Raw genomic sequence first — 57308 nt, forward strand, 5'->3', positions numbered from 1 at the left:
AAAGCAGTCCTTCCGGTGCATCGAGTTCCTGCCATCGGTGTTGAAAAAGCTGCTAAAATTTTAAAAAAGAGGCTGCTAAATATGCAGCCTCTTTTTTTCTGATGTTATTTTATTGAAGATTAAATTTAAACTAATAATTTAAGCTAATTTCTTAATTATCTTTTCTAAATAGCGTGACTTAAGCTGTCGGCTGGCCATTGCCTGTTTAATTGGAGGCAGTTTTAAGATAGCTGAGACTACAGCTGCCATTGCCCGGTGGCTGCCGAAAGCCTGGTTTTCAAAAATTAGATTGGCAAGTTTTCCTCTTTCAATTGCCATCATAACAGTTCTGTGGACTGAATTTACAGGAGTTATAATTTCTTCCTCACGCCGCTGCAGACTTAAGGAGCTGTTGGGACAGGATCTAACACAGACACCACAGCCCAGACAGATGTCATGATCAATCACAATTTTTTCAGCTTCTCTGGAGATTGCATCGATTGGACAGGCCTCAATACATTTGCCGCAGTCAAGGCAGCTTTGATAATTAATCTGAGGCAGATAATGAGTTGTCTGCACAGGGTGTAAATTTCCGAACTTTTTAGCTGCCAGGAGAGCCTCACAGCAGCAGCCGCAGCAGTTGCAGATAAAAGTAGGACTCTCACGCACATTTTCTCCACACTGAACCAAGCCGTGCTCATACGCCTGATGGAGGAGTTCCAGACACTCAGAGCTGTCAACGCGACGTGCATGATCATGTCTGATTAAAGAATCAGCAGTATTATTAAAAGTCATGCAGATATCAAGTGGAGCATCACAAGCCTGATCAAGGTGGTGCATTTTATGCCGGCAGTAACAGGTACTAATCTCTATATCTTCAGCACTTTCTATAATGTGGCTTGCTTTTTCAAAATCCAGAATATGGACCATATTATCTTTTGATAATACTTCTTCATTAACATAGACCCGGCCCAGTTTGGTTTCACTGGCTAAAAATAGGTCTTTAATAAAATCTTCTTCCACATTTAAATACTGATGATATAATTCTGCCAGCAGTTTTTGATTAATGTCCTGTCTGGTTCTCATCATTGAAAATTCGAAAAAACCGGCCATTGGTGGCGGCAGAATATATTTTTTAACACCCTGATCTTTAGAATCAAGCAGGATTGCCCTCTCTGCCAGTTCATCCAGAATATTTTCTGTTTTTACCTGATCCATCTTTAAAGTTTTAGCTGCTTTTTCAACAGTAAAGGGTTTTACCGGCAGCTGGGCTACTATTTCTGCCTCTTTTTCACTGAAAAGTATTGATAAAATTTTGTATAAAGTTTTAGATGGTGGTGCTCCCTGAGGAAATTGATTTAATCGTTCTTCAAGATTTTTATAGGCTGATTTTGCTGTTTTATGGGACAAAATATTCACCTGCTTTCTTAATATATAATTAAACAATAGTGAAAGATTTCCCTTTATTTATTTGAAATTGCTTTAAATTTTAAATTGACTGTTATTGTGATATAATTCAAATCAGAGCTTACTTAATTGTTAAAGCACCCAGGAATTAATATTTGAAAGAGAAAGGAAGGGATAATTTGAAGCAGGAAATTGAAAATTCAATTCAAAACTTTATAGCTAACTATCAGCAGAAAGATGATATAGAGAGCAGCTGGAAAGAGCCGGATATTAAATATGCAGCTGCGGCTGATCCAATGTTTAATCAACTAAAAAGGGTTGTTTCAGAGGATCACTTAATGCCTGAAGATATAATGACTGATGCCAGAACAGTGATCGCGTATTTTATTCCTTTCGCTGAAGAAATTGCTAACTCAAATATTGAAGGAAAATACAGCTCACATCAGTGGGCAAAAGCATATATCGAAACAAATCAGCTGATCGCAGAATTAAATCAGCATTTAAAAGACGAGCTGTCAGAAGAGGGCTATCAGGCAAGTCTCATTGCAGCCACCAATAATTTTGATAAGGAAAGGTTAATCAGTGACTGGTCTCATCGGCATGCTGCTTATATAGCAGGACTTGGAACTTTTGGACTGAATAACATGCTGATCACCGAAAAGGGCTGTGCAGGTCGAATTGGAACTATAGTTACTGATTTGAAACTTGCAGCCTCAGAGCGGAGAGAAGAGGAAAGATGCCTCAATAAGGCTGGTTTTAACTGCAGTCAATGTGTTGACCGCTGTGTCAATGGCTCACTGCAGGCTGATTCATTTGACCGCCATCAGTGCTATCAACTGCTTTCAGAAAATGATGAAATTCATCCTGAGTCAGCTCTGACTGATGTCTGCGGTAAATGTTCGGTTGCTTTACCCTGTTCTTTTAGCTCTCCAGTTTAATAGCCTTTTTATCCTCACCAAAGTCTGATTATATTAATGGAAGTTCTATAGTTGTTGATGGAGGAGCAGGCAGCTCAAACTTATAAGCGGGCATATATGCAGTCCTCAACTATTTCTATCTCATTTTCGGCTGCATAATCTCTAATTTCCTGGCTCCTGGTTCCCGGCTGCAGCCAGACATATTTAATTCCCAGTTTATTAATTTCTTTGATAACTTTAATCCCATGTTTTGGATTAACAACCATATCAACAACATCAATCTGAGCTTCTATCGAGCTCAGGTCAGGATAACATTTTAGACCGTTAACTTCTTCAAACTTAGGGTTAACTGGGAAGACATTATAATTATTTTTATTCAGTTTTTTAACAATTTTGTGGCCGTATCTATTTTTCTTTGTGGTGGCACCAACCACTGCCCAATTTTTCATCTTCATAGTTTTTTCAATCAGACTCATAATATCAGCTCCTTAAATTGTGATAATTATTAGTTCTTTAATCAAGTTTATCAGATTTAATTCCTGATTTAAAGCATTTTCAGTTTTCAGCTTTCCTTTAAAATTAAAATAGAAGACCGGCTTTTTAGGCAGGAATATTTATTCTTAAAATCAAATATAGTAATAGTAAGTTTAAATTAACTTTATTTTAAATCAGCAAAGAGAAGAAAGAGGAGGATCATAAAGATGAATAAAAAATTAAAAGTATCAATTGTTTCCGGTGCCCTGCTGGGAGTGATCTGCATTATCGGTGGAGGAATTAGAATGGGCTTCAGCGGCAATGAGCTTTATCTATTTGCCCTCTGGTATAACAGGTTAATTATGGGGATTTTAATTGGTCTAACTAAAATGAAACCAGGACTTGAAGGGCTAATTAAAGGTGGTAATCTGGGCTTAATGGTTTCTCTTGCTTTCTATCTTTCCACAGGTATGACTGATCGGATTTCATTTTTTGCTGGTATTATTTACGGAGTGATTATTGTAGCAGTGGCCAGAAAATATGAATAGATTAAAAAGCGCAGCAGATATAATTTGGGGTGATTAAAATTAAGGTAATTGATTTTGAAAAATATTTAAAAGAATATGAGAAGACAACAGGACTTTATCCAGAAGAGTTAATGCAGATTGGGGAGAAATATCATCAAAAAGAATACTTAACTAAAGAGGAATTATACCAGCTGGCTCATTTGAATTCCACCCGCAGTTCCTACCATGTAAAAAAGAATCCTGCCAACCGTGTGGAAAAAGTTACTGAGGCAGCCTATCAGCTCTATGATGATTTTTGCCGTCTGGCCCTTTATACAAGTTTAATGGGAATTGGTACTCCAACCGCTTCAGCAATTTTAACTTCTCTAAACCCTGAAAAGCACTGTGTAATTGACACCAGGGTCTGGGCCAGCCTCTATAATCTAGGATATTTTGAAAAGGAAAAAGAAAGTTTTAAGCCAGATGACTACCTTAAAATAATAAAAATTGTGCGGGAGATGGCTGCAGATGGAGAATTTACAACTGCAGAAATCGGCTATGCCTTATTTGCTTATGATGTAGTTCACCGCAAAGGAAATTTACACTAGAATTTAAAGCAGTCCACCGACTAGAAGATTTAATTAACAGAGGACAAAGATTATAAAATTACGACTTAGGAGGATTTTATGAATAAAGCAATGCTCTGTAGGGTAAAGAGAAAACAAGAGGAGAAAAATATTTTAATCATAAAAAATAAAATTGAGCCAGAGGCTGAGGGGCTTAAAGTTGATTATCAGTTTGAAGATACTGATCCAGCTGTCCAGCAGCTGATTAGCTCTCAGGTCGGTCAAAAGCTCGAGCTAGATTTTTTAGCGGGAGAAAAAAGCTGGCAGTTAAGCAGTAAAAAAATGTTTATTTCAAATTTTGATTATGCCTATGATTTATCAAGTTTAACTGATTTTATTGATTCATTAATTACATTTAAAGCCAACGACCGCCAAATTGACCGCGAAATAATTCAGATGCTGAAAGATGATATTTTTTCTGCGGCCGTTTTCTGGGAGAACGACACCATAGATCAGGATTTAACAGCAGAACTGATATTAAAATACTGGGATTTAGATCCAGTTCAGAACTATCCGGATAATGATTATTATAAAAAGCTAATGCAGTTTGCTGACAGTAAGCTGGATACAATTGACCATGAAACTGCTGATTTCTGGTTTGATATTCCTGCAGCAGTCAGATCTAAAATAAAGGAAGAGGTTGAATCAGGCAAAATCAGTTATGAAAATTGTTCAGTTTATCTTAAAACAGCAGTTAATAGAATTGTTAATACCATTCTCCTAAATTTTATCAGCGAAGCAGCAGGTGAAAGCCAGGAAAGTATTAATAATCTCTTTGAAAAGTTTCACTACCAGTTGATAGATGAACTGACAAAAATGGCGCTAGAAGAAAATAAAAAATTAAATTTAAGGCCGATTATTCCCCACGCTGATTCTGAAAGAAAGGATTTAAGCCTGCAGCCTGACCTTAAAATCACGGAATATTCTCTCCTTGAAATATTTGATCATTATTCAATTGCAGTCGACTTTGAAGCTTTAAACTTATTTTCTGAATCCTCTTTTAAAACACTTTCTGACTATCTTAGTAACTTAATTATCCATCTTGATTACTTAAATCAAATGAGAGAAAAAATAAAATGTGAAAGCTGTGGCCAAAAGCTTGATTATGAACTGAAGTATTCAAGCAAATATGCCGTCTATAAAGTTGATTCTGCCCGCTGTACTAATCTGGACTGCCAAAAATTTGATCAGGAAATTAAATTTGATTAACTTTTAAAAATTGCTAAAAAATGCTATAATAAAAGGACATCTTGATAGATAAATTTGATCAAAAAATGGAAAGGAAGTTTTTTTAAAGCTGGTATGAAAAAATTAGAAGAAAACTTGAACTTTTATCGAAAAATATTAATATTGACCGCAGCAGCCTATCTTATTTTTGCTGCTGTTTATAAATTTACAGCTGGAGTTAGTGATCCCATGTCTTCAGCAGAGAGGCTGATTTCAACTCTGGTTTTTCTCTCAACATTCGCCCTTTCGTATAAATCTGAATGGCTTAGAAAAAATATCGCGGGGGTCACTTTTTTACTTTCACTGCTGGCTATTTTTCAGCTTTTTTATTATACCTACCTTCAGAATTTTACGGTAGAACTGGCAATTTTAATTATTTTTGTCACGGCAGTTTTTAATCTGATTTTCAACTTAAATCTGCTAAAATTTATGAGTGATCTGCTTTTAGTTCTGGTGATGATTTTCAGCCTTTATTTTTCTGATTCGGGCCAGATTATTGTCCCACTTTATTTCAGCTCCTATCTTATGATAACGGCACTCAGCTTTTATGTCAGCTACAGTATCGAACAGTCACAGAGCAGGATCGCAAAAAATGTTGAAGAATTAAGAGAACAGTATCAATTTCAAAAAACCCTGGCAGATGTTTCTTCCAGACTGGTTAATCTGGGGCTTGATAACTTTAACTTTAAAATTAATGAGTCCCTAAAGGTTTTGGGAGAATTTTTTGGGATAGACCGCAGTTATATCTTTAAAATTTCTGAAGATAAAAAGACAATGTCCAATAAATTTGAATGGACTGCTCCTGGGATTAAATCTCAGAAGGACCGCCTCCAGAACCTGAGCACTGAAAAATTCAACTGGTGGTTTGAAAGATTGAATAACAGAGAGACCATAGTTATTGAAAGTGTTGAGGAGTTGGAAGCTGAAGCAGCTCCTGAAAAAGAAATTCTCAGAGAACAGGATGTAAGTTCTTTAGTTGTAATGCCAATTTTAATTGGTGAAGATCTTTATGGTTTTTTTGGATTTGATCTTGTTGATTCTGAACTTAACTTCAGTCAGCCGGTACTTAATCAGCTTAAGATTTTTACCGATGTGATTACAACAGCAATTTCCAAACATCTAGATAATTTAAAAATTAGAGAATTGAGCTATTATGACAGTCTGACAGGACTTTATAACCGCAGATTTTTTGAGGTTGAATTAGAAAGACTGGACAGTAAAAGGCAGCTTCCTATTTCAATTCTGATGGCTGACTTAAATGGCTTAAAGATTATCAATGACAGCTACGGCCATAAAATGGGAGATCAGATGCTTAAAAAAGCTGCTGAAATTTTAAAAAGTTCATTAAGAGAAGAGGATATTTTGGCCCGTCAGGGTGGAGATGAATTTATTATCCTCCTGCCCCAGACCGATCAAAAAACAAGTGCGGAGATTATTCAGCGGATTAAAGAGAAAACAGGTAAAATAGATGGACTGGAGCTGCCGCTTTCGATTGCAGTCGGTCAGGCAACTAAATTTAGTCCGGAAGAGGATATAGGAGAGGTTATCAAAGCGGCGGATAATCAGATGTATGAGAACAAACTTTCTGAAAGCCGAAGCAGCAAGAGCAATATTGTTCAGGGCTTAATTAATGTACTTGATACTAAAAGCAGTGAAACCAAAGAACACGCACTGAGAATGACCAAACTTGCCTTTGATTTTGGAGAAAAACTTGGGCTGACAGAATCAGATCAGAACCGACTTTCTCTGCTGGCAACCCTGCACGATATTGGTAAAATTAACATCAGCGAAAGTATTTTAAATAAAGTAGATAAATTGACAGATCAGGAATGGGAAGTCATGAAAAAACATACAGAGCAGGGTTATAAAATTGCCTCCTCCTCGGAGGAATTTGCTTCTGTAGCTGAAGAAATATTTTCCCATCATGAAAACTGGGATGGCAGTGGTTATCCCCGTCAACTGCAGCAAAAAGAGATTCCATATCTAGCGAGAATTATCTCTCTGGTTGATGCTTATGATGTAATGACCCACGAGCGGCCATACAGTAAGGCAATGTCTAAAGAAGAGGCTATTAAAGAAATCAAAAAATGTTCGGGAACTCAGTTTGATCCTGAGCTGGCAGCTAAATTTATTGAAATGCTGCAGTGATGCCCATTTGAACCAGGTCCAAATCGTACGATTTGGACCTGGTTCAAAAGAATTGATTCACAAAGTTGAGGAGGTTAATAATGAGCTTAAAAATTATGCATACAGGAGATCTGCACCTGGGGATGAAATTTAATCAGTACCCAAATATCAGCTCCGAACTGGAAAATGCCCGCTATCAGGCGCTGGAAAATGTAGTTGTCGAAGCTAATCAGAGAGGAGCTAATCTGCTGGCTATTGCAGGTGATCTCTTTGATCGAGCCAGTATTAAAAATGTTAAGATCAAAAAAGCAGTTGAAATTTTAAATAAATTTGCGGGCGAGGCAATTTTAATTCTGCCCGGAAATCACGACTACAGTGATGGAGTCAGCAGCCTCTGGTCTCAATTTAAAAAAGAAATTAAGGGAAGAATGCTGATTTTGGACCAGGAAAAAGCCTACCTGCTCAATGAATTTGGTTTAAATGCAGCTGTTTACCCGGCTCCCTGTGACAGGAAACTTTCGAGTCAAAATAAATTGGGCTGGATTAAGAATTTAGATGAGAAGCCGGATGCTGATTATCATCTTGTTCTGGCTCATGGAGCCCTGGCAGGTTTTTCACCTGATTTAAATGACGATTATTTTAAAATGACAGAAACAGAACTTTTAAATTTAGAAATGGACCTCTATCTTTTAGGCCATTCCCATCTTCCCTATCCCAAAAAGGAAAGTGTGAGCGGCCATAAAATTTTTAACAATGGAACTCCAGAACCTGATGGTATGGACTGCAGCCATCACGGCACGGCCTGGTATGTAGAATTAAATGAAAATAAGGAAGTTGAGGCAGAACAAATAAAAACGGGTAATTATCATTTCGCTGATCTGCAGGCAGAGCTAAACTCTTTATCTGAGCTGGAAAATTTAATTAGTGATATTTTAGCTTCTGAAGCTGAGACTAAAATTTTGCGCCTGCAGCTTAAGGGAGAGCTGCCGCGGGAGGAATTTGCTGAAAAAGATAATGAGTTTGCCCGCCTGAGGGATAAATGTTTTTATGTAAAGATAGATCAGAATGATTTAACTATCAGAATTGATCAGGATCTAATAGCTGAAGAATTTGCCGAAAATTCTTTTCCCTATCAATTATTAAAAGAACTGGAAGCTGATCACCAGGCCCAACATCTGGCCTATAAGATGCTGAAGGAGGTACAGGAGTGAAAATAAAAAATTTCAGTACCGAAATTTTTGCAGGAATCAATAACAGAGAATATCAATTTGAGGATGGTTTAAATATTCTATTAGGAGATAATGAGGCCGGCAAGAGTACAGTGATCAATGCTATTTATGCCTCTTTATTTATCAGCCCGCAGCTGAAACTAAATACCACTGAGGGGAAGGAGTTTAAAGCAAGATTTCTGCCCTATCCGGATGGAGATTTTGCCGAGGCAGAGCTCGAATTTGAAGCCGAAACTGAGACTTATAAATTTTATAAAAAGTGGAGCAACAGCAATTACCAGGGCTTTTTAGAGCTCCCTGACGGCCGCAGAATTGAAAAGTCAGGTAAAATTAAAGAATATAAAAATCAGATCTTTCCCTATGGTAAAAGCACCTATAATAACATAGTTTTCAGCAGTCAGCAGGATATAAAGACGACTTTAAAAAGAATTAGTGCTGAGGAAAATCCGGAATTGATCGATACTATTAATTCATTTTTGCGCAGGGCGGTAATGGAACTGGACGGGATTTCTATTGATAAATTCCGCAGTAAAATTGATAATCAGCTGGAGGAACTGACAAAAAAGTGGAATCTTAAGGCAGATGCAGTCAGCAACAGCAGCCGCGGAGTTAATAACCCCTATAAAGTTGGAACCGGAGAAATTTATGATGCCTATATTGACAGGGAACAGCTTAGAGCCAGGATTAAGCAGGCAGAGGTAAATGAGCGTCAATATGAAGAACTTGGACTGGAAATTAAAAAGTTAAAGCAGGAGGAAGCTCAAATTATTGCTGAGATTAAGGAGCTTTCTGAAATAGAGTCGGAAATAAATCAGCGGGCAGCAGTTGAACTGGAAATAGACAGTCTGGCTGAAAAAACCAAAAAAATGAAACAGGTTGCTCAAAAGTGGCCGGAACTCAAGGCAGAACTGCAAAAATTAGAGCAGAAGCAGGAGACAAAGTCAGCAAAGCTTGCAGAATTAAAGGCTGAAATTGAGCGGGCTGAAAAGTTGAAAAAAGAGCAGGAAATAAAAAGTAGGCTTGCTGAGATTAGAACAGCAGAAAAAAAGCTTGCCGAACTGAAAGAATTAAAGGCTGAGATTTCTGCCACACCGGAGCAGGTGGAAAAGCTCGAAGCATATAAAAATAAAATAGCAGCAGCAAAAGCAAGCCTTAAAGCTGCAAAGTTAAAAGCAAAACTCAATTTTTCTGCAGCAGAATCGATTAAAATTTCAGCCGGGGTTGAGGGTGAAAAAACTGTTGCTGAGGGTGAAATTATTGAGGCTGATGGTTATTTAAGAATTAAAACTGAAGAGCTGGATATTGAAATTGAATCAGCAGAAATAGATTTTAAGAGTTTAAAAAAGGAATTTGAAGAAAATCAACAGAAATTTGAAGAATTGAAAACAGTAATGAAAGTTAAAGACCTCGCTCAGGCAAGGAAGAAGCTGCAGGAGCTGGCTGAACTGAAGCGAAAAATTGAAGCCAATAGAGATAAGATTAAGGAACTGCTGGCAGGCGAAAAAATAGAAGCTCTGGAAGCTGATTTGTCTGAATTAACAGGATTAGAATCGGCGCGGGAGACTGAGCTGGTCAGAAAAGAAATTGATTCTCTGACTTCCGAGCTGGCAGAGCTGAATACAGAAATCAAACTTAAAGAAACTAAAATTGAGGAATTTAAAGCGGATTATCAGTCTTTAGAAGCTCTCAAAGATGAGCTGCAGCAAAAAGAAAAGAAGATAGAAACTCTGCAGCAGAGACTGGAAGAACTTGCTTCTCTTCCAGAAGAATATGATACTACAGCTGAGTTTATCAGTGATCTAAAGGCTAAAAGAGAAAAGCGAGAAGAAATTAATCAGAACTTAAGGGAGAAGACAGCTAAGCAGCAGCAGTTAGAAAATTCACTGCCGGAAGCTTCGACGAGAGAGATGGAAGCTGAATTTAAGGAGCTGGAGCAGAAATTAGCCAAGCTTAAAAAGCAGGCTCAAAATTTGCTGCAGATTAAAGAAGTTTTCGAAGAAAAATTAGAAGAGATGGATCAGAATTCATTTCAGCCGTTAGTCGATAGTTTCAGCAGGAATTTAGAAGTTTTAACTGCAGGTAAATATCAGGCGGGAATGATTGACAGCGATTTTTCAATTAAAATTAAGTCAGCTGAAAGTAGAGAACTGCCCGGAAAATTTGAACTGCTTTCTTATGGGACCTATGATGCAGCTGCACTTGCTCTGAGGTTTGCGATTTTTGACAACCTCTTTCAGGACTACGGAGGTTTTATTATTCTTGATGACTGTCTGGTTAATTTTGACCCGGAGCGCAGAAAAAATGCAGTCAGGCTGATTCAGGAATATCAGAAAAAATACCAGATAATTTATACAACCTGTGATCCAGAGCGTGCGGCTGAGTTTGAGGCTAATATCATAAAAGTATAACAATTAAATATAAAAGGTGATTTGATGTTAAAAGATTTAAGTATCGAAACAGTACTCAATAATTTAACAATGGGTATAGCAATTTTGGATGAAAATAGAGATTTTATCTATATCAATGATTTGACTACTAAAATAACCGGTTACTCAATCAGTGAAATTAAAAATCTTGAGCAGTGGTTTAAATTTGCTTTTCCTGATCCTGTTCAAAGAGAAAAAATTCATTCAGCATTTAAAGAAAAACTGGCAGAGAGGGAACACTACAACAGGGTTTCTGAGATAAAAACCAAGTCGGGTAAAAATAAATTTGTAGAATTTAGAGTCAATCCAATTGGTGAGGATTATCTGCTTGTAAACCTGGTTGATGTCAGCAGAAGAATAGAGCGGGAAAAAGAAATAAAATATTTATCCTATCATGATGAACTGACAGATTTATATAACCGCCGCTATTTTGAAGAAGAGATGAAGCGCCTGGATGATTCTCGGCGTTATCCAATCAGTATTATAATTGGAGACCTGGATAATTTAAAAACTGTTAATGATAATTATGGTCATCTGCTGGGTGATGAATATCTGCGCAAAGCAGCCGATATTTTAAAAGAGCTGCTGCGGGCGGAAGATGTTGTAGCCCGAATAGGTGGGGATGAATATGCAGTGCTGCTTTCAAAGACAGATAAAAAAGATTGTATTCAGATCTGTGAGCGGATAATCAAAAAATTTGAAGCTCAAAACTCTGAAAATAATTTTCCAGTTGATTTTAAAATTTCACTGGGCTGTGCGACAGCAAGCAGAAGCGGCAAAAAATTAACTGATATCTACAATCAGGCTGATAAAAATATGTATAAAAATAAGGGAAGGCGTTAATTAAAACTGCTGTAAACAGGAATTCAATAAAAATAGGCATAAAAAAATCAAGGTTCTGACGAATCTTCTTCGATTTCCTGTTTACAGTTTGTTTTTTTACTTTTCTTATTCTTTCGTTTTATTTTCGATTTAGTCCTCCATTACTATCTTTGATTTGCTCAAAGACTATTATTAAAGAAGGCTATCCCTTAATAATTTCTTTTTGCTTACCATTAATAGTAACTTCTTCGGAATTGATCTTAATTAACCTTGATCAATTTCAATCAACAATCTCACTTCTAAATCTCAAATAATCTTACTTGAATAAGAATTTCAAAATACTACTTGTAAACATTCAATCTTAGGACTTCCTCAGAACCTTGTAACTACATTATAGACCTCTACCCTTAAAAACGCAAGGTCGAATAATGTCGATTAAAGCAAAATATCGTTTAATATATTCCATTTTTAAACAAATTCTTAAGCTAGCATCATTTTTCAGAATTTAAACTAAATTAAAATATCTTTTTGAGAACTGGATCGGCTGCGGAATAATAAAATACTTGATAATCAGCAGCACTACCTGTATTATTTAAATTAAGCCAGATAGATAATTAATTGTCAGTGAGGAGAATAAAAATGAATTCAGTTAAACTAATTGAAGATTTATCAAATGCAAATGGGATTTCAGGTTTTGAAGATGAAGTTTTAGCTGTAGTTAGAGCTCGGGCCGAGAAAAACTTAAAAATTGAAGAGGATTCGATGCGCAACCTCTATCTTTATCCCCAAAATTATGATCCCCAAAAACCTGTCTTAATGCTTGACAGTCATTCTGATGAAGTTGGATTTATGGTCAAATCAATTAATAAAAACGGCAGCCTCAAGTTTATTACAGTTGGAGGCTGGTCTCCTCAGAATATTCCCGCTCACAAGGTTAGAATAAAAAACCGGGAGGGTAAATATATCAAGGGGATTGTTGCTTCTAAGCCGCCGCATTTTATGGAGGCAGACGAGAAAGATAAGCTGGTTAAAGTCAGTGAGATGATCATTGATATCGGAGCAGCTTCTAAAAGAGAGGCAGTAGAAAATTATAAAATAGAGGTGGGGGCACCGATTATTCCTGATGTTGAATTTGAATATGACGAGGCCAATCAAATTATGATGGGTAAGGCTTTTGACAACCGCCTGGGAACAGCACTTGTTGTTGAACTGCTCTTAAAATTTTCTGAGCAGGAGTTAGATTTTAACCTTGTCGGCAGTCTCTCTGCTCAAGAAGAAGTTGGTACCCGCGGAGCTGAAGTGACAGCCAGAAAAATTAAACCGGACCTGGCAGTTGCTTTTGAAGGGACTCCAGCAGATGATAATTTTAGAGATGAATTTGATGCTCAATCTGCTTTAAATAAAGGTGGGCAGATTAGACACTGTGATGTTTCGATAATTTCCAACCCTCGTTTTGTCCGCTTTGCCAGAGATTGTGCTCTAGCAAAGAATATTCCCTTTCAGGATGCGGTTCGAACTGGGGGCGGTAATGATGGCGCCAAAATAACTTTAAGTAATAATGCTGTACCTACTATTGTAATTGGAGTTCCCGTCCGCTATGCCCACACCCACTATGGAATTTCTTCCCTGGAGGATTATCAAAATACTCTCAGCTGGGCAGAGGAGATTATAAAAAATCTAAGTCAGGCAAGAATTGAGCAATTTTAACTATAAGCAGGGAGGCAGATTAAGGTGACTGCTCAAAATAATTATTTTTTAGTTGAGGGAAAATACAATACCGCAAGAGTCTTTTCGCAAAAAAGAGATGAGACTGCTGTGGAGCAGATTGCTGCTATCTGCAGTAATGCAGCCTATAAAAATTCTCAGATTAGGATCATGCCGGATTATCACCCCGGACTGGGTAGTGTGATTGGATTTACAGCCACTCTCGAAAATAGAATTATTCCCAATACAGTCGGAGTTGATATCAACTGCGGTATGCACTGCAGCAGATTGGGGAAAGTTGAGATTAATTTCAGGCTGCTGGATCAGTTTATCCGCAGCAGTATTCCCCATGGTTTTAAGCATAATCAGAAGATTAGCCCCAGGATTCCCTCAGACATTAAAGAAGAGATAGTCCGAGTATCTAAAAAGCTGGGCCTTGGTGCTGATAATCAGCTGAAAGGAATCGGCAGCCTGGGAGGCGGCAATCATTTTATTGAAATCAATCAGGCAGAAAATGGAGATAAATATCTGGTAATTCACAGCGGCTCCCGCAACTTTGGCCTGCAGATCTGCAATTATCATCAAAAACAGGCCTATCAGTACTGCCGCCAGCAGTATAAAAAGGCTGCTGATTTAGAATTGAAAGTAGAGTATGATTTAAATAAGTCTAACTCTTTTCTGGAGGGGAAACTGGCAGCTGAATACTACCAGGATATGAAAGTAGCCCAAAAATATGCTGACTTAAATCGAAAAATAATGGCTGAGCGAATTCTTGAGTTTCTGGAACTTGAGGCTCTCGCTAGTTTTCAGACCAGACACAATTACATTAATTTTGAAGATCATATTATCCGCAAGGGGGCTGTTTCTGCTCACCAGGATGAAAAAATACTGATTCCTTTAAATATGAGGGACGGTAGCATCTTAGCCAGGGGGCTGGGAAATCCAGAGTGGAATTATTCTGCTCCCCACGGAGCGGGCAGACTTTTATCAAGGACCCAGGCTAAAAAGGAAATCAGCTTTAAAGAGTTTAAAAAGTCAATGCGAGATGTCTATTCAAGTTCAGTCAAAAAAAGTACAATTGACGAAGCTCCTTCTGCCTATAAATCGGCGGAGGAAATTCTGCTGGCGGTTAAGAAAAGCATTGAAGTAATTGAAGTATTAAAACCTTTATACAATTTTAAAGCAAGTTAAAGAAGATAATTATGAGGAGGCACTAAGATGAAAACAATAGGATTGATCGGTGGTATGAGCTGGGAATCTACAGTTGATTATTATAAAATTATAAATAGAGAAGTAAAAAAGAAGCTGGGTAGTCCCCATTCAGCAGAAATCATTATGTACTCAGTCGATTTTGCAGAGATAGAGAGACTGCAGGCGGCAGGTGAGTGGGATCAGCTAAGTGAAAAGATGATAGAAATAGCCGATAAACTGGAGAGAGCTGGAGCAGATATGATTTTAATCTGTGCCAATACGATGCACCAGATGGCACCAAAAGTTCAGGCAGAACTTGGGATTCCACTGCTCCACATTGCAGATGCGGCAGCTGAAAAAATTAAGGCTGAAGGCTTAAAAAAAGTTGGTCTTCTGGGAACAAAGTATACGATGGAAGGCGATTTTTACAGAAAAAGAATAGAAGAAAATTATCAAATTGAGGTTCTAATTCCTGAGGCTGAAGAGCGGGATTATATCCATCAGGCTATTTATCAGGAACTGGTTAACGGAGTCTTAAAAGATCAAACTAGAGAAAAGTTTCAGAGAGTTATTGCTGGTTTAAAAAATCAGGGAGCAGAGGGAATTATCCTGGGCTGTACAGAAATACCATTACTGATTAAAAAAGAGGACAGCAGTCTGCCGGTTTTTAATACCACTGAGCTGCATGCTAAAAAAGCTGTTAAACTCGCTTTAAAATAATTTTTGTTTTAAAAGCTTATATTATGTTTATCAGCACTGGATTGAATAAATAAGAATTATAAATAGAGGTGAAATCTAATGTTTGCCAATAAACTAATCGCAAGAGCAATGGAATATGCCGCCCAGGCACATCAGGGTGATACCCGTAAAGGGGGAGAGGTTCCCTATATTGTTCATCCCTTTGAAGTGGCAATGATCTTAAAAGAAAATGCTTTTGCAGATAAAATTGTGGCCGCCGGACTCCTGCACGACCTGCTTGAAGATACTGAAGTTGGAAGAGAAGATTTAAAAAGAGAATTTGGAGTAGAAATTCTGGAACTGGTGCTGGCGGCTTCCGAAAAACTGGAAGGAAGAGATGAAAGAAGCTGGGATAAAAGGAAAAACCAGACCATTAAATATTTAAAAGAGGAGGCTGCTTTTATTAATAAGGCAGTGGCCTGTGCTGATAAGTTGAGCAATGCCCGCAGTATCTTAAGAGATTTAGAAGCTGAGCCAGAAGATTTCTGGCAGCGCTTTAGTGCTCCTAAAAGCAAACAGAAGTGGTATTATCAATCTCTGGTGGAGAGTCTTAAAGAACTTGAGGGTCTAAAAATGTATGCTGAATTTAAAGAAGTTGTAGCTGAGATTTTCAAATAAGATAATAAAGCTAAAATAATTAAAACCCGGTTTAGAAACTCCTGTTTTAAAAATAGTGAGTTCCTACCGGGTTTTATAATTTGTTCTTACAAATAAACAATGTAGACAAGCAGACCGTGGCCTGCAGCTAAAATAAGAGTGATATAAGCAAATATTTTATGCAGTTTTAAATTTAAACGGGGATTGAGATTAAAGACCTTTCTAAAAAATCTGATTCCCAGTAAAAAAGTAATTAAAAGTGATGTCAGAGCACTAATACCCATTGGAATAATCCACTGCCCCATATTGACCTCCTCTGCAAACTACAGACTCCTCATTAATAATAAATTATTTTAAAGACTTATTCTACAGTTAATTCAATTTCTCTGCTGCCAAACTTGTTGCATTCTGCATTCAGACGAATGGTGTCTCCAGCTTTTGCCCCTGGAATCATATAGTGTAAATACTGAACCTCATTATCGGTCTGCATTATAAAATTTTGCTCGATATGCAGATTATCATTTAAATAAACTTTTACATTATTGATAAAGTGGTCACTATTATCATTTGAGTTGTGAGGGATTGTAACTTCAAGCATTTTATTTTCAGTATTGAAAGACATCTCTATATCTCCAGGGGGATGCGCATAAACGCTGAGAGTTAGACTGAGAACCAGAGCAACAGTAAAAAAGAGAACTCTTTTCATAATTATTAACCCCTTTCTAAAATTTAATAGCTTTGTTTATATAATTTGCCATTAAAATTATTATTCCTGCTTTTTTAAATTTATTTTTTCTGTATCTGTAAAATGTAATACTTGACTTTGATTGCTGAGAATATATAATGAATATGCGTTTTAAAACCTAAAAATTATATAAGCAAATAAGAAGGGATGATCATGGTGAAAGAAATAATAAAAAAAACTGCCGAAGCTGGAGTTGCAGTAGGAGCTGTTACAGCTTACAGTGCTTTTTTACTCCACATGTGGACTTAATTGAATTTTATATTTAGCCTGGCAGAGTACTGTCAGGTTAAATTTTGACTTCGAATGAAAATGATTCTCAATTAAAGATGTTTTATTGTTGACATATGTTCAATATTGTATTATAATTTATATCGCAATTACTAAATATAATTAGCTGGAGGGATATTTTTGCAGAAATATGATATTTTAATTATTGGTGGAGGACCTGCTGGAATTACGCTGACTAAAAATATAAAAAACAAAAGAGATATTGGAATTATGAGACCGGAAGATCATTCGATGATCTACTGTGCGATGCCTTATGTTATAGAAGATCTGCTTCCCTATGAGAAAACTTTAAAAACTGATGCAATTGTTACTGAGACAGGGGCAGATTTAATTAGAGATCGGGCTCAAAAAATTGATTTTGAAAATAAAGTAGTTAAAACTGAAAAAAATGAAGAGTATCAGTATAATGAATTAATTATTGCTACCGGAGCTGATCCGATTTTACCTCCAATTGAGGGTAGAGAACTTGATGGAGTAATGACTTTTAAAAGTGAAAATGACTTAAAGCAAATCCTGTCTACTCTTGAAGACGGGGTAAAAAATGTTTCGGTTGTTGGAGCTGGGGCGATAGGAATAGAGCTGGCCCAGGCTTTAAATGAAAAGGGGATAAATACAAATTTAATTGATATGATGTCTTCGATCTTACCAAATATGCTTGACTCTGATATTTCGAAGCAGGCTGAAGAGGAGCTAAAAGAACTGGGCATCAATTTATATCTGGATCAGAGAGTTGTAGAATTAAATGGTGACTCAAGTTTAAACTCAATTGTGCTTGACAGTCAGCAGGAGATTAAAAGTGATCTGGTTATTTTTGCTGTCGGTATGAAGCCCAATGTTGAATTTTTAAGAGATACTGCTTTAGAAATTGGTAAAGATGGTATTCTGGTAAATGAAAAAATGGAGACAAACCTGGAAGATGTATATGCAGCAGGAGACTGTGTTCAATTTGAAAGTGGAATAACTGGTGAGGTTATTTCTGGTAAGCTGGCAACAAATGCTGTAGCAATGGGGAGAGTTCTGGCAGCAAATCTGCTCGGCAGAGATAGAAAATATAACGGCTTTTATAATGGAGCTGCAACCAAAGTTGGTGATTATTTTGTCGGAGGTACCGGTCTAACAGAAAAAATTGCAGCTGAAAACTACGATATTATAACAGCTGAGGCTGAGTTTACAACTGCTTTTCCAATTATGCCTTTTGCTAAAGATGTAAAGCTCAAATTGATTGTTAATCAGGCTGACCGCAAGCTTCTGGGAGGTCAGATAATAAGTGGAGAGCCTGTTACAGATAAAGTCGACAAAATAACTATGGCAGTTCAGTATGGTCTGGATGTGGACCAGCTATTAGACTTTAATTATTCTTCTCAGCCATATCAGTCCTTTTATCCTGCCCACAACCTGCTGGTCAAGGCGGCAGAAAATGCGGTAAAAATTCTGGATAATTAATAAAATAGCTGACAATGACTGCAAAATTTAGAATAATAGATTTAATTTTAACCCTCGTTTTCTTAACTGAAAGCGGGGATTTTTCTATTTAAAAAGGATTTTTCTCTTGAATGCTGAATTATATTTAAAGAACTAATTTAAATATTTAATTAACTTTTGAGCTACTAAAAACAATAAAAAGGGGAGAATTTAAGGTGTGGACAAGAAGTGAACTTAAAGAGAATGCAAAAGGAAAATTAAAAGGTTTTTACTGGCAGGCCTTTTTAGTCAGTTTCATTTTGGTAATTACAGGGGGCAGCCACAACCGCCTTGACCTTGGCAGCTCCGGCAGCAGTACCGGTACAACTAATGGTGGTGGGAGTGAATTTGCTCTGGAGATAGCCCTGATTGCAGTAGTGGGAGTCTTAGTCTTTTTAGCCCTGAGAATATTTCTGGGCTATATTCTGGAAGTTGGCGGCAGAAAGTATTTTATTCAGTTGAGCAGAGGTGAGTCTGAGATTTCATATCTGCTTAAGTTTTTTGACAAAAAATATTATAAAAATATTATTACAGTACTTTTATTTAGAGGAATCTATATTTTTCTCTGGTCACTGCTTTTAATCATTCCAGGAATAATAAAAATGTACGAATATCGCTTTGTTCCCTATATTATGGCTGAAAAGCCCGATTTAGATCATAATCGAGCTCTTAATTTAAGCCGGGAAATGACAGCCGGTCAGAAGCTGGATATTTTCATTCTTGATCTTTCTTTTCTGGGCTGGTTTTTTCTAGGAGCATTATTTTTTGGGATTGGGATCTTATTTGTCCAGCCATATTATGATGCTGTTAATGCTGAACTCTATCAAAAGGTTAAAGCACGAGCTTAAATTTTATTAAATATCTTTTCATCCAGTAAGATTTCAATTTTTTATTTGAATATAAATTTTATTTTGCAGTCAATTGGAGGAAATTATTATGGCAAGTAGAGAAAAAGTTAATCAGGCAATTTTATGGTATGAAAGTCAGAGAAATAAATACAGAGATTTAAGAGCTGAAGTGGAAGTGATTTTAAGAGAGGCTCTGAATGAAAATGAGATAATTTTCCACAGTATAGAAAGTAGAGTAAAGTCAGTAGAAAGTTTTCGAGAAAAAGCGAGCCGTGAAAAATACAGCAAACCAGTAGAGGAAATAACAGATTTATGTGGGGTGCGAGTTATTACACTTTTTGAAAAAGAAATCCATCAGATAAGTGATATAATTAAAGAATTATTTGAAATTGACTATAAGCGGAGTGAAGATAAGTCAGATCTACTGGAAGCTGATAAAATGGGTTATAAATCCATTCATTATATTGCTGAACTGAGTGCTGATAAAATAGCCAGGACAGAACTCGAAAGTTTTGCCGGTCTTAAGTTTGAAATCCAGATAAGAAGTATTCTGCAGCACGCCTGGGCTGAAATTGAGCATGACCGTAATTATAAATTTAAGGGTGAGCTTCCAAAACATCTACAGCGCCGCTTTTATGCTCTGGCAGGGATGCTCGAAATTGCAGACAGAGAGTTCAATACACTGTCAGAAGAGGTAGAAAAGTATCGACAGCAAAATAATTAAAAAAAGAGGGGTAATATAAAATGTATAGAAAAGTAAAAAGTTATTTTGAAGGAAGAGAAACTCAGGATGGTGCAGGAGTTAAGCTCAGACGCTGTTTTGGTTATCATCAGATTCCAGATTTCGACCCTTTTTTGATGATGGATTTTTTTGATTCAACTGATCCTTCAGATTACAGCCGTGGATTTCCCTGGCATCCCCACCGAGGGATTGAAACAGTGACTTATTTAATTAAGGGAGAAATTGAACATGGTGACAGTATCGGCAACAGCGGAGTGATTAGAGATGGTCAGTGTCAGTGGATGACAGCAGGTTCGGGAATCTTACATCAGGAATTACCACAGGCTTCAGAAGAAATGCTTGGAGTTCAGGTCTGGTTAAATCTGGCTGCTGATAATAAGATGACTGAGCCGCAGTATGGTGATATTACTGAGGATATGATCCCTATTTATGAGGATGCCGCGAAAAAAGTACACATTATTGCTGGAGAATATGAGGGCCTGAGTGGTGAAATTCAGAGAATTGATACCAGACCTACCTTTTTTGACGTGGAGTTAGAGCCTGAAAGTGAATTTATTTTTGAACTGCCGGCAGATTTTAATGCTTATGCTTTTTTAATCAGAGGAGAGGCTAATTTTGACCCGCAAAAAGAGGATTTAAAGCAATATCCTCAGGGAGTTCTCTACCAAAATGGCAGTAAAATTAAGGTTAATACAGCTAAAAAAGCAGCCCGCTTTTTATTTCTTGCAGGTAAAAAATTAGAAGAGCCGATTGCCTGGGGTGGTCCGATTGTAATGAACAGCAGAGAAGAACTGGCACTGGCTTCGCGCGAACTGGATAATGGTACTTTTATTAAAAATAAAAAGGAGAAAAATGTCAATCAGATTAATAAATTTTATCAGGAAGATTAAAGAAAAAAAGCAGGTTAATACCTGCTTTTTAAATGTTTTTTTAAATTTTTAATTTTCAATTTCTACTTCTTCTATTTTTGAATCTGCTGCATTTTTTTTGACTGATTCAATTCCATGGAGACAGCTTTCTTTAGATTTGTAAGACTGACCGGTAGCAATTATCTGTCCATTTGAAGCTTTAAGTCTGAATCTGTATGCACCTTTTTTATCCTGATAGACTTCAAATTTTCCTGACATTAATATTACCCCCTTAATAAAGACTTTTTTGATATATTTATTATATTACACAGAACTAGAAAAAATATCTAAAAATGAAAACTACTATTATTGAATTTTTTCAAAAATAGGAGGCGGGATAAAGAATGAGTAGAAAAGTAGTTCTAATTACTGGTGCCTCAAGTGGAATTGGGAAGGCAGCCGCAGTGAAATTTCTGGAGCAGGATTACATAGTTTATGGTGCTGCCAGAACTGAGGCAGATCTTGAATATTTAAGTGATTATCCAAATGGCCATTACATTGTAATGGATATTACAGAGGCAGAAATGAGAAAAAATTGTGTGGATCAGATACTGAAAAATGAAGCCGGGCTGGATATTTTGGTAAATAATGCCGGCTATGGAGCTTATGGTGCAGTGGAAGAGGTGCCGCTTAAAGAAGCTAAAAAGCAGTTTGAAGTTAATTTATTTGGCCTGTCAGAATTAACTAAACTTGTAATTCCTGTGATGCGGGAAAAGGGCAGTGGCAGAATTATTAATATTTCATCAATTGCTGGTAAAATCTGGACTCCTCTTGGTGGCTGGTATCATGCCAGTAAATTTGCCTTAGAAGGATTAAGTGACTGCCTGCGCAATGAACTGAGGGGATTTGGAATAGATGTAATTTTAATTGAGCCCGGAGCAATTGAGACCAACTGGGCCCAGACAGCTGGAGACAACTTATTAAAAAGCTCTGGTGAAGGCATTTATCAAAAACAGGCTGAGCGGAAGGCTAATAAATATAAGCAGATGTATGGTGAAGGTGGCATGGCAGCTGAACCGGAAGTTGTTGCAAAAGCAATCTTTAAGGCGGCAGAAACTTATCACCCTAAAGCCAGATATGCTGTTCCAACCCATGCGAAACTAATATTATTTTTTCGCTGGCTGCTTCCAGACAGTCTTTATGACTTTTTCACCAATAAATTTTTTTGATAATTCTTTCATAAGTGATATAATAGATAAGTGAGAGAATTTTAAGAAGGAGCTGTTTTTATGGACGAAGACAATATTCAAAGACTTGAGTATGATGGTAAAGAAATAATATTAATTCCAACTGCTCATATTTCCAAAAAGAGTGCAGAACAGGTTAAAGAAGTAATTGAAACTGAAGAACCTGACAGTGTTTGTGTTGAGCTGGATGAGGAAAGATACAGCTCAATTAATGATGAAGATAAGTGGAGTGAAATGAATATTTTTCAGGTGATTAAGCAGAAAAAATCACTGTTACTGCTGGTTAATTTAATCATCAGTTCTTTTCAGAGCCGAATGGCAGAAAAGTTAGGGATTAACGCTGGAGAGGAAATGAGGCAGGGAATTAGATCTGCTGAGGAAATTGGAGCAGAACTGGTTCTTGCTGACCGCAATATTCAGATTACCTTTAAAAGAGTCTGGCGTGGGCTCGGCCTCTGGGAAAAAATGAAGCTTATTTTTCAGATCATTTCCATGCTTTTTGTAGATGAAGAAATAACTGAGGAAGAGATGGATCAACTTAAGAGTGGTGATGCCTTAAATATGATGCTGGAGGAGATGGGAAAATCTTTTCCCGGGATAAAAAAGCATCTGCTTGACGAGCGAGATCAGTATCTGGCCAATAAGATAAAAAATGCCCCCGGGGATAAGATTGTAGCAGTTTTGGGTGCTGCTCATGTTCCGGGAGTTAAAAAGGAAATTTATAAAGTACAAAATTTGCCTGAGATCACTAAACTGCCGTCTAAACCTAAATGGGGAAAGCTATTTTCCTGGGGAATTCCGGCAGTGATTTTAGTAATTATTATTTCAAGTTTTATCAATAATATCAGTACAGGAATCGAGGTTACTAAGGCCTGGTTTATCTGGAATGGATCACTTTCAGCACTGGGGGTAGTTTTGGGCAGGGGTCATATTTTAACTGTTTTGACTGCCTTTGTTGTAGCTCCCATAAGTTCTTTAAATCCAACTCTGGCAGCAGGCTGGTTTGCTGGCCTGGCTGAAGCCTATCTAAAAAAACCACAGGTTAAGGATTTCCAGAAACTTTCGGAAGGAATTTCGATTAAGGAAATTTACACAAATAAGGTAACTCATATCCTTTTAATAGTTATTCTTGCTAATTTAGGCAGTGTGATTGGAACTGCTGTTGGTGGAGCCAGTGTAATCAGGACTTTTCTGGAGTTTTTCAGTTTTTAGATTAAAATAATATATTAGCAAAAAAAGCTCTTCTTATCACTGCTGTTGCTGTGTAGGAAGAGCTTTTTATTTATTTAGATTTATGGTTATTAATTAAGGAACTAAAACAGTATCGATTACATGAATGACACCATTGCTGGCTTCAATATCTGTTGTAGTAACCTGGGCATCATTTATATAAACCATACCATCTTTAATTGAGATTTCAATTTCCTCACCGAATAGAGTTTCTACCATTGCACCATCCATTTCCAGAACATCTTCAGCCATTACTTTACCGGAAACTACATGGTAGAGAAGAACATTAGAAAGCTGCTCTTTATCAGCCAGTAAGCTGTCTAGAGTACCTTCTGGTAGAGCTGCAAAAGCTGCATCTGTTGGTGCAAAAACTGTAAATGGTCCTTCAGCTTTTAGTGCAGATATTAATTCAGCTTCAGTAAGTGCAGTTGCAAGAGTATTAAAATCATCAGCCTCTAGAGCAGTATCTATGATATCCATTTCACTGCCGCCGTGTCCATCAGCAAGAACCATTACATTCAGAGAAAATACCAGAGCCAGCACTACCAATAAAGACACCATCATTTTTCTGGAACTAACTAATCTTTTTTTCATTTTTATTTCCTCCTAATTATTTTTAAAGTTTATTTTAGACAATTTTAAGTTAGCAAATAGTTTACAATCTTAATAAGTTTCTTCGGAATAAAATCTTTTTTGACTTTTTATATTTAAGGAACTAAAACAGTATCGATTACGTGGATGACACCATTACTTGCTTCAATATCGGTAATTACAACCTGAGCTTCATTAATATAAACCATACCATCTTCAATTGAAATCTCAATTTCTTCGCCGAGCAGAGTTTCTACCATCGCTCCATCCATTGTTACAACATCTTCAGCCATTACTTTACCGGAGACTACATGATAGAGGAGAATATTTGCCAGCTGCTCTTGATCAGCTAGTAGGTTTTCTAAAGTACCTTCTGGTAGAGCTGCAAAAGCTGCATCTGTCGGTGCAAAAACTGTAAATGGTCCATCACCTTTTAATGCTCTAACAAGATCTGCTTCAATAACTGCAGTTACGAGAGTATTAAAATCATCAGCTTCCAGAGCTACATCCAGCACATCAGGTCCACTTTTTAAATGTCCATCCGCCAGAACCGCTGCATTCAGAGAAAACATTAAAGCCAGAACCAGAACTAAAGACACTATCATTGTTTTTGAATTACTTAAAGCTTTTTTCATTTTTATTTCCTTCCTGATTAGTTGTGTACAATTCAATTTTGTTAAATATAATATACCACCACTTTTTATCTTTGTCAATAGTAATTATTATTAATTTTTAAAAGTGTATCAGAGGCAACAAATTAACTTAAAAAATGAAGGTTAAATAAACTGGATAGAGAACTATATAGTATAAATAATTATAATAAAGAAGGTGAATTTATGTTTTTAACCAGACTGGCTTTTAAAAATTTAGTCCGCCACAAAAATAGAACTCTGATTACTGCTGTGATTATCGCCTTTGCTATTTTCTTTTATCTGATTATGGATTCCTTGATTGGTGGGATGACCGAAATGTCATTTGACACAATAATTGATTATGAAGCAGGACACCTGCAGATTGCTGATCGAGATTACTGGGAGGAAAAAGATGAACTGCCGCTGGAGAATTTAATTAGCGAAGAAGATGAACTATTTGAAATTATTAGAGACCACCCTCAGCATCAGCTTGATTTAAGAGAACTAAATTTTTCAGCCAGGCTAAATAATGGGATAAATGAACTGCCGATAGTGGCCAAGGGGGTTAAAGGAGCTGAGCTGCTTAGTATTTTTGATTTAAAAAATAGTTTTGTGGAGGGAAATATTTTTGCTGAAAATAGTTATCAGGCAGTAATGGGTAAAAGGCTGGCTGATCTGATGAAACTAAAGGAAGGAGATTACTTTACTCTGCTGGTTAAAGATAAATATGAAACTTTCAATACCATAGATTTAGAAATTGTGGGTCTGCTGCACACAATAAATCCCAATTTAAACAGCAATTATGTCTATCTGCCGCTCGCAATAGCTCAGAAATCTTTAAATGTAGACAACAGTATTTCTAATCTAATCATTGAGCTGAATGATAAAAATACAGCCGATAAGACCGCAGTCCAGCTAGAAAATAGTTTAAATCAGGAATATCCCACACTTGGAGGCTATCCCTGGCAGCAGCTGGATGCCGTTACAGTTGCCAGTGCCAAACAGGCAGGAATTCAGCTGGTGATGGTGATAATTTTATTGATAGCGGCCATTGCAATTATTAATACTGTAATTTTGGCTGCTTTAGAAAGAATGGAAGAAATCGGGATGATGCTTTCCCTTGGTTTAAAAAAATCCGAGATTATCTATATTTTTATTATTGAGTCAACAGGAATTGGAATTTTAGGAGGACTCATTGGTCTAATTTTGGGTTTTTTTGGAGTTTTAGCTATGACCAGGATTGGTATCAATTTTGATCTGATTACTGGGATAGAATTATCTAAGTTTGGAGTTCCTATAATTGGTGAAATGTATGGAAGCTGGAACCCCAGATCATTTATTTTAGTCTTTGCTTATGGAGTAATTGTTTCATTTCTGGCAAGTATATTACCAGCATACTGGGCAGCAGCAAAAGATCCAGTAGAAGCGCTTCATTATGAATAGGGGGGAGAAAAATGCTGTTTTATCTTAATTTAGCCCTTAAAAACTTATTTAGACACAAATTAAGAACTTTTGTATCTATTCTTGCTGTTGCCTTTGCTGTAGCAGTAGTTGTTTTTGCCCGCGGTTATATAACAGGATTGATTAATTTATCCTTTGCCGATCACATTCAGTATAATTCTGGCCACATAAAGATAATTGACCGGGAATACTACGATCAGGAAAGAGTGCTGCCTTTAAATTATAATGTTGATGGTTTTGAAGACAAATCTTTAGCTCAGATGAAATCTGAACTGCAGAATCTGGACGGAGTAGAGCTTTTAATTTCGCGTTTAAAGTTTGGAGCGGTTGTCAGCACCGGTAATGAACTGATTAATATGATGGGCTGGGGAGTTGAAAAAGAAAATGAGATAGAGTTTACAAATATTGAGGATCAGCTGGTCGAAGGCAGAATGATCGAAAACGGCAAATTAGAAGTGGTGATGGGAACTGAACTTTTAAGAAAGCTGGATAAAAAAGTGGGAGATAATTTAACTATAGTAGCTAATACATCTTTTAATTCTGTAACCGGTTTTACGGTAACAGTGGTTGGACGAATCAACAGCAGTTTAAAAGCTTTAAATGAACAGGCATTTTTCATCCCGCTGACAGCCGTGCAGCCTTTACTGTATATGGAAGATCAGCAGAGTGAAATTTTATTAGTTACTCCAGAGAGAGAAATGACAGCTGAGGTTCTGCCGCGGGTCAAAGAATATCTTAATTCTCAAACAGGTGGAAATAAATATCTGGCGCTCAGTTATCAGGAAACAAGTGACCTTCTGCCCTACATGGAAATTGCTCAATTAATATATAATCAGGTCTATATATTTATTGTTCTCTTATCTTCAATTGTCGTGATTAATACAATGATTATGATTATTAAAGAAAGAACCAGAGAAATTGGCATGATGTCTGCTCTGGGAATGAAAAGTGGAGGTATTTTAAAGCTTTTTATTTTAGAAGGGGCGGTAATGGGAATTATCGGCAGTTTTTTTGGCTCAATTATTGGTTCAATTATCAATAATTATTTTGCTGTGAATGGAATTGATTTTACAGCTGCTTTATCTGGTTTTGATTCTGAGATCATGATCAGTTCAATTATCTATACTCAGTCTTCGATCTTCAACTCGGTTTTTGCCTTTTTAATTGGGGCAGTTGTAGTGACCTTAAGCTGTATTTTACCGGCTCGCAGGGCAGCGAAATTAGAGCCAACTGCAGCCATGAAGGAAAGATGATTTGTTGAAATTATTAATAATTCTTAAATTTAAAGCATAAATTTTCTCAGAAAGTCGACAAGTTAATAACTCCTTGATATAATATTTAATAATAGAGAAGACAGCAGCAGGCAATATAAGACTACAGGAGGTTATAATTTTGCTTAAGATAGGAATTTTAGGACTTGGTACAGTTGGTAGTGGAGTAGTTAAGATTTTGGAGAAGAATGCTGAAAATATTAAAAATAAGGTTGGAACTGAGGTTAGAATAGAAAAAATCCTGGTCAACAGCCTGGAAAAGGAAAGAGATATTGAAATTAACCGGGAATTGTTAACTGATCAGGTTGAGGATATCATTAATAATCCGGATATAGATATTGTTGTCGAATTAATTGGGGGAGAGCAGCCGGCCTATGACTACATAATTAGGGCTATTGAAAATGGGAAGAGTATTGTTACTGCCAATAAACTGGTGATTGCAAAATATGGAAAGCGGATCTTTAGAAAAGCAGATGAAAATGATGTTCAGGTCTGTTATGAGGGAAGTGTTGCCGGTGGTCTGCCGATAATCAGACCGCTGCAGAATTCTCTGGCCGCCAATAGAATTGAAAAAATATATGGTATTTTAAATGGAACCACCAATTATATTTTAACTGATATGAGTAAGGAGAAAAAAGATTTTGCTGAATCTCTAAAAAATGCTCAGGAGCTGGGCTTTGCTGAGGCAGATCCTTCTTCAGATATTGAAGGTGATGATGCAGCCTATAAAATCACCATTCTTTCCTCACTGGCTTTTGAGCGCTTTGTTGATGTTAGAGAGGTTTATGTAGAAGGAATTAAAGATGTTGCTATTGAAGATATTGAGCTGGCCCACGAAATGGGTTATGTAATTAAGCTTTTAGCAATAGCCAAAAACTCACCTGAAGGACTCGATGTCAGAGTTCATCCAGCCTTTGTGCCTGAAGATCACCCGCTGGCTATGATTAATGGCACCTATAACTGTGTTTACTTGCACGGTGATGCTGTTGGTCAGGTGATGTCTACAGCCCGGGGAGCAGGACAGATGCCTACTGGTAGTGCTGTAACTGCCGATATTATCCAGGTGGCTAAAGATATTAACCACAATCAGCGGGAAGTACAGCGGATGGACTCCTTTTTAGAAAGTAATGTAATTAAAATTGATGAGATAGAAAATAGTTTTTATCTGCGCTTTGAAGTTAAGGATGAGCCGGGTGTGATGGCCCATATTGCCAAAATTTTTGGTGATAATAATGTCAGTCTGGCTTCAGTACTGCAGAAACAGAAGGACAATCCGGTTGTACCACTGGTATTTATTACTCACTCAGTTAAGGAAAAGGATTTAAATAAATCTCTGGCTCAAATTAAAGAGCTTGATGATGTGATAGAGGTTAAAAGTGTGATTAGAGTTGAAAGTAATATTTAATTTAAAATCAGGATAGATCCCGTTTGCAAAAGCGGGTTTTATCTTTTGCACTTATTGTGATATTTTTATCATATAAATTTTAAATACTTTTATTAATGTGGAGGGAATATCATTTATGAAAAAAATATTTTTGCTCAGCTTAATTTTTTTATTCATCTTTATTAACACTGGGACAGCAGCAGAAATCACGGAAATGGAATGGCGGCAAGATCTAAATTATTTAGAAAAAGAGCTGCCTGCCCGGCATAAAAATTTGTTTTTTCAGCTGGAAGAGGAAGAATTTAAGCAGGAAATGAGTCAACTAAAAAGTGATCTGCCTGAACTTTCTGATCTCGAAATCAGTCTAAGGATGGCAGAAATCTTTGCTGAAATTGGTGACACCCACACTGCTATTGACAATACCCGCTTTTTAAGTGAATATTACCCACTATTTCTGCGCAGATTTGAAGATGGTTATCGAGTAATGACAACTACTGAGCAGCATAAAGAGATTCTGGGGGCAGAACTGATTTCGATTAATGGTTATTCAGTGGAAGAATTAAAAAATAAATTCAGCCGCATTATTACAGCTGATAATCAGGTATCCCTTGATTACCGGCTGAGCTCATTTCTTAAACTAAATGAACTTCTCAGCTATTTGGAGATAGCTGAATCTGAGAATCAATTTATTTTTGAACAAAATGAAGAGGAGATTAGCATTAGTTTTGAGCCTTTAAAAATTGAAAACATGGCAGCAGACAGAAATAATTTTGTGTCCCTGAATTATCAGCCTGGTTATGTGCTGGAAAATGCCAATCAACTTTTCTGGTCAGATTATATTGCTGCTGAAAAAATTTTATATTTTCAGTATAACAGCTGCTGGAGCAGGGAACTGGCTGATAAACACGGCCAGCCTAATCCGGAACTGCCTTCCTTTGCAGCAGAAAAGTTGGAAATATTAGATTTAATAAAAAATGAAGAAATAAATAAACTTGTAATTGACCTGCGCTTCAATTCCGGAGGTGATTCAAGCCAGGGGACCAACTTTGCAGAGGAATTAAGAGAGTATAAAGATCAATTTGAAACCTATGTTATTATAGGTCCTGATACCTTCTCATCAGCAATTATAAATGCCCTTGATTTTAAAGAAGAGTTGAATGGGTATTTGATTGGTACTCCTACTATGGGTAAACCGAATCACTATGGTGAGGTAAGAACCTTTAACCTTCCAAATTCTGGTTTGCGAGTAAGCTATTCTACTAAATATTTTACTCTGCTTGAAGATAGTGATCCCGATTCACTTTATCCAGAGATTACTGTTGAAACAAGATTTGAAGATTTTTTAAACGGCAGGGATACAATTTTAGAGATGATAAAAAATATTGACTGAATAGATAGGACTCTAATAGTTTAAATACTTTTAGAGTCTTTTTATATCTTATTGTGTTATTGTTAAATTAGAGGTGAACTAATATGAAAAATAATAAACTTTATCTTCCCCAAAAATTAGACTTCAGCTTCAACAGATTAAATCCTATAATTTATTTAAAATGGATAGAGCCAAATATTTATTACTTTAACAACTGTAATCTTTTTAAAAATATATTTGATAGTGACAGCCATTTCAAAATAGGAAGGCCGGCAGAAATAGACTGGGTGGAATTCTGGCAGTCTTTAGACCAATTAAATGTCTGGGACTGGGATAGTGAATATAACTATAGAGGTCTTAGATTCTATGAAGGCTCAAACTGGCATTTATATATAGTTCATCAAGATAAGATAATTAAAACTGTTGGCAGCAATTCATTTCCACCAGCGGCTTTAAACCGGCCTTCAGAAATTTTTATTGAATTATTAAATGCGGTAATTAAACTGGGGAATTCTATCACCTGATTTTTTCTGAAGATTAAATCAATTGTATAAATGCTCAATATTTTGTTATAATAATATAAGAACTAAAATTTAATTTATTTTTTTAAATATCATTAACTATTTGAGCAGAGAATTGAGGAGTGAGAATGTGGAAACAAAAGATTGGTTGATTAAGGATTTAAAAGATAACTGGCTTGAAGACAGAGCCGCAAAAGTGGAACGGGTTAATAAGATTGATAAAGAATATTACAGACAGTATGATATTAAGCAGGGTTTGAGAAATTCTGATGGTACTGGTGTAGTAGTTGGTTTTACTAAGATTGGTTCTGTGCATGGTTATACCTACTGTGATGGAGTCAAAACTCCGATTGAAGGTAAATTATTCTATAGAGATATAGAAATTGATGAGCTGGTAAAAAATACTGGTGAATTTGGTTTTGAAAGTATTGTCTACCTTTTATTATTTGGGGAGCTGCCGGGAGAGGAAGAGTTAAGAAAATTTAATGCAATTTTAGATGGCTTTAGAAAACTGCCAACTCATTTTACTGAAAATACAATTTTGAAAAGTCCAAGCCGGGATGTAATGAATAAGCTGCAGCGGGCGATTCTGGTGCTTTACTCTTATGATGAAAAACCGGATTCACTTGCTATTGACCGGATTTTAGTTCAGAGTTTAAAATTAATTGCCAGATTTCCTACCATTATTTCCTATGGTTTTCAGGCTAAAGCTCATTATTTTGACGATCAAAGCCTTTATCTTCATAACCCAAAAGAAGGTCTGGGGACAGCGGCAAATATTTTACATATGATCAGAGCCAATAATGATTATACTCAGCTGGAAAAAGATACGCTTGATTTATTATTGATCCTGCACGCTGAACATGGTGGAGGTAATAACTCGGCTTTTACAACCCATGTGGTTTCATCCAGTGGAACAGATACTTATTCTGCCGTGGGAGCAGCTGTCGGAAGTCTTAAGGGACCCAAGCACGGGGGAGCTAACTTAAGAGTTAAAGCAATGGTCGATGATATCAAAGAAAACCTTGCTGACTATTCTGATAGAGCAGAGCTGAAGAAATATCTGAAGCAGATTTTAAAAGGGGAAGTCTTTGATCAAAAGGGCCTAATTTATGGAATGGGGCATGCTGTTTATACCAAAAGTGATCCCCGGGCTGTAATTTTAAAGAAAAAGTCAAAAGAGCTGGCAGCAGCCAAAGACAGACTCAAAGAATTTGAGCTCTATGATAATATTGAAAGTCTGACCAAAGAAATATTTAAAGAAGAGCGGGGAGAGGATGTAGAAATCTGTGCTAATGTGGATTTATACTCCGGTTTTGTCTATCAGCTGTTAAATATTCCGGAAGAGTTATTTACCCCATTATTTGCTACAGCCAGAGTTGCCAGCTGGTGTGCTCACAGAATTGAGCAGCTGGTTAGTGACCACAAAATTATTCGTCCCGCCTACAAGTCACTTAAAAATGAAGAAAAGTGTACAATTAGGTAATAAGGTAATAGTCTGACGATAAAAATATAAATATTTAGGATAAAATTAAGCTTTTACTATCAATATTAAGTTTTAGATTAAAAAGGGAGGATTTACAAAATGAACAGACAAATAATCGATCAGCCCAAGTTGGACAAATTCAAAAAGAAGTTTAAGGCCAGAGAAAATAGTGAGATCATTGCCAATGCAGTTATTAAAAATGGAATCAATGATACTGCCTTAAATAATGAGTCGGTCAAAAAGATGCACTATGATTTTTCCGAAGAGATTGATGTAGGAAAGGTGACCAATCAGGAAAAAAGCGGCCGCTGCTGGATGTTTGCTGCTTTAAATAATATCCGCTACAGTATTTCGAAAGATTTAAATATCAAAGATCACGATTTTGAGCTCTCTCAGGCCTACACGATGTTCTGGGATAAGCTGGAAAAAGCAAATTATTTTCTGGAAAATATTATTTCCACTGTTGAACTGGACTTAGACAGCCGCCGAGTAATGTGGCTTTTAAATGAGCCGACAAATGACGGTGGTCAGTGGGATATGTTTACTGCCCTAATTGAGAAGTACGGGATTGTACCTAAATATGTGATGCCTGAGAGCTATCACAGCAGCAATTCCCGCTATCTGAATAAGATTTTAAGTTTAAAATTAAGAGATCTGGCCCAAACTTTACGGGAAGATTTTAAACTGGGAGCAGATAAAGAAAGCTTAAGAGAAGAAAAAGAAGATATGCTGGCTGAAATTTATTCAATTCTTGCTTATTTTCTGGGTGAGCCACCTCAGAACTTCGATTTTGAATACAGAAATAAAGAGGGGGAGTTCTATCGAGATAGTGAGCTGACTCCTCAGGAATTTTATAATAAATATTCTAAAGTCAAGATGACAGATTATGTAAGTATTATCAATGCTCCAACTGATGATAAACCTTTTGATCAAACCTATACAGTCGAATTTTTAGGTAATGTCAAAGAAGGTCAGCAGATTCATTACTTAAATCTGCCGATTGAGAAGCTGATTGCTTATACAAAAGAGCAGCTAAAAGATGGTGAACCTGTCTGGTTTGGCTGTGATGTTGGTCAGTGGTCTGATCGCGAGCTAGGAATTATGGATACTGAATTATTTAACTATGGCGATGTGCTGGATACAAAATTTTCTCTGGATAAGGGGCAGCGCCTGCAGTATGGTGAAAGTATTTTAACTCATGCTATGGCCTTTACCGGTGTCAACTTAAAAGACGAAGAGCCTTTAAGCTGGAAGGTTCAGAACAGCTGGGGAGAAAAAGTTGGTGAAGATGGATTTTTCATTATGAGTAATGACTGGTTTAATGAATTTAACTATGAGGTAGTTATTAATAAAAAATATTTAGCTGAAGCCGATCTGAAATCATATCAAAAAGATCCGGTTGTCTTAAAACCATGGGATCCAATGGGATCTCTGGCAGCAAAATAAAATTATATAACTTTAAGTTCAGGCTGCTGTAAATATCTGCAGCAGCCTAAGCTTTTTTAAGTTAAATCAAGGATAATTATTAGTCGGCCTGGAAATAAAAGATAAAGGGATGAGTTTAAATGAAAATTAGAGAATTTTCAAATAAATTTAATTTAAGTTATGATACCATTCGTTATTACATGAAATTGAAACTGATTAACCCGCAGAAAGTGGGAGGACATTACGAATTTGATCAGGAAGACCAGAATGATATGGAAGAGATCTTAAAACTAAAAGAAATGGAGTTTTCCCTGGATGAAATAAAAGAAATCTTAAATTTTAAAAGAATAGGCAGACTGAGCAACTACCAGCGGAACAGCTACTATCAGAATCTTTATCAAAATAAATTAAAGAGCTTAAATAAGAGAATAACTGAGCTGAAAAAGGCCAAAGATGGTTTAAAAAGCCACCTAAAAAAACTAAAAGAAGAAAGTAATGAAAAGCAGAATGACCTCAGCTTAAATTTAAATCTTTTAGATCTCTTTGCCTGTCCGGCCTGCGGCTCAGACTTAAGCTTATCTGCAGAAAAAATTGAAAATAATAGAATTCATCAGGGCAGCCTCAACTGCAGCTGTGGAGAAAAGATTTTAATTAAGGATGGAATCCTCTATACAAAAGAAATTTACAATCAGGAGACTCAGGCGGAGGTATTCGAAACAGATCCGCTTTTTCATGTAACTGACTATATTAAGCAGACTGATTCTGAATTTATGGATCATTCCTATCAGAGTCTTGAGTGGCTGAAGAATAAAATTAATTTCAGTAATTTAAAGAATAAAGTGATTTTAGAACCCGGTTCCGGTTACGGTCTTTTATTAAGAAATATTTATGATCAGCTGTCCTCAGACATCACTTATATTTGTGTAGAACATAATCCTGAACTTAATAGATATCTCAAGTCATTACTTGAATTATCACCTGCCGGTCCTGAAATTATTTTTCTAACTGCAGAACTACCTACCTTACCCCTTAAAGAAAAGTCACTTGATTATCTGCTTGATTTTTCTGGAATTTCTAACTTTTCTTTTCATAATCAGGGCTTTTTACCGGAGCTGCTGCTTCAATATTTTAAAGAGCATTTTATTTTAACTGCAGTTTTTATAATCTATCATAAGTTTGGGGAGAAAAACATAGTTGCCAGAAAATATCGTGACTACTTTATCTATTCAAATATTAGATTGAAACTACAGGAGATGGGTTTTGAGTTTTTAGAAGAAGATAAGTCAGAACTCAAAAAAATCGAAAGTTCTTTTGGCAAATACGAAGAATTTGCTCAGATTGGTGATCAAATCTATTCCTATCAGCTGCAGGCCAGAAAATAAAAGTAGAGTTAACTCCAGTTTTTTAAAAAATAGGCTTAAAAAATTTTTTTGAGCCTCTTGCAGTAGTCCTACCTCCACTCCTTATAATTAAATTAGAAAGAAGAGGAGGTAATAAAAATGTTAAATTATCAGGAAAAAAGAATTGAAAATAAACTGGAGCATAAAAGTGATCGAAGAGAAAATTTAAATCTGCTCTTATTTTTATCAGGTAAAACTATTTCTTTATTTGGATCTGCAATCTATGCTTTTGTGGTTGGGCTTTATCTATTGAGGACAACTTCTTCTGCACTTTCCTTTGCCCTTAATCTTGCTTTATATACTTTACCTGTTGTTTTATTTAATCCAATTGCCGGTGTAATAGCGGATAAATTTAACAAAAAGATTCTGGTGGTTGGTGCTGATCTGATTAATGGTATCTTTCTTTTTCTGATTTATCTTTTTATAACTAATTTTACCTTTAATGTTTATATTCTGTATTTCAGCACCTTTGTGATGACAAGCTTAACAGTGTTTTTTGATATTGCTTTAGAGTCAGCCAAACCAGCTCTGGTCAGGAAATCAGCTCTGGTTAAAATTAATTCTCAGGCCAGGGTAATTGAATCATTATCCCACATTTTAGGTCCACTAATGGGGGGAGTGATTTATGGTTTTATTAATCTGGAAGGTTTTATCTTAATTAATGCTTTTTCTTTTATGATTTCGGCTCTGATAGAGTATTTTATCGATTATCAGTATAATCAGCAGCCAGTAGAGGAAAGAGGGAGCAGCAGCGAATTAGATACTTTTATTTTTAGGTTAAAAGAAGGTTTTTATTATATTTTCAGATCAAAAAGTTTAAAAGCCCTTGTCTATATCTTTGCTGCCTTAAATTTCTTTTTCAATTTCACTTTAATTGTACCGCTGCCCTATCTATTAAACACCATCTGGAAAATTGATCCGGGTAAATATGGAATTATTCAGGCAACCTTTCCGGTTGGGATGATAACCGGTGCCTTATTAACTGAAAAGATTATGAATAAAATCAGCTATAATATTTTAATCAAAAATATTACATTTATTTCTGCAGTGGGGGCAGCAGCATTTGCCTTACCTATTTTTATATTCCAGAATACTCCAGCTTCAAATTTTATTTTAGCTTATTACAGTCTGCTGATGTTTTTGAGCGGGATTTCAGTTGCCTGGATAGATGTGCCGGCAAATGTGATTATTCAAAAAATTGTTCCTCAAAAGCTACTGGGTAGAGTTTTGAGTGTTAAAATGAGCATTATTAAAATAATTGTACCGATTTCACTTTTGATTTCTTCTTTTACAATCAAACTGATCGATGTAAAATATGTTATTTTTATTGGTGCTGCTGTATTTTTAAGTTTTAACATCATATTTTTCAGCTCTACCACCGGTAAAAAATTTATTCAGGAAAAGATTAATTCTTAATATTTATGAATTATAAATAAAACAATTTAAAAATACCTTGACTTTATGAACAACATTCATTATAATTTATTATAGTGAACATGATTCATAAAGTCTTTTTTTATGGTTTAATGAACATAATTCATATAAAAAATGGAGGTAGAAAAATGTATAAAGATGAAAAGACTAGAAAACTGGCAGAGATGCCGATTCCTAAATTATTGACAGAGATGTCTATTCCTGCAATAATTGGGATGCTGGTAACTGCTGTTTATAATATTGTGGATACAATTTTTGTGGGAAGAATAGGGACTGAAGCAATTGGGGCGGTAACTATTGCTTTTCCTTTGTTTATGGTGATTTCGGCTATTGGTTTAACTTTTGGTATTGGTTCTGCTTCTTTTATTTCCAGGCTGCTGGGAGAAAATAATAAAGAAATGGCCAATCGTGTTTCCACAACTTCAATTATCACAACTTTTATTTTAGGAATTATAATGGCTGCTGGGGGACTATATTATCTGGAGCCTTTGCTCAGACTATTTGGAGCTACGGATGTGATTATGCCTTATGCGGTTAATTATACCGCGATTATAATTGTAGGCTCTATTTTTACAATGAGTAACATGAATATGAATAATATGGTTAGAGCAGAGGGCAGTGCTAAAATGAGTATGATTGCTTTAAGCACAGGTGCTCTTTTAAATATTATCTTAGATCCGATTTTAATCTTTACTTTTGGCATGGGAATTGCCGGTGCTTCAACAGCAACTGTAATTGCTCAGGCCGTTTCTACAGTAATGCTGATCGCTTTTTATAAATCTGAGAAGAGTGTACTTGATTTTAAACTGCGAGAATTCAGCCCCTCACTTTCAATATATACTGAAATTATGAAAATAGGTGTACCAACACTAATCAGACAGCTTTTAAGCAGTGTAGCGATGACAGTTTTAAACAATATGGCAGCAGTTTATGGTGCTTCGGTAGTGGCCTCAGTCGGAATAATTAACCGGGTATTTTCCTTTGGCTTTTTTGTAATTGCCGGTTTTACTCAGGGTTTTCAGCCGGTTGCTGGTTTTAATTTTGGTGCCCGTCAGATTGAGAGGCTTAAAGATTCAATTAAGGTGACAATCAAAAGGACAACATTTTTTGGGGTTGCTTTATTTGTGGTATTTTTCTTCTTTAATCAGCAGGTGATCAGCTTTTTCAGTCAGGACCCGGAAGTCATTCAAATAGCTTCGACTGGTTTAAAACTCTATGCCCTTGTTTTACCACTGCTAGGTTTTGCGATTACAATTAATACCTTATTCCAGGCATTAGGACACGGGGTACCGGCAACCATTTTATCACTATCGAGACAGGGGTTTTTCTTTATCCCGGCAATCATCATGCTCTCCAGGTCATTTGGAATCCAGGGTTTATTTATGGCTCAACCGGTTGCTGATGGACTTACCTTTCTGCTGACAGTGATTTTATTTACCTTTGTTTACAGAGAGATTAAGGAGCTGGAAGGAGAGGCAGGAATCCGAAATCCTAATCTAGAATATAATAAAGAGAGTGCTTAAATTATTATCACTGTATTTTGTAGTATTTTAGTTAAAGGAGTATAATATGCCTAAAATAATTGAAAATCTGGAAGAAGAGATCGCAAAAACCTCTTTAAAATTGTTCAAAGAAAATCCCTATCAGAATGTAAGTATGCGAAAAATTGCCTCAGAAGTCGGAATAGCCGTCGGGACTCTCTACAACTATTATCCAAATAAATGGAAATTATATATTGGAGTTTTTGAGGAAAGCTGGAAAGAAACATATCAGATTTTAAAAATGAACTGCAAAAAAAATGAAGCAGATTATTTAAAAAACTATATAGAAGTACTTTATTCTGAAATGAAGAAGAAAAAATCAATTGTGAGAGAGCTTTATCGATATATTATGAATGATCTTGAAATGGATGAGGCAGAGCAGAAAGAAAAATTTAAAAGAATCAGATTTCCAAGAGTGGTAATTAATCAAATATATGAACTTTTTATTATGATTCTGGAGAAAGAATTTGAAATCAAATTAGAAAAGGATAATCAGGATTTGTACCGACTTTTTGCTGTGCTGCAGACAAATATTCCGCTGCTGCACCAGAATTTTGAAGAAGAGGAGCAGAACATTGATTTTCTCTATGATCTGCTTAATTCCTACTTTGAAAAGAAAATATTAAAATAAAAAAAGGGCTGACCTACTCCCGTTTGAGAGTGGATCAGCCTTTAATTATTTATGCCTCATATGCTCAATTTAATTATTTAAATATCCTCTTAATTCTTTACTTCTGGTGGGATGTCTTAGTTTTCTTAAAGCTTTTGCCTGAATCTGTCTGATTCTTTCTCTGGTAACTCCAAACTGACTTCCTACTTCTTTTAAAGTTCTCTGACGTCCGTCTTCGAGCCCAAATCTTAATTTAATAATTCTTTTTTCTCTGTCTGTTAAAGTATCGAGTACTGTTTCTAACTGATCCTTTAAAAGTTCAGAAGAGGCAAGCATTTCAGGTGCTGGTGCATCCTGATCTTCAATAAAGTCCTTTAAATGGCTGTCTTTTTCTTCACCGATAGGAGTATCTAAAGAAGTTGGCTGCTGATTCATAGCCAGTTTCTGAATTTCTAATACCTTTTCCGGCTCCATATTCATTTCTTCACCGATTTCCTCTAAAGTGGGTTCTCTTTCTAAATCTTTTTTAAGTCTTTTTTCAATTCTTCTTAATTTGTTCATAGTCTCTACCATATGCACTGGAATCCTAATTGTTCTTGCCTGGTCAGCAAGTGCTCTGGTAATAGACTGTCTGATCCACCAGGTAGCATAGGTGCTGAATTTGTACCCCTTAGTGTAATCAAATTTTTCCACTGCTTTCATTAAACCTTTATTACCTTCCTGAATTAAATCCAGAAATGACATACCCTGTCCTATATATTTTTTGGCAATACTGACAACAAGTCTTAAGTTGGCTTCAGTCAGCTTTTCGCGCGCTTCCTGATCACCCTGTTCAATTCTTTTTGCAAGTTCCACTTCTTCTTCCTTGTCAAGCAGATCAACTTTTCCCATTTCTTTCAAATAAACACGTACGGAATCATCAATACCGGCTCCATCAGGTATGGAAAGATCGAGATCATTTTCTTCTTCTTCAGTACTGTCATTCTGGTTATCATTATTTTCATTATTAGCTTTTTTAACCATTTAAATTCCTCCTCAATGCATAATGCCTGACACAATCATTAATTGTAGCACAAATTAGACTAAATTTAAAGCTTTCAGCAGAATTAATTCAAAAAATCGACAAATTTCATGCTTTCAAAACTGTCCTTTTCCAGTTCTTTAATCCTTTTATACAGAGACTGCATTTCCTCATCTTTAAAAATATTTTTGATTTCAAATTTTTCATCAAGAAAATTAGTTTGATAACTTTCCCAGATAGATAATTTACTGGCTTCATCCAGCGGCAGATATTTACCATCTTCAGTTTCGGCAATGATATTTTTTTCTTTTAAGTTTTCCAGTTCAGCTTCGATATCTTCAGCCGGAAGATTAATTTTTCCAATTAGCTCTGCAAAGGAAAGAGGGTGCTTATTTTCGGCTTTAAAATTTTTGTAAAGCGCTAACAAAATAGCAGTTGGAATTAAATCTCTTAAACCCTGATTAATCTTTTTTCTGTTGAGCATATATTTAAGGCTTGAGCGGTGCTGGAAAACATAAGAAATCACTGCACCTAAAAGAGCAATTAGCCAGATTAAATAGAGCCAGAGCAAAAAGATTGGGATGATTGATAATGGTCCATAAATCTGATTGTAAGTAATGATATTGGCTGTATAGATACTGTAAATATTTTTAGAAAAAATAAACAGAACACCACTAAACAGTCCGGCAAAAAGTGCAGCTGCTGGTTTTACTTCTGTGTTGGGCACAAAATAATAAGCGGTGATAAAGATTAGAAAATTAAAAGAAAATAGAATATAGCTGAAAATACTGCTCTCACTAATTTGATCTCCACTCAACCACAAACCAAGATATCTTTCGGCAAATAAGAGGCTTAGGGTCAAAAGAAGTGTTATTGTAAAAGTCCCAAGAGTAATAAAGGTCCAAAAAGAAACAAATCTTTTAAATAAGTCGCGGTGTTCCTTAACATTCCAGATCTTATTAAAGGTCATTTCGACGCGGGCCAGCATAAAAACAATAATGAAAATCAAAGATATAAAACTGATTATTCCCAGCTGCTCAATGTCAACATTCACAATATATACTTCCAGATATTCAATCAAATTTTCACCGGTGCCGGCAGCGAGATTATTTAAAATTAGGGCTTTGATTTCGTCGACAATGGTATCAATCTTACCAAAAAAATTAAAAAGAGTCATAATATAAAAAGAAAAGATTAAAAAGGGGACAATCGAAAGGGTGGTTATATAAACCATACCCATCGCATGAATGAAAATATCATTTTCTTTAGCTTTCTGATAGACTCTTTTTATAAATAAGACTATCAGATCAAAAGAGATCAGCGTCTTAAAGTCATTTAAAAGATTCTCTCTCTTTTTCATTTTCGCCACCTCTTATGAATTTTTATTTATCTCTTATATATTATATTCTTTAAATTAAAAAAATCTCCTTCACTTAATTAAAATAAAAGTGAGTTGAAAAATTTGCTGTCTAAAATATTTCTGTTATAATTAAGTTATAAAATATACAAATGGAGGTTTTAGAATGGATAAAAAGAAGCTTGGAATTTTATTAATTACAATTGGTATCTTTATTTTACTAAACACCTTAAATTTAATCAGTGATGATATTTTCCTTTATCTTTTAAGTGGCGGCTTTATTTTTACTTATTTTATTTTGGGAGCCAGAAAACATTACAGAAATATTGGTTTTTTGATCCCTGGTGCTATTTTGCTGGCCATTGCCCTATTTTCAGACCTGGAGAGAATAGATTTTATTGAAAGTCTTGGTGGGGGATTTTTCTTTATCATGCTGGGGCTGGCTTTTTTAGCTATTTTAATTCACACCAGTGCTTTTAAAAAATGGGACTGGCCGATATATCCTGCTGCTGCCCTAATTCTTTTTGGATTATTTGTGATATTCGTGGATAATAATGATTTTATACAAAATCTTGAATACTTAAATTATATTACACCTGTAGTATTAATCGGGCTGGGTGGATTTTTCCTCTATCAGAACAGGCAAAATAAATAATTATTCAAAAAATTTTTAATACAGTCTCTGATTAGATATTATTCATTAATTATGGTATACTGAAGAGGAATATAAATAAATATGAGAGTTTAAACAGTTTTTGCGCATTTGTTTTTGCCGCTGATAATACTTTATTAATAACTTCTACCTGATTTTTCGGGTAGAATTTTATTAAATATAAATACTTTACACTATTAAAGAGTTAAAGAAGGGAGATTTAGAGTATGCCGAAAAAGTTTAAGAGAGTTTTAGTGGCCAATCGTGGAGAAATAGCAATTCGAGTAATTAGAGCCTGTAAGGAGTTGGGCATTAGAACTGTAGCAATTTATTCTGAGGAGGACAGAACCGCTCTTTTCAGAACTAAAGCAGATGAGGCCTATCAAATTGGAAATAACAAAGGACCAATTGAGGCTTATCTGGCTATCGACGAAATTATTGACTTAGCACTTAAAAAGGATGTAGATGCAATTCATCCTGGTTATGGATTTTTATCAGAAAATCCGGAATTTGTCCGTCAGTGTGAGGAAGCCGGGATTAAGTTTATTGGACCTAATGCAGAAGTAATGGAGAAATTAGGAGATAAGATTAAGTCCAAGATTCTGGCTCAGGAATTTGATGTGCCTACTATCCCTGGTTTAGAAAAACCGATTAAAAAAGAAGATGAGATCAAAAAATTCGCTGAAAAACATGGTTATCCTCTGATGCTTAAAGCAGCTGCCGGTGGTGGTGGCCGTGGAATGAGAATTGTTCGTTCTGATGACGAATTAATTGCTCAATATAGAGATGCCAAAGAAGAAGCCCGTAAGGCTTTTGGGGTTGACGATATTTTTGTAGAAAGATATCTGGAGAATCCGAAACATATTGAGGTTCAAATTTTAGGTGATGAACACGGCAATCTTGTTCATTTATTTGAACGTGACTGCTCAATCCAGCGCCGCCATCAGAAAATAGTTGAGTTTACACCCGCTGTTGCCTTAAGTGATGAAAAGAGACAGGCAATTTTGGATGATGCTTTAAAACTCTGCCGTGGTGCAGGTTATAAAAATGCAGGTACAGTAGAATTTTTAGTTGATAAATATAATAATCATTATTTTATCGAGGTTAATCCGAGAATTCAGGTTGAACATACAGTCAGTGAAATGGTAACTGGAATTGATATTGTTCAGAGTCAGGTTCTGGTGGCTGAAGGCTACCAACTTGATTCAGAAGAAATTAATATTCCTTCACAGGAGTCAATTAAAATGAATGGTTATTCCATTCAGTGTCGGGTTACAACTGAGGATCCTTCCAACAACTTTATTCCTGACACCGGCCGTCTTGATCATTATCGGACTGGCTCCGGTTATGGTATCAGACTTGATGGTGGAAATGGTTATACAGGGGCAATTATCAATCCCTATTATGACAGTCTGCTGGTTAAGACTATTTCCTGGTCGAGAAGTTTTCCTGATGCAATTAGGAAAGTAATGCGCTCAGTTGAAGAAATGAAGGTCCGTGGAGTTAAAACTAATGCCTCATTTTTAATCAATGTTTTAAACCATGAAGACTTTAAAAATGGAACCTGTGACACTGGCTTTATTGCCAATAATCCTGAATTGCTGGATATTGTGCCCGGTTCTGATCAGGAGCAGAAAATTTTAAGTTATCTCGGAGAAAAAATTGTCAATGAAACCCGTGGTAATAAGCCTGATTTTGATGTACCCAAGGTTCCTGAATTTGAAAAAATCGACAGCCTGGAAGGTACAAAACAAATTTTAGATCAGGGTGGACCGGAAGCTGTAGTTAAGTGGATAAAGGATAAGGAAGAAATTCTTTTAACAGATACAACTTATAGAGATGCCCATCAGTCACTGATGGCAACCAGAATGAGAACTGTGGATATGGAAAAAATAGCTGAAGCAACTTCTCATCTGGCTAAAGATTTATTCTCACTTGAAATGTGGGGAGGAGCGACTTTTGATGTTTCCTACAGATTCTTAAAGGAATCACCCTGGGAAAGAATTGAGCGCCTGCGTGATAGAATACCCAATATTTTATTCCAGATGCTATTAAGAGGTTCAAATGGAGTAGGATATAAAAACTATCCTGACAATGTAATCCGCAGTCTGGTAGCCGAAGCAGCTGAAGCTGGAATTGATGTCTTCAGAATCTTTGACTCACTAAACTGGCTGCCGGGAATGGAAGTTTCAGTGGATGAGGTTGTTAAACAGGGTAAAATAGCTGAGGTATCAATGTGCTATACAGGTGATATCTTAGATGATGAAAGAGATAAATATGACTTGGACTATTATCTGGAATTAGCAAAGGGAATTGAAGAAATGGGGGCTCATATCTTAGGAATTAAGGATATGGCAGGTCTTTTAAAACCTTATGCAGCCTATGAATTGATTAAAGCCTTAAAGGCAGAAATCTCAATTCCAATTCATCTTCATACTCACGATACAAGCGGAAATGGTGCGGCCACTTTACTGATGGCTGCTGAGGCAGGTGTTGATATTGTGGATACTGCCTTTAATACAATGGCAGGCCTGACAAGTCAGCCACCTCTAAACTCAATTGTTGCAGCGCTGACAAATACCTATCGTGATCCAGAGATGGATATTGAAAATATTCAGAAGATCTCAAACTACTGGGGAGCAGTAAGGCCTGTTTATTCTCAGTTTGAATCTGAACTTAAATCTGGAACAGCAGAAATCTATAAATATGAAATTCCTGGAGGTCAGTATTCTAACTTAAAACCACAGGTAGAAAGTGTTGGTCTCGGCCACCGCTTTAAGGAGTTTAAGGAAATGTACCGCAAAGTTAACTTTATGCTCGGTGATATTCCTAAGGTTACACCATCTTCTAAAGTGGTAGGAGATCTGGCAATCTTTATGGTGAAAAATGACCTGACACCTGATAATATCTGTGAAGAAGCCAAAAATATGGCCTTCCCGGATTCAGTAGAAGCCTACTTTAAAGGTATGCTCGGTCAGCCTCCTGGAGGTTTTCCTAAAGAGCTGCAGCAGCTGGTCTTAAAAGGCGAGGAGCCAATAACTGTTAGACCTGGAACTCTGCTGGAAGATTATGATTTTGAAAAAGCTGAAGCTGAGTTAAAAGCGGAATTTGATTTTGAACCGACTCAAAAGGATCTCTTAGCTTATGCCCTTTACCCTAAGGTTTATACAGATTATCTTGATTATCTGGAAGAACACGGAGACTTAAGCCATATGGGTAGTGATGTTTACTTCCACGCTCTGCGTGAGGGAGAAACCAGTGAAATCAAAGTTGAAGAAGGTAAAACTCTGGTGGTTAAACTCTTAGAAATCGGTAAGGTTGATGATCAGGGGTACCGCAGATTAGCCTTTGAAGTTAACGGTTTTAGAAGAGAGATAAAAATATATGATGAAGCAAGTACAGCTGCTTCTGATTCTGCCTCCAAACAGATGGCTGATCCGAAAAATGAAATGGAAATTGGAGCCAGCCTGCCGGGGAATATTGTTGAAATCCTGGTCGAAGAAGGAGAAGAAGTTAAAGAAAATCAGAGCCTGGTAATTATGGAAGCCATGAAGATGGAGACCAATATTACTGCTCCTGCTGATGGTACTGTAGCTGCAATTCATGCTGCAGCCGGACAGCAGCTCGAATCAGGAGAACTAATTTTAGAATTAGAATAGCTCTAAATTTAATATCAGAATACAGACCGCCTCTAAAATTTAGCCAGAGGCGGTTTTTTTCTCTATTTAAAGTACTTTTTAATTTTGAGATTTTATGTTAAAATAAAGATATAAGAAATCAATCAATTTTCTGACAATAAAACTATAGAAAAAAGGGGGGAGAGAGATATTATCTAGCAGTTGAGTTAAAAGATAATTATCTCAAATATTATGTATCATAAAAAAACCAGTCTCGGCCTGGATGAAAATGTGGAAGCCATTCTGGCTTATGCAGGCATCTGGATTACAGGTTTGATTTTTCTTTTTATAGAAAAAGACAATAATCATGTTCGCTTTCATGCGATGCAGTCACTGATCACCTTTTTTTCTTTATTTATTGCTTCGTCTTTAGTGCTTGTGATTCCGGTCTTTGGAATCCTGCTTTCTTCTTTAATTACCTTTGTGGGAACAGTTCTCTGGTTTTTATTAATGTATAAGGCTTATAATGGTGAGCTGTTTAAACTGCCTTATGTCGGCGATCTGGCTGAGGAACTAACTTTTGGAGAGAGTTTTGAAGAAAATGATAAGTAAGCTCGATTATAATTTTAAATAATTAACTATTAATTAAAAAAAGCCTGTAGAATTAAAACTCTACAGGCTGCTTTGCTTTTTGGATACTCCTTTACATAAATAATTATATTCCTACTATTAATATTAGTCAATGGATTTTATGCAAAATTTAAAACTAATTTACAGGATTTAATTCTTTAATATAGAAATATTATTAAGAGGTTAAAATTACTATCAAACTAAAACTAGTAGAAAAAGGGGAATAAGATGCTAAAACCGTCTAAAAGATTTGTCTATTTTACAATTCGTTTTATCCTGGTCCATGTTATAACTTATATTTTTATCGGTGTAGTTTTTATGAACCTGCAGAACTATGCCAGTGCCTTTGTCACCATGGATGCATTTGCTAATTTTCGTTCACTGGATTCCACTATTGTCAGGATGGCTCCAGTTTTTCAAATTTTTAGGGGAGCTTTTTTCGCCTTTATTTTATATCCTTTCTATAATACTCTGATTAAAAGTGATTATGCCTGGGTAAAAATGTTTTTTTTGATCTGGGGATTTTCGCTGATTGGATCTGTAGCACCAATTCCTGGCTCAATTGAAGGAATTATCTATACTAAGATGTCTCTGGCTGAGCATCTGATAGGAATCCCGGAAGTTACTGTCCAAATTTTTGTTTTCAGCTGGTTTTTTGTAAAGTGGGAAAATAGAACTGAGAGAGATTACAGCTAAGACTGGAGGAAATTAATGTCGAAGCCAATTAAATTTATTCATACAGCAGATATTCACCTCGGCAGAGAATTAAGTGTTAATGGTCTAAATCATTCGGAAAATGAAAATTTGTTTAGAACTGCAGGTAAAAGAGCCTTTGAAAACTTAGTTAAACTTGCTGTCAGCAGAGAAGTTGATTTTATCTTAATTGCCGGTGACCTTTATGATCGGGAAGCAAGATCAGTTAAGGCCAGCCGCTTTTTTTTAGAAAAGGCAGAAGAGCTGCAGGAAAAAGATATTGATCTATTTTTGATCTCCGGCAACCATGATCCCGCGGGAGTTGAAAATGAGATTTTTGAACTCCCGGCAAATGTCCATTACTTTTCCAGTGAAGAGGTCGAAACTTTTGAGTATCAGAAAGCAGGCAGGCTTGCAGCCAGAATTATCGGGCAGTCCTACAGACAGAAATTTGAATCACGAACCATGTATAATTATTACACTGCAGCTGATAATTCTGTTTTTAATATTGGTCTGCTCCACACAGCTCTGACTAAAGATAATAGCCGCTATGTTCCGGTTAACAAAGGAGAGCTCCTGAGCAAAAAAGAAATTGATTACTGGGCACTCGGGCATATCCATCAGTTTGAACAGCTCAATAAAAAGCCAGCTGTTTATTTTTCTGGAACCCTGCAGGCCCATAACATTAGTGAAGAGGGGCAGAAAGGAGCAATTCTGGTTGAGGTTGACAGCAATTTAAAGAGCATTGAAGAATTTATTCCGCTGGCTCCAGTTATCTACCGGCAGTTAGAAATTGATTTGACAGCAGAAGATTTAAATAATATTAGTCAACTGCAGAGTTTGCTTCAGCAGAGAATTGAAGAGCTGAGAGATAAAATAAACAGACAGAATAAAAAACAGGAGTTTGCGGCTGAAGCGGTAATAATTCGCCTGCTGCTCAAAGGTAGAACTGAACTGCACCGGCATGTTGAAAACAACAGCGAAGAACTGGAAGAGACTCTGCTGGCAGAATTTCGCCGATCTAATTTTAATCAAAGTCCAGGCTGCTGGCTGCATTCAATTATTTTTAGAACAGCAAAATCCCTACCAGAACTGGCTGAATTGAGAAATAGCAACCCACTATATAAGAATCTAGAAGCTTTAATTAGTGATATTTTAGCTGAGGAAGAATTAAATCAGGAGCTGCTGGCAGAATGGGGAGAGATCTGGCAGGGAACTCAGGATCCAGAGGATAGAGAGAACCACAAATTTTATCCTGATCAAAAGCTGCAGCAGGAAATTATGGCAGAAGCAAAAAGAATTATAATTTCTGAATTAATTGAGGATGGAGATTAAATGCATTATAAGAAAATATACATTCGTGATTTTGGAATTTTCAACAATCAGAATTTAGATGATATTTCAAATAAGCTGGTGGTTATTGGCGGTAAAAATAGAGCCGGCAAAAGCAGTTTTTTAAAGCTTCTCCGCTACTTACCCTACGGCCTGCCGCAGGATAACTCTATTCCACCTGCTGCCAGCAATTATTATATAGAAGCTGAGCTGGAAAAAGAAAATACCAGTTATAATCTTTCTTTGGAAGGTTTTTCTAAGCCCCGGGTCTTAGATGAAAAACAGAGAGAACATTCTGCAGTTGAACTTTTTAATCAGCTGGACCAGTTAACTTATCAGCACTTATTTAGTATCAGTCTGGATGAACTGCAGCATTTATCTAAAATTGCCGGCGGTAAAAAGAAAGAAAAACGGCTTTATTCAATACTGCTTGGGGCTGGTTTTTCAGAGCTGGTCAGAGTGCCGGAACTTGCAGATAAATATTATAATAGAGCTGTAGATACGGGTGGTAAGCGCGGTGACCCCTCTGTGGCAGATTTTAAACCTTACTATAATCAGATAAGAGAGGCTGAAGATGACCGGGACGAGGCACTTTTAGAGGTTAAAGAGTTTTCTAATAAGAGAGAAGAGTTATTAAAAAAACAGAGCAGCCTGCAGAAGCTTAACGAAAAAATTGAGTCTGTTGAAAATGAATACATCTTAATTGACCTCTTAAAAAATAACTATTCTGAACTTCAGGAAATAGAAGCGGTTGAGCAGAAGTTGAAAAGAGCCGTCTCTGGTATTTCTTCCAGCAGATCTGTGGAGCCAGATCAAGCAGAAACTAAGACGGAAAATCTTAATCAGCAGAAAAAATTAAATGAACTGATAAGTTTTTTTGAACAAAATAAATTAATTAACAAATTTAAGCAGAAAGAAGAAGCATTAAAAGAGAGAATTAAAAATTATCAATTACAAAAAGAAAAATTAGCTGGTGTAAGACAGCAGCTGCTTTTGGAACTGGAAAGTTTAAATTCCAGCTGGGAGGGAGGTCTGCAGCAGCTCAATAATATTGAACTTGACCTGATAAAAGAGCAGAAATTAAATCTTAAACTCAAAGATTATGAAAATTTAAATTCAGATCTTGAAAAAATCGAATCACAAATAAAGAGGCTTAAAAATGATGAGCGGGATCTCAGCCAGGAGCTGGAAGCAGTTGAATTTAGAAAACCTGGAACTGTTTTGAAACAGAGCTATTTAATTTTAGCTGTTTCAATTTTAACTTTAGGCTCTTCATTTTTAATTAATCTCAATCAGCTGCGATATTTATCGCTGATTATAGCTCTGGCTGCATTTTTCTACTACAGCTCCAGTTATAAGACATCCCAGTTAGAAAAAGAAAAAGCTGATAAATTAAAAAAAGAAAAAGAGCTTAAGCAGCGTGAACTTGCTCAACTGGAGCAGAATTTAGCTAAAAAAACAGAGCTTTTAGAGGAGCTTGAAAAAGAATTGGGCAGTTATGCTCAAATATTAGGAATAAAGGAAGATGAATATCGGTCATTTTTGGCTTCCTACTACAGAGAAATTAGAGATAAGCAGAGAAGGTATCAGGAACTTAAAAATGAGGAAAAAGTTCACTTCTCAAATAAAGCAGAGCTGCTTAAAACTCTGCAGGAATTAAAAACAATAATTAAAAATACAGCACAAAACTGTGATTTGGAGTTTAGTGCTGCCGCAGAAGTTGATTTAATCAAAAATCAGCAGGATCTCTTTGGAGATTTTGAATTAATTAAAGATTTAAAGGCACTGACTGATCAATATCTTACTAAAAAAAATCAACTTAAACACACTCTTAAAGCTTCTGAGAAAATAAAAAATGCACTCACTGAAATTAATCAAGAACAGAGTTATTATCAGATATTTATTAATTTTTATCAGCAATTTCCCACAGCTGCAGCAGTAGAAGCAGAAAAAGAGTCGCTTTCTCTAGAGTTGAGTAATTTAAAAGCTGAAAAGGGAAAGCTGGAAGAAAATATCACAACTTTAAAAAATAGAATTAATGAATTATCTACTTCTACTAGAATCGAAAAAGCTCAGCAGAAAATTGATCTGGCACAGACAAAACTGGAAAAAAAGGCTCAGGACTACGCTCTGAATCAAAGTGTTAGTTTTATTTTAAAAAAACTGCGCGCAAAGATGATTGAAAAAGCAGAAGAGGAATTACTAAAACCGGCTTCCAAAATCATGAAGAGAATCAGCAGCGGTCATTACAGCCAGCTCAAAACAGCTTCTGATCTTGAACAGAGAGATTTTAGAATAATTACAGCAAAAAATAAAGAAGAAAAACAGACTAAGGAGCTGAGTCAGGGGAGCTTAGAACAGCTGTTTCTGGCAGTTAGATTAAGCAGAATAAAAGAGATTAATCCTCCACTGCCGCTTGTTCTGGATGATTCGCTGGTTAATTTTGATCGAAGCCACCTTTATAACACAGCCGAGCTGCTTGCTGAACTTGCCGGGAGCCATCAGATATTTATTTTAAGCTGTCATCCACATTTAATTTCATTCATCAGCAGGCTAACAGATTCTGCTCAGTACTGGAAGCTCGATTCGGGCCGTTTTGAATTGAGCAGTGCTCAGCAATTAATTGCTCACCTGAACAATTAATTTTATTTTCAATCACTTTTAACTGACTCTATTTATTGTTATAATGAGGAGTAGAATTTAAGCTTAATTTTATTAGTGGGGTGATTAGATGGAAGAAAAAATTGATAACATTAAAAATGATATTAATAAATATTTAACTGAAGAAAAAAACATTAAAGAAGAATGGATAGAAGATAATCATCCAGTTGATATTGCAGAAGCTCTTTCTGAACTTGATGCTTCAGAAATAAATAACTTTACCAAATTGCTGGAAACTGAAGACCTGGCAGACATCTTTGAAGAATCAGAAAAAGAGCTGCAGATTGACATTTTAAAGTGCAAAAGTTCCGAAGAAATAATTGAGATTTTCTCTCATATGGCAGCTGATGATATTACTGATATCCTGGGTTTACTGCCAATTCAAAAAAGAAAAGAACTGCTGCGTCATATGAAGCAGGATGATGCACTGGTAGTAAAAAATCTGCTGGGATATGACAGAGAATCTGCCGGTGGTATTATGACCACCGAATATCTTTTATTAAATAAAAATTTAAAAACTACAGAGGCCCTGCAGAAATTAAAGAATATCGCTCCTGATACAGAAATCATTGATACAATTTTTGTTTCTGATGAAAGCAAAAAACTGGTGGGCAGTGTTGACTTGAGGGATATTTTGAGTTCAGATGATGATAAAAAGTTAGAAGAGTTAATGGATGACAACATTATTAAAGTAACCGCTGATGTAGACCAGGAAATTGTTGCCCAGCAGGTTGCTAAGTATGACCTGACAGTAATTCCAGTAATTAATAAAAGTGGAATTTTAATTGGGATTATTACAGTTGATGATATTATTGACGTTATTGAAGCAGAAAACACCGAGGATTTATATAAGATGCACGGGGTGGATGAAGAAGAAAGTTCAGATACAAGCTTACTGCAGTCGATTAAAAGCAGGATGCCCTGGATGTTTATAAATCTGGCGACAGCTTTTCTGGCCACTTTTACGGTTGCCATGTTTGAAGATGTGATTGCTCAGGTTGCTGCTCTAGCTGCGGCAATGCCGATAGTAGCTGGGATGGGTGGAAATGCAGGTACCCAGACTCTTTCTATAGTTATTAGAGGAATCGCCCTGGGAGAAATTGATTTTAAAGATAACTGGAAACTTTTATTTAAGGAAGCAGCTGTTGGAATAATTAATGGTGCAGCCACCGGACTGGTTACCGGTTTTATTCTCTATTTAATGTACGGTAATTATTATCTGGGACTTATTATCTTTCTGGCAATGATTTTAAACCTCTTAATAGCTGGTATGTTTGGATTTTTGATTCCGCTTTCACTGCAGTCACTGGGGATCGATCCTGCACTGGCCTCAGCTATATTTTTAACTACAGTGACTGATGTTTTTGGATTTTTTGTTTTTCTGGGGCTGGCCAGAAGCTTTTTGATTTATTTAATTTAAGCAGTTATTTTATTAAATGGCAGAATATATCAATGTGTGAATATAGATAATATATAAACTTTCATTAATTGCTGTCGTAAAAGAGGATATTTATCTTAAATCTTGAAATAGTATTAGGGGATAAGAAAATAATATATAAATGAGGTGCTAAAACAAAAGTGGAAGAACAAAAGATCACTAAGATACCATTTGGGCAACTGGGAATTATTGTACATGATAGCTGTAAAGAGCTTGGTAAAAAAGTGGATGACTATATTGTTAAGCGCAGAAGAGAAGAATTTGCCAGCAGCTGCAGTGAATATCATGTAGATGAAATCAAAGATTCATACATTATTGATAGTGAGATAGTTCGCTTTGCTAATGGGGAAGCAAAGGGTCAGCTTAAAGAATCAATAAGAGGAAAAGATATTTATATTTTAGCCGATATTGGCAATTATAATGTAACTTATAATATGTTCGGACATGAAAACCGGATGAGTCCTGATGATCATTTTCAGGATGTTAAGCGCTTAATTTCTGCAATTGCTGGTAAAGCGAGAAGAATTCATGTAATTATGCCGCTTTTATATGAGAGCCGTCAGGATAAAAGAAACAGCAGAGAATCTTTAGACTGTGCAATGGCTCTGCAGGAGCTGGAGAATATGGGTGTGGAAAATATCTTCACCTTTGATGCTCACGAGACAAGAGTGCAGAATGCTATTCCACAGACCGGTTTTGAAAGTTTACATTCTACCTATCAGATCATTAAGGCAATGCACAGAGTCGATGATCAGATCTGTTTTGATAAGGATGCGATGATGGTTATTTCTCCTGACACAGGGGCAATGGATAGAGCAATCTATTATGCCAGTGTTTTAGGTCTTGATGTGGGGCTATTCTACAAACGCAGAGATTATAAAAAAATTGTAGATGGCAGAAATCCAATTATTCAGCATGAGTATATGGGAGCAGAAGTAGCAGGTAAAGATATTTTAATTGTTGATGATATGATTGCCTCAGGTGGTTCAGTTTTTGATATTGCCAGAGAACTTAAAAATAAAAATGCGCGTAATGTGTATGTAGCAGTATCTTTTACATTTTTCACTAACGGTATTGAAAAAATGGATGAGTACTATGAAAAAGGATATATTACTAAATTATTCTCAACCAATATGACCTATATTCCTCAGAAATTTAAAAATGCAGAGTGGTTTGAAGAGGTAGATATGTCTAAATTAATTTCACTTCTGATTGATACTGTCAATTATGATGATTCAGTCAGTCCACTTTTAGATGCTACAAATAAAATTAAAAAGATCCTTGGTAAATAGATTTTAAGAGAATAATCAGCTGATTATTCTCTTTTTTTAGGTATAAAAAATTTATGAGAGGGTGAAGATAATGGCTCAAACACCATCTGATAATCAAAAATTGATGCGAGAAATTGAACTAAAGAGAAAAGACAAGGCTGCTGGAGCTTTTATTGGACTTCTGGTTGGAGATGCTCTGGGAGCTGCAGTAGAATTTAAAAAGCGGGGTACATTCAAAGAAGTTACAGAGATGAGAGGCGGAGGTCCACATGGTCTTGAGGCAGGATACTGGACTGATGACAGCTCAATGGCTCTCTGTCTTGCTGAAAGTTTAAGTGAGAAGGGTTATGACCCTAAAGACCAGCTTGTAAGATATTTAGACTGGTACCGAAATGGTTATTTGAGTTCTACAGGTCGTTGTTTTGATGTTGGTGCCAATACAGCCCGTTCACTTGAATATTTTGAGGAAAATAAAGAGCTGCCGCCGGAAAAAGACAGGGCAGCAGGTAATGGTTCTTTAATGCGGCTGGCACCAGTTCCTATTTATTTTCGGGATGATTTTAAAAAGGCTGTTAAATATTCTGGTGAGAGCTCACTTACAACCCATAATAATCAGATGGCAGTTGACAGCTGCCGTTATTTTGGCGGTTTACTGCAGCAGTTTATTAATACTCGGATTGAGATGGATGCTTTTAAGGAGAAAGTACTTAAGGATACTGCTGTGGACCTTAATTTAGATGAGCGGGTAATTATGGCAGTCAATGGTGCTTTTAAAAAAGAAAGAAGAGAAATTAAATCTGATGGGTTTGTGATCAATACTCTGGAAGCCAGCCTCTGGGCTTTTTTAAATAGTAATTCATTTAAAGAAGCAGTATTGCTGGCAGCAAACCTGGGAGATGATGCAGATACAGTTGCTGCAGTAACCGGACAGCTTGCAGGTGCCTATTATGGTTTTGATCAGATACCTGAGCAGTGGGTAAATAAGCTGGCAAAACTTGACCTTTTAAATACAAGCTTCGAAAAATTATATAATAGTTAAGAAAAAGTCCCGCATCATATCAATCATGATGGGGGACTTTGCGATTAATAGGTTATTCTTCTACAATCCGGTCGATCCTTTTTTCTCTAACATTTACTACATCTAAATCCTTCCATTTCCGGATAAGAAACGCCAGATTATAAGCATTGATCTAAAGGTGATGTCAATTCTCATTGCAATCCAGAACCCATTAAGATTAAAGTTAAATCTAATTTAATCTTTTTTTACCTTTAATTAAGATTGTTATTCCAATTAGAACAAAAACAACCCAGGCCAGATGAAACTGGTAAATAAAAAGCAGGGTAGAGTAAATTTTTGGCGAATATAAATAATATTGCTATATCTACAAAATATAATTTTATTTATGCTGAGCATTTTTGCAATCTATTATGAAGATTTGAAGTACCGCTTAAAAATAAGGGAAGAACAGTATCAAAAATTATTTAACCAGTCACCAGCTGGAATGTTATTACTTGATAAAGATGGGACAATTATTACAGTTAATGATTCGATCTGTCAATATACAGGTTACAGCAAAGAAGAGCTTGAGGGAGAAAGTATGTTTAAAAACCTAGTGCCGATTGAATATAAAATACGAGCTCAAAAAAGTATTGAGGATATATTAAACGGGGAAGATAAAGAATACATAATGAAAACCTATGATAAAAAAAATAAATTAAAATATTTTTTAATGAAAGAGACTAAGTTTACTCAGTCAAATTTTAGAACTGCAATTTTAAGTATGAGAATAGACTATACGGATTATAAAATAAAAGAGGAAAAATCTGATTGCCCGCTGGGCGGGAGATGAATTTGCAATCCTGCTGCCTTCTACTTCCAAAAAAGATATGGAAAAAATAATAAATAGAATTCAAAAGAATTGTGAGCAAACTAATAAAGATCAGATTTCGATTTCTCTGGCTCTGGGTGCAGCGGTTAAAAATGAAGAAAATGAAGATTTATTTGAAATATTTGAGCTGGCAGATAAAAGAATGTATCAGCAGAAGATGAGTCAGGGCAAGAAGGCAAAAAGAAAATTAATCTCAAATATATTACTTTCACTGGCCGAAAAAAGTCATGAAGACAATTTTCATATTCAGCGCTTAAAGGAAAAAGCAGCTGACTTTGCAGATTATTTAAAACTTAAAACTTAAAAGTTCAGAGAAAAACAGACTGGTTGAACTGGCTGAACTGCATGATATTGGTAAAATTTCAATATCAGAAAAGATATTGAATAAAAAAGGTAAATTAAATAAAAAAGAATGGGAAAAGATAAAAAAACATTCCGAAGTTGGTTATAAAATTGCTGCAGCCTCTAAGGAGTTTGCTTCTCTGGCAAAGCTTATTCTGCACCACCATGAAAACTGGGACGGCAGTGGTTATCCTGAGGGTTTAAAAAAGAAGAGATTCCCTATTTATCCAGAATCATCTCCATTATTGATGCTTATGATGTTATGTTAAATAAGAATCTATATTCTAAAAAAATGAACAAAAAAGAAGCGATTGAAGAGCTTAATCGAGCAGCTGGGAGCCAATTTGATCCAGCTTTAACTGCCGAATTCATTAATTTTATAGAGTAAAAATAAATTAAATTCTCAAGCTCAATTGGAAATTTTAGTAATGATAATTAATTTTATCTGCATAAATTTTACCCAAATAGGGCAGAAGTATAATCTGGGCACCGATTAAACCCGTTCCCTTTTTGTGCTGGTCCATTGCCAGTAAGAGCAGAAAGTGTTCAATAAAACCATAACCAACCAAACCAACAAAAACCCCACCTAAATAGACAAAAATATTTAAGAAATACCAGAGATATTGCGGCATTCGATAGCGGTATTTGTTAAACCACATTTTTAAATTATGTATCCCCCAGAAAGAAGAAGTAAAAAAGTAAGCAAAAATAATAGCTGTGAAAACTACAGCTATTTTCGAAAAAGAAAGTAAAAAAGCAGCAGCAAGTCCTAACCCAAAACCAATTAGACCACTTATTGTTGCTTTTCTGCCGAGTTTAATTATAAATTGATCCTGATTATACATCATTAGTGCACTACACCTCGTAAAATATATTTAATCTAACTGTCTGACTAATTTAAAGTGATAAAACTGAGTTTCTCAGGATTTAACTATAAATTAGCCTTACATAAATACTCTGATTATAATTTCCAAAATTCTCACCAAAGATAGTTAAGCCGCCCTTGTTTTCAGCTTTTTCTGGAACAGCAATTTTAAATTTAAAATTACTCTTATGGTCAAGCTCCAGCTGATCAATAGTAACTTCGGAAATTTTTGATCCGTCGATAAAGGTTCCATATTTACTAACTGAAAGTAATTTTAGCAGACCATACTGATTCCAGTTGGGATACCACCAGGAAGGCGTGAAAATTCCTTTGGTCTCTCCAAAATCACCAGGGCTTGTCCAGCTGCCCAGTTCCTGATCATTTAAATAAAAGAAGATATCGGATGGCCAGTCACTACAGACACCAGGAGCTTCTGAGCTTATTTCCATTGAAATTTGAATTTCTGTAAGTTTTTGTCCCGGTTTTAAATAATTCGGCAGTCTGTATTCGATAAAACCTTTAGTAAACCATAAAATTTGACTGTTTATTCTTTCCGGATCAGCAAAGAAACTCGGATCATCAACTTCACCAATTATATGATCCTTATTGGCCAGACCACAGGTAGGATAGACATCATAGTCAGAAAAATGACCAACTGCTATTTCAGATTCATAAAATTTTTCTTCTGTTTTCTTTTTTAGATCAAAGATAAGTTTATCCTCGTGTAAATAACATAATTTTTGATTACCTCTGGCTGCAGACTCAGTTGAAACTTTTATCAGGCCACATTCTTCAAGCTTTTTGACATGAGAGGTAATTGCACCGTTTGTTAAACCTAACTTTTCCGCGAGCTCATTCATATTGAGCTGGTGGTATTCAGATAATAATTCCAAAATTCTAATTCTGGATTCTGAACTCAGAGCTTTAAAAGTATTTAAACCATCTCTTAAATTATCAATTAAAATCAAGATTCTCCCCCCAAACATTATTTATTTTAGTCAATTATAAAACAAAATCCTGTCTCTTATACACATCT

Annotated in this window: 52 protein-coding genes and 2 pseudogenes; 43 read left to right on the forward strand and 11 right to left on the reverse strand. The window is 36.0% G+C overall.

Annotation, left to right across the window (positions count from 1 at the left end):
- Window positions 1-138 precede the first annotated feature (138 nt).
- Window positions 139-1389: a 4Fe-4S dicluster domain-containing protein gene (locus CI949_RS00590; protein WP_290762040.1), complete on the reverse strand. Its 1251-nt coding sequence runs from the start codon at window positions 1387-1389 to the stop codon at window positions 139-141.
- A 176-nt stretch (window positions 1390-1565) separates the two neighbouring features.
- On the opposite strand from CI949_RS00590, the gene CI949_RS00595 reads away from it, so the two are divergent.
- Both CI949_RS00595 and CI949_RS20885 read left to right on the forward strand, forming a co-directional pair.
- The gene (locus CI949_RS00595; protein ID WP_290762041.1) at window positions 1566-2324 is read left to right on the forward strand and encodes an epoxyqueuosine reductase; all 759 of its coding nucleotides are present in this window, start codon (window positions 1566-1568) and stop codon (window positions 2322-2324) included.
- Window positions 2312-2410: pseudogene (locus CI949_RS20885) on the forward strand (oxidoreductase); the annotation flags it as partial. The gene CI949_RS00595 and the pseudogene CI949_RS20885, both read left to right, overlap by 13 nt.
- On the opposite strand, the gene CI949_RS00600 reads toward CI949_RS20885, so the two are convergent.
- Window positions 2405-2779 carry a CoA-binding protein gene (locus CI949_RS00600; RefSeq protein ID WP_290762043.1) on the reverse strand — a complete coding sequence of 125 codons (375 nt, stop codon included), beginning with the start codon at window positions 2777-2779 and terminating at the stop codon, window positions 2405-2407. The pseudogene CI949_RS20885 and the gene CI949_RS00600 overlap by 6 nt on opposite strands.
- A gap of 225 nt (window positions 2780-3004) precedes the next feature.
- Here CI949_RS00600 and CI949_RS00605 point away from each other — a divergent pair, with 225 nt between their 5' ends.
- From CI949_RS00605 to CI949_RS00655, 11 genes are all read left to right on the forward strand, one after another.
- Window positions 3005-3325, forward strand: a complete 321-nt coding sequence (locus CI949_RS00605) for a hypothetical protein (RefSeq protein WP_108139398.1) — start codon at window positions 3005-3007, stop codon at window positions 3323-3325.
- A 29-nt stretch (window positions 3326-3354) separates the two neighbouring features.
- A complete protein-coding gene (locus tag CI949_RS00610) occupies window positions 3355-3891 on the forward strand; it encodes a hypothetical protein (RefSeq protein ID WP_290762049.1) in 537 nt (178 codons plus the stop codon).
- 78 nt (window positions 3892-3969) lie between these two features.
- A complete protein-coding gene (locus CI949_RS00615) occupies window positions 3970-5118 on the forward strand; it encodes a hypothetical protein (RefSeq protein ID WP_290762052.1) in 1149 nt (382 codons plus the stop codon).
- Between the two features lie 93 nt (window positions 5119-5211).
- Complete coding sequence (locus CI949_RS00620) at window positions 5212-7284, forward strand: diguanylate cyclase domain-containing protein (RefSeq protein ID WP_290762055.1); 2073 nt, start codon at window positions 5212-5214, stop codon at window positions 7282-7284.
- 80 nt (window positions 7285-7364) lie between these two features.
- On the forward strand, window positions 7365-8474 hold the full coding sequence (locus CI949_RS00625; protein ID WP_290762058.1) for a DNA repair exonuclease: 1110 nt from the start codon (window positions 7365-7367) through the stop codon (window positions 8472-8474).
- Complete coding sequence (locus tag CI949_RS00630; protein WP_290762061.1) at window positions 8471-10900, forward strand: ATP-binding protein; 2430 nt, start codon at window positions 8471-8473, stop codon at window positions 10898-10900. The genes CI949_RS00625 and CI949_RS00630 overlap by 4 nt, the downstream gene beginning before the upstream one ends.
- Window positions 10901-10924: 24 nt before the next feature.
- On the forward strand, window positions 10925-11761 hold the full coding sequence (locus tag CI949_RS00635; protein ID WP_108139390.1) for a sensor domain-containing diguanylate cyclase: 837 nt from the start codon (window positions 10925-10927) through the stop codon (window positions 11759-11761).
- Between the two features lie 618 nt (window positions 11762-12379).
- Entirely contained in the window at window positions 12380-13447 is a 1068-nt protein-coding gene (locus tag CI949_RS00640) for a M42 family metallopeptidase (protein ID WP_108139388.1), read from the forward strand.
- 24 nt (window positions 13448-13471) lie between these two features.
- Complete coding sequence (locus CI949_RS00645) at window positions 13472-14635, forward strand: RtcB family protein (RefSeq protein ID WP_108139386.1); 1164 nt, start codon at window positions 13472-13474, stop codon at window positions 14633-14635.
- Between the two features lie 27 nt (window positions 14636-14662).
- A complete protein-coding gene (locus tag CI949_RS00650; RefSeq protein ID WP_108139384.1) occupies window positions 14663-15355 on the forward strand; it encodes an aspartate/glutamate racemase family protein in 693 nt (230 codons plus the stop codon).
- 78 nt (window positions 15356-15433) lie between these two features.
- On the forward strand, window positions 15434-15991 hold the full coding sequence (locus CI949_RS00655; RefSeq protein ID WP_108139382.1) for an HD domain-containing protein: 558 nt from the start codon (window positions 15434-15436) through the stop codon (window positions 15989-15991).
- Between the two features lie 86 nt (window positions 15992-16077).
- Here CI949_RS00655 and CI949_RS00660 read toward each other — a convergent pair whose 3' ends face one another.
- Window positions 16078-16275, reverse strand: a complete 198-nt coding sequence (locus CI949_RS00660; protein ID WP_108139380.1) for a hypothetical protein — start codon at window positions 16273-16275, stop codon at window positions 16078-16080.
- A gap of 56 nt (window positions 16276-16331) precedes the next feature.
- Window positions 16332-16676, reverse strand: coding sequence for a hypothetical protein (locus tag CI949_RS00665; RefSeq protein WP_290762073.1), 345 nt, complete (start codon window positions 16674-16676; stop codon window positions 16332-16334).
- A 447-nt stretch (window positions 16677-17123) separates the two neighbouring features.
- Here CI949_RS00665 and CI949_RS00670 point away from each other — a divergent pair, with 447 nt between their 5' ends.
- From CI949_RS00670 to CI949_RS00685, 4 genes are all read left to right on the forward strand, one after another.
- Window positions 17124-18446: an NAD(P)/FAD-dependent oxidoreductase gene (locus tag CI949_RS00670; RefSeq protein ID WP_290762076.1), complete on the forward strand. Its 1323-nt coding sequence runs from the start codon at window positions 17124-17126 to the stop codon at window positions 18444-18446.
- A 194-nt stretch (window positions 18447-18640) separates the two neighbouring features.
- Window positions 18641-19312, forward strand: a complete 672-nt coding sequence (locus CI949_RS00675) for a DUF975 family protein (protein WP_290762079.1) — start codon at window positions 18641-18643, stop codon at window positions 19310-19312.
- An 88-nt stretch (window positions 19313-19400) separates the two neighbouring features.
- Window positions 19401-20036 (forward strand): GTP pyrophosphokinase family protein, encoded by a 636-nt coding sequence (locus tag CI949_RS00680; protein ID WP_290762081.1) that lies wholly within the window; start codon window positions 19401-19403, stop codon window positions 20034-20036.
- 20 nt (window positions 20037-20056) lie between these two features.
- On the forward strand, window positions 20057-20944 hold the full coding sequence (locus CI949_RS00685) for a pirin family protein (RefSeq protein ID WP_290762083.1): 888 nt from the start codon (window positions 20057-20059) through the stop codon (window positions 20942-20944).
- Between the two features lie 48 nt (window positions 20945-20992).
- Here CI949_RS00685 and CI949_RS00690 read toward each other — a convergent pair whose 3' ends face one another.
- Complete coding sequence (locus tag CI949_RS00690; protein WP_290762085.1) at window positions 20993-21181, reverse strand: YegP family protein; 189 nt, start codon at window positions 21179-21181, stop codon at window positions 20993-20995.
- Between the two features lie 125 nt (window positions 21182-21306).
- On the opposite strand from CI949_RS00690, the gene CI949_RS00695 reads away from it, so the two are divergent.
- A complete protein-coding gene (locus tag CI949_RS00695) occupies window positions 21307-22131 on the forward strand; it encodes an oxidoreductase (RefSeq protein WP_290762088.1) in 825 nt (274 codons plus the stop codon).
- 60 nt (window positions 22132-22191) lie between these two features.
- Window positions 22192-23361, forward strand: coding sequence for a TraB/GumN family protein (locus tag CI949_RS00700; RefSeq protein ID WP_290762090.1), 1170 nt, complete (start codon window positions 22192-22194; stop codon window positions 23359-23361).
- Window positions 23362-23454: 93 nt separating this feature from the next.
- On the opposite strand, the gene CI949_RS00705 is transcribed toward CI949_RS00700, so the two are convergent.
- Together CI949_RS00705 and CI949_RS00710 are read right to left on the reverse strand one after the other, a co-directional pair.
- Window positions 23455-23973, reverse strand: a complete 519-nt coding sequence (locus CI949_RS00705; RefSeq protein ID WP_290762093.1) for a fasciclin domain-containing protein — start codon at window positions 23971-23973, stop codon at window positions 23455-23457.
- 113 nt (window positions 23974-24086) lie between these two features.
- The gene (locus CI949_RS00710; RefSeq protein WP_290762096.1) at window positions 24087-24605 is read right to left on the reverse strand and encodes a fasciclin domain-containing protein; all 519 of its coding nucleotides are present in this window, start codon (window positions 24603-24605) and stop codon (window positions 24087-24089) included.
- Between the two features lie 201 nt (window positions 24606-24806).
- Here CI949_RS00710 and CI949_RS00715 point away from each other — a divergent pair, with 201 nt between their 5' ends.
- The 11 genes from CI949_RS00715 (at window position 24807) to CI949_RS00765 (ending at window position 38525) form a co-directional block, all read left to right on the forward strand.
- Window positions 24807-26045: an FtsX-like permease family protein gene (locus CI949_RS00715; protein ID WP_290762099.1), complete on the forward strand. Its 1239-nt coding sequence runs from the start codon at window positions 24807-24809 to the stop codon at window positions 26043-26045.
- Between the two features lie 11 nt (window positions 26046-26056).
- Window positions 26057-27316 carry an ABC transporter permease gene (locus CI949_RS00720; protein WP_290762101.1) on the forward strand — a complete coding sequence of 420 codons (1260 nt, stop codon included), beginning with the start codon at window positions 26057-26059 and terminating at the stop codon, window positions 27314-27316.
- A 139-nt stretch (window positions 27317-27455) separates the two neighbouring features.
- Window positions 27456-28739 carry a homoserine dehydrogenase gene (locus CI949_RS00725; protein ID WP_290762103.1) on the forward strand — a complete coding sequence of 428 codons (1284 nt, stop codon included), beginning with the start codon at window positions 27456-27458 and terminating at the stop codon, window positions 28737-28739.
- A gap of 115 nt (window positions 28740-28854) precedes the next feature.
- The gene (locus tag CI949_RS00730) at window positions 28855-30108 is read left to right on the forward strand and encodes a S41 family peptidase (protein ID WP_108139354.1); all 1254 of its coding nucleotides are present in this window, start codon (window positions 28855-28857) and stop codon (window positions 30106-30108) included.
- Between the two features lie 83 nt (window positions 30109-30191).
- Window positions 30192-30611, forward strand: a complete 420-nt coding sequence (locus CI949_RS00735) for a hypothetical protein (RefSeq protein ID WP_108139352.1) — start codon at window positions 30192-30194, stop codon at window positions 30609-30611.
- Between the two features lie 127 nt (window positions 30612-30738).
- A complete protein-coding gene (locus CI949_RS00740) occupies window positions 30739-32094 on the forward strand; it encodes a citrate/2-methylcitrate synthase (protein WP_290762109.1) in 1356 nt (451 codons plus the stop codon).
- A gap of 99 nt (window positions 32095-32193) precedes the next feature.
- Window positions 32194-33540, forward strand: coding sequence for an aminopeptidase C (locus tag CI949_RS00745; RefSeq protein ID WP_290762112.1), 1347 nt, complete (start codon window positions 32194-32196; stop codon window positions 33538-33540).
- Window positions 33541-33659: 119 nt separating this feature from the next.
- Window positions 33660-34901: a MerR family transcriptional regulator gene (locus CI949_RS00750; RefSeq protein ID WP_290762115.1), complete on the forward strand. Its 1242-nt coding sequence runs from the start codon at window positions 33660-33662 to the stop codon at window positions 34899-34901.
- 117 nt (window positions 34902-35018) lie between these two features.
- Entirely contained in the window at window positions 35019-36335 is a 1317-nt protein-coding gene (locus CI949_RS00755) for an MFS transporter (protein WP_290762117.1), read from the forward strand.
- Between the two features lie 146 nt (window positions 36336-36481).
- The gene (locus CI949_RS00760; RefSeq protein ID WP_290762119.1) at window positions 36482-37876 is read left to right on the forward strand and encodes an MATE family efflux transporter; all 1395 of its coding nucleotides are present in this window, start codon (window positions 36482-36484) and stop codon (window positions 37874-37876) included.
- A gap of 46 nt (window positions 37877-37922) precedes the next feature.
- A complete protein-coding gene (locus CI949_RS00765) occupies window positions 37923-38525 on the forward strand; it encodes a TetR/AcrR family transcriptional regulator (RefSeq protein WP_108139342.1) in 603 nt (200 codons plus the stop codon).
- Between the two features lie 69 nt (window positions 38526-38594).
- Here the strand turns inward: CI949_RS00765 and rpoD are convergent, their stop codons facing one another.
- Both rpoD and CI949_RS00775 read right to left on the reverse strand, forming a co-directional pair.
- Complete coding sequence (gene rpoD, locus CI949_RS00770; protein WP_108139341.1) at window positions 38595-39527, reverse strand: RNA polymerase sigma factor RpoD; 933 nt, start codon at window positions 39525-39527, stop codon at window positions 38595-38597.
- 83 nt (window positions 39528-39610) lie between these two features.
- Window positions 39611-40885, reverse strand: coding sequence for a YihY/virulence factor BrkB family protein (locus CI949_RS00775; RefSeq protein WP_108139339.1), 1275 nt, complete (start codon window positions 40883-40885; stop codon window positions 39611-39613).
- Window positions 40886-41048: 163 nt separating this feature from the next.
- Here CI949_RS00775 and CI949_RS00780 point away from each other — a divergent pair, with 163 nt between their 5' ends.
- The 13 genes and pseudogenes from CI949_RS00780 to CI949_RS00840 all read left to right on the forward strand — a co-directional run bounded on the left by CI949_RS00780 (window position 41049) and on the right by CI949_RS00840 (window position 55795).
- Window positions 41049-41537, forward strand: coding sequence for a hypothetical protein (locus tag CI949_RS00780; protein WP_108139338.1), 489 nt, complete (start codon window positions 41049-41051; stop codon window positions 41535-41537).
- A 224-nt stretch (window positions 41538-41761) separates the two neighbouring features.
- Entirely contained in the window at window positions 41762-45193 is a 3432-nt protein-coding gene (locus tag CI949_RS00785) for a pyruvate carboxylase (RefSeq protein WP_133529579.1), read from the forward strand.
- A gap of 210 nt (window positions 45194-45403) precedes the next feature.
- The gene (locus CI949_RS00790) at window positions 45404-45763 is read left to right on the forward strand and encodes a DUF4870 domain-containing protein (protein ID WP_108139334.1); all 360 of its coding nucleotides are present in this window, start codon (window positions 45404-45406) and stop codon (window positions 45761-45763) included.
- Window positions 45764-46009: 246 nt separating this feature from the next.
- The gene (locus CI949_RS00795) at window positions 46010-46477 is read left to right on the forward strand and encodes a hypothetical protein (RefSeq protein ID WP_108139332.1); all 468 of its coding nucleotides are present in this window, start codon (window positions 46010-46012) and stop codon (window positions 46475-46477) included.
- Window positions 46478-46492: 15 nt separating this feature from the next.
- A complete protein-coding gene (locus CI949_RS00800) occupies window positions 46493-47809 on the forward strand; it encodes a DNA repair exonuclease (protein WP_108139330.1) in 1317 nt (438 codons plus the stop codon).
- A complete protein-coding gene (locus CI949_RS00805) occupies window positions 47810-50449 on the forward strand; it encodes an AAA family ATPase (RefSeq protein WP_108139328.1) in 2640 nt (879 codons plus the stop codon). It begins immediately after the preceding gene.
- An 88-nt stretch (window positions 50450-50537) separates the two neighbouring features.
- Complete coding sequence (mgtE, locus tag CI949_RS00810; RefSeq protein WP_290762134.1) at window positions 50538-51887, forward strand: magnesium transporter; 1350 nt, start codon at window positions 50538-50540, stop codon at window positions 51885-51887.
- Between the two features lie 158 nt (window positions 51888-52045).
- On the forward strand, window positions 52046-53197 hold the full coding sequence (locus CI949_RS00815; protein ID WP_290762137.1) for a ribose-phosphate pyrophosphokinase: 1152 nt from the start codon (window positions 52046-52048) through the stop codon (window positions 53195-53197).
- Between the two features lie 70 nt (window positions 53198-53267).
- On the forward strand, window positions 53268-54215 hold the full coding sequence (locus CI949_RS00820; protein WP_290762139.1) for an ADP-ribosylglycohydrolase family protein: 948 nt from the start codon (window positions 53268-53270) through the stop codon (window positions 54213-54215).
- 334 nt (window positions 54216-54549) lie between these two features.
- Window positions 54550-55026, forward strand: coding sequence for a PAS domain S-box protein (locus tag CI949_RS00825; protein ID WP_290762142.1), 477 nt, complete (start codon window positions 54550-54552; stop codon window positions 55024-55026).
- Between the two features lie 13 nt (window positions 55027-55039).
- Window positions 55040-55369, forward strand: a complete 330-nt coding sequence (locus CI949_RS00830; protein ID WP_290762153.1) for a hypothetical protein — start codon at window positions 55040-55042, stop codon at window positions 55367-55369.
- A gap of 16 nt (window positions 55370-55385) precedes the next feature.
- A pseudogene (locus CI949_RS00835) lies at window positions 55386-55676 on the forward strand (HD domain-containing phosphohydrolase); the annotation flags it as partial.
- Window positions 55670-55795: a hypothetical protein gene (locus CI949_RS00840; protein ID WP_290762145.1), complete on the forward strand. Its 126-nt coding sequence runs from the start codon at window positions 55670-55672 to the stop codon at window positions 55793-55795. The pseudogene CI949_RS00835 and the gene CI949_RS00840, both read left to right, overlap by 7 nt.
- A gap of 34 nt (window positions 55796-55829) precedes the next feature.
- On the opposite strand, the gene CI949_RS00845 is transcribed toward CI949_RS00840, so the two are convergent.
- Together CI949_RS00845 and CI949_RS00850 are read right to left on the reverse strand one after the other, a co-directional pair.
- Window positions 55830-56255, reverse strand: a complete 426-nt coding sequence (locus tag CI949_RS00845) for a hypothetical protein (protein ID WP_108141835.1) — start codon at window positions 56253-56255, stop codon at window positions 55830-55832.
- A 79-nt stretch (window positions 56256-56334) separates the two neighbouring features.
- Window positions 56335-57240 (reverse strand): transcriptional regulator, encoded by a 906-nt coding sequence (locus CI949_RS00850; protein WP_108141837.1) that lies wholly within the window; start codon window positions 57238-57240, stop codon window positions 56335-56337.
- Between the last annotated feature and the right edge of the window lie 68 nt (window positions 57241-57308).

The organism is Halanaerobium sp., assembly GCF_003070835.1.

Bases quoted from the DNA above. Each gene is read 5' to 3' on its own strand.
- CI949_RS00775 (WP_108139339.1), bottom strand. From the start codon at position 40,885: ATGAAAAAGAGAGAGAATCTTTTAAATGACTTTAAGACGCTGATCTCT.
- CI949_RS00705 (WP_290762093.1), bottom strand. From the start codon at position 23,973: ATGAAAAAAAGATTAGTTAGTTCCAGAAAAATGATGGTGTCTTTATTG.
- CI949_RS00820 (WP_290762139.1), top strand. From the start codon at position 53,268: ATGGCTCAAACACCATCTGATAATCAAAAATTGATGCGAGAAATTGAA.
- rpoD (WP_108139341.1), bottom strand. From the start codon at position 39,527: ATGGTTAAAAAAGCTAATAATGAAAATAATGATAACCAGAATGACAGT.
- CI949_RS00680 (WP_290762081.1), top strand. From the start codon at position 19,401: ATGGCAAGTAGAGAAAAAGTTAATCAGGCAATTTTATGGTATGAAAGT.
- CI949_RS00735 (WP_108139352.1), top strand. From the start codon at position 30,192: ATGAAAAATAATAAACTTTATCTTCCCCAAAAATTAGACTTCAGCTTC.
- CI949_RS00750 (WP_290762115.1), top strand. From the start codon at position 33,660: ATGAAAATTAGAGAATTTTCAAATAAATTTAATTTAAGTTATGATACC.
- CI949_RS00690 (WP_290762085.1), bottom strand. From the start codon at position 21,181: ATGTCAGGAAAATTTGAAGTCTATCAGGATAAAAAAGGTGCATACAGA.
- CI949_RS00615 (WP_290762052.1), top strand. From the start codon at position 3,970: ATGAATAAAGCAATGCTCTGTAGGGTAAAGAGAAAACAAGAGGAGAAA.
- CI949_RS00760 (WP_290762119.1), top strand. From the start codon at position 36,482: ATGTATAAAGATGAAAAGACTAGAAAACTGGCAGAGATGCCGATTCCT.
- CI949_RS00800 (WP_108139330.1), top strand. From the start codon at position 46,493: ATGTCGAAGCCAATTAAATTTATTCATACAGCAGATATTCACCTCGGC.
- CI949_RS00695 (WP_290762088.1), top strand. From the start codon at position 21,307: ATGAGTAGAAAAGTAGTTCTAATTACTGGTGCCTCAAGTGGAATTGGG.
- CI949_RS00730 (WP_108139354.1), top strand. From the start codon at position 28,855: ATGAAAAAAATATTTTTGCTCAGCTTAATTTTTTTATTCATCTTTATT.
- CI949_RS00795 (WP_108139332.1), top strand. From the start codon at position 46,010: ATGCTAAAACCGTCTAAAAGATTTGTCTATTTTACAATTCGTTTTATC.
- CI949_RS00710 (WP_290762096.1), bottom strand. From the start codon at position 24,605: ATGAAAAAAGCTTTAAGTAATTCAAAAACAATGATAGTGTCTTTAGTT.
- CI949_RS00655 (WP_108139382.1), top strand. From the start codon at position 15,434: ATGTTTGCCAATAAACTAATCGCAAGAGCAATGGAATATGCCGCCCAG.
- CI949_RS00600 (WP_290762043.1), bottom strand. From the start codon at position 2,779: ATGAGTCTGATTGAAAAAACTATGAAGATGAAAAATTGGGCAGTGGTT.
- CI949_RS00780 (WP_108139338.1), top strand. From the start codon at position 41,049: ATGGATAAAAAGAAGCTTGGAATTTTATTAATTACAATTGGTATCTTT.
- CI949_RS00745 (WP_290762112.1), top strand. From the start codon at position 32,194: ATGAACAGACAAATAATCGATCAGCCCAAGTTGGACAAATTCAAAAAG.
- CI949_RS00685 (WP_290762083.1), top strand. From the start codon at position 20,057: ATGTATAGAAAAGTAAAAAGTTATTTTGAAGGAAGAGAAACTCAGGAT.
- CI949_RS00660 (WP_108139380.1), bottom strand. From the start codon at position 16,275: ATGGGGCAGTGGATTATTCCAATGGGTATTAGTGCTCTGACATCACTT.
- CI949_RS00605 (WP_108139398.1), top strand. From the start codon at position 3,005: ATGAATAAAAAATTAAAAGTATCAATTGTTTCCGGTGCCCTGCTGGGA.
- CI949_RS00640 (WP_108139388.1), top strand. From the start codon at position 12,380: ATGAATTCAGTTAAACTAATTGAAGATTTATCAAATGCAAATGGGATT.
- CI949_RS00650 (WP_108139384.1), top strand. From the start codon at position 14,663: ATGAAAACAATAGGATTGATCGGTGGTATGAGCTGGGAATCTACAGTT.
- CI949_RS00765 (WP_108139342.1), top strand. From the start codon at position 37,923: ATGCCTAAAATAATTGAAAATCTGGAAGAAGAGATCGCAAAAACCTCT.
- CI949_RS00665 (WP_290762073.1), bottom strand. From the start codon at position 16,676: ATGAAAAGAGTTCTCTTTTTTACTGTTGCTCTGGTTCTCAGTCTAACT.
- CI949_RS00840 (WP_290762145.1), top strand. From the start codon at position 55,670: ATGTTAAATAAGAATCTATATTCTAAAAAAATGAACAAAAAAGAAGCG.
- CI949_RS00805 (WP_108139328.1), top strand. From the start codon at position 47,810: ATGCATTATAAGAAAATATACATTCGTGATTTTGGAATTTTCAACAAT.
- CI949_RS00700 (WP_290762090.1), top strand. From the start codon at position 22,192: ATGGACGAAGACAATATTCAAAGACTTGAGTATGATGGTAAAGAAATA.
- CI949_RS00620 (WP_290762055.1), top strand. From the start codon at position 5,212: ATGAAAAAATTAGAAGAAAACTTGAACTTTTATCGAAAAATATTAATA.
- CI949_RS00715 (WP_290762099.1), top strand. From the start codon at position 24,807: ATGTTTTTAACCAGACTGGCTTTTAAAAATTTAGTCCGCCACAAAAAT.
- mgtE (WP_290762134.1), top strand. From the start codon at position 50,538: ATGGAAGAAAAAATTGATAACATTAAAAATGATATTAATAAATATTTA.
- CI949_RS00790 (WP_108139334.1), top strand. From the start codon at position 45,404: ATGTATCATAAAAAAACCAGTCTCGGCCTGGATGAAAATGTGGAAGCC.
- CI949_RS00785 (WP_133529579.1), top strand. From the start codon at position 41,762: ATGCCGAAAAAGTTTAAGAGAGTTTTAGTGGCCAATCGTGGAGAAATA.
- CI949_RS00635 (WP_108139390.1), top strand. From the start codon at position 10,925: ATGTTAAAAGATTTAAGTATCGAAACAGTACTCAATAATTTAACAATG.
- CI949_RS00845 (WP_108141835.1), bottom strand. From the start codon at position 56,255: ATGATGTATAATCAGGATCAATTTATAATTAAACTCGGCAGAAAAGCA.
- CI949_RS00755 (WP_290762117.1), top strand. From the start codon at position 35,019: ATGTTAAATTATCAGGAAAAAAGAATTGAAAATAAACTGGAGCATAAA.
- CI949_RS00720 (WP_290762101.1), top strand. From the start codon at position 26,057: ATGCTGTTTTATCTTAATTTAGCCCTTAAAAACTTATTTAGACACAAA.
- CI949_RS00625 (WP_290762058.1), top strand. From the start codon at position 7,365: ATGAGCTTAAAAATTATGCATACAGGAGATCTGCACCTGGGGATGAAA.